General features: G+C 42.3%; 53 protein-coding genes, 2 tRNA genes and 1 riboswitch (1 of these 56 running past the window's edge). Of the genes, 15 read left to right on the top strand and 40 right to left on the bottom strand.

Features of this window, described 5'->3' with window-relative positions; translation table 11 throughout:
- Position 1: 1 nt before the first annotated feature.
- Together MTF66_RS35485 and orn are read right to left on the bottom strand one after the other, a co-directional pair.
- Positions 2 to 74, bottom strand: a tRNA-Gly gene (locus tag MTF66_RS35485).
- A 354-nt stretch (positions 75 to 428) separates the two neighbouring features.
- Entirely contained in the window at positions 429 to 974 is a 546-nt protein-coding gene (gene orn / locus MTF66_RS35490; protein WP_054554138.1) for an oligoribonuclease, read from the bottom strand.
- A 122-nt stretch (positions 975 to 1,096) separates the two neighbouring features.
- On the opposite strand from orn, the gene rsgA reads away from it, so the two are divergent.
- Together rsgA and asd are read left to right on the top strand one after the other, a co-directional pair.
- On the top strand, positions 1,097 to 2,155 hold the full coding sequence (rsgA, locus tag MTF66_RS35495; protein WP_248530102.1) for a small ribosomal subunit biogenesis GTPase RsgA: 1,059 nt from the start codon (positions 1,097 to 1,099) through the stop codon (positions 2,153 to 2,155).
- An 18-nt stretch (positions 2,156 to 2,173) separates the two neighbouring features.
- Positions 2,174 to 3,040 (top strand): archaetidylserine decarboxylase, encoded by an 867-nt coding sequence (gene asd / locus MTF66_RS35500; protein ID WP_248530103.1) that lies wholly within the window; start codon positions 2,174 to 2,176, stop codon positions 3,038 to 3,040.
- 74 nt (positions 3,041 to 3,114) lie between these two features.
- Here the strand turns inward: asd and MTF66_RS35505 are convergent, their stop codons facing one another.
- From MTF66_RS35505 to MTF66_RS35540, 8 genes are all read right to left on the bottom strand, one after another.
- A complete protein-coding gene (locus MTF66_RS35505) occupies positions 3,115 to 3,870 on the bottom strand; it encodes a HesA/MoeB/ThiF family protein (RefSeq protein ID WP_248530104.1) in 756 nt (251 codons plus the stop codon).
- 1 nt (position 3,871) lies between these two features.
- The gene (thiE, locus tag MTF66_RS35510; RefSeq protein ID WP_248530105.1) at positions 3,872 to 5,395 is read right to left on the bottom strand and encodes a thiamine phosphate synthase; all 1,524 of its coding nucleotides are present in this window, start codon (positions 5,393 to 5,395) and stop codon (positions 3,872 to 3,874) included.
- A gap of 15 nt (positions 5,396 to 5,410) precedes the next feature.
- The gene (locus MTF66_RS35515; RefSeq protein WP_248530106.1) at positions 5,411 to 6,193 is read right to left on the bottom strand and encodes a thiazole synthase; all 783 of its coding nucleotides are present in this window, start codon (positions 6,191 to 6,193) and stop codon (positions 5,411 to 5,413) included.
- Position 6,194: 1 nt separating this feature from the next.
- Positions 6,195 to 6,392, bottom strand: a complete 198-nt coding sequence (gene thiS, locus MTF66_RS35520) for a sulfur carrier protein ThiS (protein WP_248530107.1) — start codon at positions 6,390 to 6,392, stop codon at positions 6,195 to 6,197.
- Between the two features lie 8 nt (positions 6,393 to 6,400).
- Positions 6,401 to 7,405 carry an FAD-dependent oxidoreductase gene (locus MTF66_RS35525; protein ID WP_248530108.1) on the bottom strand — a complete coding sequence of 335 codons (1,005 nt, stop codon included), beginning with the start codon at positions 7,403 to 7,405 and terminating at the stop codon, positions 6,401 to 6,403.
- A 66-nt stretch (positions 7,406 to 7,471) separates the two neighbouring features.
- Positions 7,472 to 9,424: a phosphomethylpyrimidine synthase ThiC gene (thiC, locus tag MTF66_RS35530; protein ID WP_248530109.1), complete on the bottom strand. Its 1,953-nt coding sequence runs from the start codon at positions 9,422 to 9,424 to the stop codon at positions 7,472 to 7,474.
- Positions 9,425 to 9,569: 145 nt separating this feature from the next.
- Positions 9,570 to 9,671: riboswitch (TPP riboswitch) on the bottom strand.
- A gap of 64 nt (positions 9,672 to 9,735) precedes the next feature.
- Positions 9,736 to 10,137: an META domain-containing protein gene (locus MTF66_RS35535; protein WP_248530110.1), complete on the bottom strand. Its 402-nt coding sequence runs from the start codon at positions 10,135 to 10,137 to the stop codon at positions 9,736 to 9,738.
- Positions 10,138 to 10,261: 124 nt separating this feature from the next.
- On the bottom strand, positions 10,262 to 10,651 hold the full coding sequence (locus MTF66_RS35540) for a thioesterase family protein (RefSeq protein WP_054561129.1): 390 nt from the start codon (positions 10,649 to 10,651) through the stop codon (positions 10,262 to 10,264).
- A 123-nt stretch (positions 10,652 to 10,774) separates the two neighbouring features.
- On the opposite strand from MTF66_RS35540, the gene MTF66_RS35545 reads away from it, so the two are divergent.
- Positions 10,775 to 12,874 (top strand): TonB-dependent receptor, encoded by a 2,100-nt coding sequence (locus tag MTF66_RS35545; protein WP_248530111.1) that lies wholly within the window; start codon positions 10,775 to 10,777, stop codon positions 12,872 to 12,874.
- A 77-nt stretch (positions 12,875 to 12,951) separates the two neighbouring features.
- On the opposite strand, the gene epmA is transcribed toward MTF66_RS35545, so the two are convergent.
- Both epmA and efp read right to left on the bottom strand, forming a co-directional pair.
- Complete coding sequence (gene epmA, locus MTF66_RS35550) at positions 12,952 to 13,926, bottom strand: elongation factor P--(R)-beta-lysine ligase (protein ID WP_248530112.1); 975 nt, start codon at positions 13,924 to 13,926, stop codon at positions 12,952 to 12,954.
- A 65-nt stretch (positions 13,927 to 13,991) separates the two neighbouring features.
- Complete coding sequence (efp, locus tag MTF66_RS35555; RefSeq protein WP_248530113.1) at positions 13,992 to 14,558, bottom strand: elongation factor P; 567 nt, start codon at positions 14,556 to 14,558, stop codon at positions 13,992 to 13,994.
- A 41-nt stretch (positions 14,559 to 14,599) separates the two neighbouring features.
- Between efp and epmB the strand changes: the two genes are divergently transcribed.
- Positions 14,600 to 15,613 (top strand): EF-P beta-lysylation protein EpmB, encoded by a 1,014-nt coding sequence (gene epmB, locus MTF66_RS35560; protein ID WP_248530114.1) that lies wholly within the window; start codon positions 14,600 to 14,602, stop codon positions 15,611 to 15,613.
- Here epmB and MTF66_RS35565 read toward each other — a convergent pair whose 3' ends face one another.
- Positions 15,614 to 15,826: a hypothetical protein gene (locus MTF66_RS35565; RefSeq protein WP_054554124.1), complete on the bottom strand. Its 213-nt coding sequence runs from the start codon at positions 15,824 to 15,826 to the stop codon at positions 15,614 to 15,616.
- Positions 15,827 to 15,898: 72 nt separating this feature from the next.
- On the opposite strand from MTF66_RS35565, the gene MTF66_RS35570 reads away from it, so the two are divergent.
- Complete coding sequence (locus MTF66_RS35570) at positions 15,899 to 16,189, top strand: hypothetical protein (RefSeq protein WP_054554123.1); 291 nt, start codon at positions 15,899 to 15,901, stop codon at positions 16,187 to 16,189.
- Positions 16,190 to 16,373: 184 nt separating this feature from the next.
- Here MTF66_RS35570 and MTF66_RS35575 read toward each other — a convergent pair whose 3' ends face one another.
- Positions 16,374 to 16,877: a DUF3016 domain-containing protein gene (locus MTF66_RS35575; protein ID WP_248530115.1), complete on the bottom strand. Its 504-nt coding sequence runs from the start codon at positions 16,875 to 16,877 to the stop codon at positions 16,374 to 16,376.
- 230 nt (positions 16,878 to 17,107) lie between these two features.
- On the opposite strand from MTF66_RS35575, the gene galE reads away from it, so the two are divergent.
- Positions 17,108 to 18,121, top strand: coding sequence for a UDP-glucose 4-epimerase GalE (gene galE / locus MTF66_RS35580; protein ID WP_248530116.1), 1,014 nt, complete (start codon positions 17,108 to 17,110; stop codon positions 18,119 to 18,121).
- Positions 18,122 to 18,362: 241 nt separating this feature from the next.
- Here galE and MTF66_RS35585 read toward each other — a convergent pair whose 3' ends face one another.
- From MTF66_RS35585 to MTF66_RS35600, 4 genes are all read right to left on the bottom strand, one after another.
- A complete protein-coding gene (locus MTF66_RS35585) occupies positions 18,363 to 18,932 on the bottom strand; it encodes a hypothetical protein (protein ID WP_248530117.1) in 570 nt (189 codons plus the stop codon).
- Positions 18,933 to 18,937: 5 nt separating this feature from the next.
- Positions 18,938 to 19,441, bottom strand: coding sequence for an RNA polymerase sigma factor (locus MTF66_RS35590; RefSeq protein ID WP_054561138.1), 504 nt, complete (start codon positions 19,439 to 19,441; stop codon positions 18,938 to 18,940).
- Between the two features lie 21 nt (positions 19,442 to 19,462).
- The gene (locus tag MTF66_RS35595; protein WP_248530118.1) at positions 19,463 to 20,170 is read right to left on the bottom strand and encodes a hypothetical protein; all 708 of its coding nucleotides are present in this window, start codon (positions 20,168 to 20,170) and stop codon (positions 19,463 to 19,465) included.
- A gap of 247 nt (positions 20,171 to 20,417) precedes the next feature.
- Positions 20,418 to 20,494: transfer RNA gene (locus MTF66_RS35600), tRNA-Ile, on the bottom strand.
- A 273-nt stretch (positions 20,495 to 20,767) separates the two neighbouring features.
- On the opposite strand from MTF66_RS35600, the gene hemN reads away from it, so the two are divergent.
- Positions 20,768 to 22,141 (top strand): oxygen-independent coproporphyrinogen III oxidase, encoded by a 1,374-nt coding sequence (gene hemN / locus MTF66_RS35605; RefSeq protein WP_058585956.1) that lies wholly within the window; start codon positions 20,768 to 20,770, stop codon positions 22,139 to 22,141.
- Between the two features lie 62 nt (positions 22,142 to 22,203).
- Here hemN and MTF66_RS35610 read toward each other — a convergent pair whose 3' ends face one another.
- From MTF66_RS35610 to MTF66_RS35620, 3 genes are all read right to left on the bottom strand, one after another.
- Positions 22,204 to 22,719, bottom strand: coding sequence for a DUF2489 domain-containing protein (locus MTF66_RS35610; RefSeq protein WP_248530119.1), 516 nt, complete (start codon positions 22,717 to 22,719; stop codon positions 22,204 to 22,206).
- On the bottom strand, positions 22,716 to 23,315 hold the full coding sequence (gene yihI / locus MTF66_RS35615) for a Der GTPase-activating protein YihI (protein WP_058585958.1): 600 nt from the start codon (positions 23,313 to 23,315) through the stop codon (positions 22,716 to 22,718). Before yihI ends, MTF66_RS35610 begins: the two co-directional genes overlap by 4 nt.
- A gap of 751 nt (positions 23,316 to 24,066) precedes the next feature.
- Positions 24,067 to 24,699: a cytochrome c gene (locus MTF66_RS35620; RefSeq protein ID WP_054561153.1), complete on the bottom strand. Its 633-nt coding sequence runs from the start codon at positions 24,697 to 24,699 to the stop codon at positions 24,067 to 24,069.
- Positions 24,700 to 24,982: 283 nt separating this feature from the next.
- Between MTF66_RS35620 and yihA the strand changes: the two genes are divergently transcribed.
- A complete protein-coding gene (gene yihA, locus MTF66_RS35625) occupies positions 24,983 to 25,630 on the top strand; it encodes a ribosome biogenesis GTP-binding protein YihA/YsxC (RefSeq protein ID WP_054561154.1) in 648 nt (215 codons plus the stop codon).
- 4 nt (positions 25,631 to 25,634) lie between these two features.
- Here the strand turns inward: yihA and MTF66_RS35630 are convergent, their stop codons facing one another.
- Both MTF66_RS35630 and MTF66_RS35635 read right to left on the bottom strand, forming a co-directional pair.
- Entirely contained in the window at positions 25,635 to 26,153 is a 519-nt protein-coding gene (locus MTF66_RS35630; RefSeq protein WP_248530120.1) for a DUF1285 domain-containing protein, read from the bottom strand.
- A complete protein-coding gene (locus tag MTF66_RS35635; protein ID WP_058585960.1) occupies positions 26,153 to 26,740 on the bottom strand; it encodes a YceI family protein in 588 nt (195 codons plus the stop codon). The genes MTF66_RS35630 and MTF66_RS35635 overlap by 1 nt, the downstream gene beginning before the upstream one ends.
- A 423-nt stretch (positions 26,741 to 27,163) precedes the next feature.
- Between MTF66_RS35635 and MTF66_RS35640 the strand changes: the two genes are divergently transcribed.
- The gene (locus tag MTF66_RS35640; protein WP_248530121.1) at positions 27,164 to 28,084 is read left to right on the top strand and encodes a triacylglycerol lipase; all 921 of its coding nucleotides are present in this window, start codon (positions 27,164 to 27,166) and stop codon (positions 28,082 to 28,084) included.
- 335 nt (positions 28,085 to 28,419) lie between these two features.
- Here MTF66_RS35640 and polA read toward each other — a convergent pair whose 3' ends face one another.
- Positions 28,420 to 31,155: a DNA polymerase I gene (gene polA, locus MTF66_RS35645; protein ID WP_248530122.1), complete on the bottom strand. Its 2,736-nt coding sequence runs from the start codon at positions 31,153 to 31,155 to the stop codon at positions 28,420 to 28,422.
- Positions 31,156 to 31,666: 511 nt separating this feature from the next.
- On the opposite strand from polA, the gene elbB reads away from it, so the two are divergent.
- The 3 genes from elbB (at position 31,667) to MTF66_RS35660 (ending at position 35,657) form a co-directional block, all read left to right on the top strand.
- Positions 31,667 to 32,317, top strand: coding sequence for an isoprenoid biosynthesis glyoxalase ElbB (gene elbB / locus MTF66_RS35650; protein ID WP_248530123.1), 651 nt, complete (start codon positions 31,667 to 31,669; stop codon positions 32,315 to 32,317).
- A gap of 182 nt (positions 32,318 to 32,499) precedes the next feature.
- Positions 32,500 to 32,892 (top strand): cytochrome c5 family protein, encoded by a 393-nt coding sequence (locus MTF66_RS35655; RefSeq protein WP_054554118.1) that lies wholly within the window; start codon positions 32,500 to 32,502, stop codon positions 32,890 to 32,892.
- A gap of 200 nt (positions 32,893 to 33,092) precedes the next feature.
- Positions 33,093 to 35,657, top strand: a complete 2,565-nt coding sequence (locus MTF66_RS35660; protein WP_248530124.1) for a diguanylate cyclase domain-containing protein — start codon at positions 33,093 to 33,095, stop codon at positions 35,655 to 35,657.
- On the opposite strand, the gene rep is transcribed toward MTF66_RS35660, so the two are convergent.
- Positions 35,647 to 37,659: a DNA helicase Rep gene (gene rep / locus MTF66_RS35665; RefSeq protein ID WP_054561162.1), complete on the bottom strand. Its 2,013-nt coding sequence runs from the start codon at positions 37,657 to 37,659 to the stop codon at positions 35,647 to 35,649. The genes MTF66_RS35660 and rep overlap by 11 nt on opposite strands.
- A 111-nt stretch (positions 37,660 to 37,770) precedes the next feature.
- Here rep and MTF66_RS35670 point away from each other — a divergent pair, with 111 nt between their 5' ends.
- Positions 37,771 to 38,034, top strand: a complete 264-nt coding sequence (locus MTF66_RS35670) for an accessory factor UbiK family protein (RefSeq protein WP_248530125.1) — start codon at positions 37,771 to 37,773, stop codon at positions 38,032 to 38,034.
- A 52-nt stretch (positions 38,035 to 38,086) separates the two neighbouring features.
- Here the strand turns inward: MTF66_RS35670 and can are convergent, their stop codons facing one another.
- The 7 genes from can to ilvG all read right to left on the bottom strand — a co-directional run bounded on the left by can (position 38,087) and on the right by ilvG (position 46,535).
- On the bottom strand, positions 38,087 to 38,749 hold the full coding sequence (can, locus tag MTF66_RS35675; protein ID WP_054561164.1) for a carbonate dehydratase: 663 nt from the start codon (positions 38,747 to 38,749) through the stop codon (positions 38,087 to 38,089).
- Between the two features lie 18 nt (positions 38,750 to 38,767).
- Entirely contained in the window at positions 38,768 to 39,946 is a 1,179-nt protein-coding gene (locus tag MTF66_RS35680) for a methyltransferase (RefSeq protein WP_248530126.1), read from the bottom strand.
- A gap of 48 nt (positions 39,947 to 39,994) precedes the next feature.
- The gene (locus tag MTF66_RS35685; RefSeq protein ID WP_248530141.1) at positions 39,995 to 40,999 is read right to left on the bottom strand and encodes an ABC transporter substrate-binding protein; all 1,005 of its coding nucleotides are present in this window, start codon (positions 40,997 to 40,999) and stop codon (positions 39,995 to 39,997) included.
- Positions 41,000 to 41,130: 131 nt separating this feature from the next.
- Positions 41,131 to 42,681: a threonine ammonia-lyase, biosynthetic gene (ilvA, locus tag MTF66_RS35690; RefSeq protein WP_248530127.1), complete on the bottom strand. Its 1,551-nt coding sequence runs from the start codon at positions 42,679 to 42,681 to the stop codon at positions 41,131 to 41,133.
- Positions 42,682 to 42,683: 2 nt separating this feature from the next.
- Complete coding sequence (gene ilvD / locus MTF66_RS35695; protein WP_058585967.1) at positions 42,684 to 44,540, bottom strand: dihydroxy-acid dehydratase; 1,857 nt, start codon at positions 44,538 to 44,540, stop codon at positions 42,684 to 42,686.
- Between the two features lie 103 nt (positions 44,541 to 44,643).
- On the bottom strand, positions 44,644 to 44,889 hold the full coding sequence (gene ilvM / locus MTF66_RS35700) for an acetolactate synthase 2 small subunit (RefSeq protein ID WP_248530128.1): 246 nt from the start codon (positions 44,887 to 44,889) through the stop codon (positions 44,644 to 44,646).
- On the bottom strand, positions 44,886 to 46,535 hold the full coding sequence (ilvG, locus tag MTF66_RS35705; RefSeq protein ID WP_248530129.1) for an acetolactate synthase 2 catalytic subunit: 1,650 nt from the start codon (positions 46,533 to 46,535) through the stop codon (positions 44,886 to 44,888). The genes ilvM and ilvG overlap by 4 nt, the downstream gene beginning before the upstream one ends.
- Positions 46,536 to 47,072: 537 nt before the next feature.
- Between ilvG and MTF66_RS35710 the strand changes: the two genes are divergently transcribed.
- Positions 47,073 to 47,951, top strand: a complete 879-nt coding sequence (locus MTF66_RS35710; protein ID WP_248530130.1) for a TraB/GumN family protein — start codon at positions 47,073 to 47,075, stop codon at positions 47,949 to 47,951.
- A gap of 26 nt (positions 47,952 to 47,977) precedes the next feature.
- Here the strand turns inward: MTF66_RS35710 and modF are convergent, their stop codons facing one another.
- Positions 47,978 to 49,435 carry a molybdate ABC transporter ATP-binding protein ModF gene (gene modF, locus MTF66_RS35715; protein ID WP_248530131.1) on the bottom strand — a complete coding sequence of 486 codons (1,458 nt, stop codon included), beginning with the start codon at positions 49,433 to 49,435 and terminating at the stop codon, positions 47,978 to 47,980.
- 129 nt (positions 49,436 to 49,564) lie between these two features.
- Here modF and MTF66_RS35720 point away from each other — a divergent pair, with 129 nt between their 5' ends.
- The gene (locus MTF66_RS35720; RefSeq protein WP_248530132.1) at positions 49,565 to 50,188 is read left to right on the top strand and encodes a hypothetical protein; all 624 of its coding nucleotides are present in this window, start codon (positions 49,565 to 49,567) and stop codon (positions 50,186 to 50,188) included.
- Between the two features lie 13 nt (positions 50,189 to 50,201).
- On the opposite strand, the gene MTF66_RS35725 is transcribed toward MTF66_RS35720, so the two are convergent.
- The 7 genes from MTF66_RS35725 to MTF66_RS35755 all read right to left on the bottom strand — a co-directional run.
- The gene (locus MTF66_RS35725) at positions 50,202 to 51,953 is read right to left on the bottom strand and encodes a response regulator (RefSeq protein ID WP_248530133.1); all 1,752 of its coding nucleotides are present in this window, start codon (positions 51,951 to 51,953) and stop codon (positions 50,202 to 50,204) included.
- A gap of 93 nt (positions 51,954 to 52,046) precedes the next feature.
- Positions 52,047 to 54,383 (bottom strand): fatty acid cis/trans isomerase, encoded by a 2,337-nt coding sequence (locus MTF66_RS35730; protein ID WP_248530134.1) that lies wholly within the window; start codon positions 54,381 to 54,383, stop codon positions 52,047 to 52,049.
- Positions 54,380 to 54,760, bottom strand: a complete 381-nt coding sequence (locus MTF66_RS35735; RefSeq protein WP_055198464.1) for a hypothetical protein — start codon at positions 54,758 to 54,760, stop codon at positions 54,380 to 54,382. Before MTF66_RS35735 ends, MTF66_RS35730 begins: the two co-directional genes overlap by 4 nt.
- A 137-nt stretch (positions 54,761 to 54,897) precedes the next feature.
- Complete coding sequence (locus MTF66_RS35740; RefSeq protein ID WP_248530135.1) at positions 54,898 to 55,563, bottom strand: SDR family oxidoreductase; 666 nt, start codon at positions 55,561 to 55,563, stop codon at positions 54,898 to 54,900.
- Positions 55,564 to 55,675: 112 nt separating this feature from the next.
- Positions 55,676 to 56,470: a VOC family protein gene (locus MTF66_RS35745; protein WP_248530136.1), complete on the bottom strand. Its 795-nt coding sequence runs from the start codon at positions 56,468 to 56,470 to the stop codon at positions 55,676 to 55,678.
- A gap of 185 nt (positions 56,471 to 56,655) precedes the next feature.
- Positions 56,656 to 57,372, bottom strand: a complete 717-nt coding sequence (locus MTF66_RS35750) for a hypothetical protein (RefSeq protein WP_248530137.1) — start codon at positions 57,370 to 57,372, stop codon at positions 56,656 to 56,658.
- A 72-nt stretch (positions 57,373 to 57,444) separates the two neighbouring features.
- A protein-coding gene (locus MTF66_RS35755) for an alkaline phosphatase (protein WP_248530138.1) crosses the window boundary here: on the bottom strand, positions 57,445 to 57,671 show its 3' portion. Its footprint extends 1,570 nt past the window's final position; 227 of the gene's 1,797 nt are visible here — the last part of the coding sequence; its start codon lies off the right edge, out of view; the stop codon is at positions 57,445 to 57,447.

A 57,671-nucleotide genomic window follows, 5' to 3' on the forward strand; every position in this document is an offset into this window, starting at 1 on the left:
GAGCGGCACACGAGGCTCGAACTCGTGACCTCAACCTTGGCAAGGTTGCGCTCTACCAACTGAGCTAGTGCCGCTTTAAATTAGTCAGTAATTTGTCCGTTGGCGCACAACCTGAAGGTTGCGGTGAAACGTTCTGGCAACTGAGCTAGTGCCGCATTCAAAAGTAGTCAGTAATTTGTCCGTTGGCGCACAACCTGAAGGTTGCGGTGAAACGTTCTGGCAACTGAGCTAGTGCCGCATTCAAAAGTAGTCAGTAATTTGTCCGTTGGTGCACAACCTTGAAGGTTGCGGTAAAACGTTCTGGCAACTGAGCTAGTGCCGCAAATTTCAACTATAAAAGTTTAGCTAAAGACACACTAACCCCGCGGGGGTTAACGTCTTAAGCGGGGCAGGATTCTACAATAATCCGATGTGTTTGCAAATGTTTTTTACAAATTAAAGAATTTTTCTTGGTAAACCTTTAATTCCATGATCGAATCTTTGATATCGTCGAGGGCTAGATGTGAACCTTTTTTGTTCACTTGCGCTAATACGTCAGGTTTCCAACGACGTGCAAGTTCTTTAACTGTACTCACATCAAGGTTACGGTAGTGAAAGTAGTCTTCCAATTCAGGCATGTACTTATTCATAAAACGGCGGTCTTGGCCGATAGAATTACCACACATAGGTGAAGCACCCGCAGGTACCCATTGCTTTAGAAATGCCAATGTTTGATCAATAGCATCTTGTTCAGTGAATGTGCTTGCTTTACAACGAGCTGTTAAACCAGATTGACCGTGCTGAGTCGTGCACCACTCGTCCATGCCATCAAGCAGTTCATCGCTTTGATGAATAGCAATAACAGGGCCTTCAGCCAAGATGTTTAAATCACTGTCGGTGACAACAGTGGCAATTTCGAGTATTTTATCTGTTGCTGGTTCGAGGCCTGTCATTTCCAGGTCGAGCCAGATAAGATTTGATTTATGAAAAGACATAGTTACCTTAGCGGTGCTTTCCTTTAGATCCAACGCATTTAGATATATCATATTAGTATCATCAGTCGACCTAAAGCTTTTTTTTCAAAAAGCCCGACATTTACTCAAGTTATAGGCCAAAAGTGGCAAAACAAAAGAAATTAAGTAAAGGCCAATCGCGTCGAATTAAGGCCAATCATCAAAAACGCCTCTCTAATGCAGACAAAAAGCAACAGAAAGGGGCAACAGTGCAATGGCAAAATGACAATTTAGGCCCTGCCGAAAATGCGGTTGTGATCAGTCGATTTGGCCAACATGCCGATATCGAAACCGAGTCAGGCGAAATACTACGCTGTAATATACGCAGAACTGTATCGAGCCTTGTATGTGGTGATGAAGTTATTTTTCGCCGTGCAAAAGTTAGCGAAGGCGACTTAGCTGGCGTTATTGAAGCAACCCATGAACGTCGCTCACAACTAACGCGCCCTGATTTTTATGACGGGGTGAAAGTCGTCGCTGCCAATATCGACCAAATTTTAATGGTCTCTGCGGTATTGCCTGAGTTTACACCAAACATTATCGACCGCTATTTAGTTGCCTGTGAAGACATGGGGATTGAGCCTATTTTAGTGCTTAACAAAATAGATTTAATAGACGATGAAGGCCTTGCTTTTATTGATGAAATTCTCGATATCTATCGTGAGCTAGGTTATCAAGTACTATTAGTCAGTAATAAAACCGGTCAAGGCATTGATGAGCTTAAACAAAAACTGGTCGATAAAAACAGCATTTTTGTTGGTCAAAGTGGTGTGGGTAAATCAACCTTAGTGAACACTGTACTGCCTGATGCTGACATCTTAACCCAAGAAGTATCTGAGAACAGCGGCCTTGGTCAACACACAACAACCGTATCGCGATTACACCATTTACCAAGTGGTGGTAACCTAATCGACTCACCGGGAATTCGTGAGTTCGGCTTATGGCATTTAGATGTTGAGCGCGTTACATGGTGCTTTAAAGAGTTCCGTGATTTTATTGGTGGCTGTCGTTTTCGCGATTGTAAGCATTTAAACGATCCTGGCTGTATAATTCGCCAAGCTGTTGATGATGGTGAAATTTCAGAACTTCGTTTTGACAGTTACCACCGAATTTTAGAAACTATGGCCGACGGCCGTGCTGGTGCACGCGCTCCTCGCGTATAACTATTTAGGAAATAACAAGTGAGTTTAGATAAATTCAAAATTGCTATGCAATATGCCATGCCAAAACATTTCATTTCGCGCATGGTTGGCAAGTTAGCAGCAGCAAAAGCGGGTGGCTTAACAACGGCCTTAATTAAATTGTTTATCAAACAATATAAAATTGATATGAGTGAGGCTAAATACCCAGATCCAGCTCATTACAAAACTTTTAATGAGTTTTTCACTCGCCCATTAAAAGAAGGTATTCGTCCACTTGCTGAAGAAAGCGACATTATTGCTCACCCAGTTGATGGTGCAATTAGCCAATTAGGCGATGTAGTAGACGGTCAAATCATCCAAGCAAAAGGCCATGACTACAGCTTACAAGCACTCCTTGGTGGCAAAGAAGAAGACACAGCACCGTTTTTAGGCGGTAAGTTTGCAACTATTTATTTAGCGCCTAAAGATTACCACCGTATTCACATGCCTATTGATGGTACGCTGAGCAAAATGATCTACGTACCGGGTGATTTATTTTCGGTAAATCCGTTAACAGCGCAAAATGTACCTAACCTATTTGCTCGTAACGAGCGTGTTGTGGCTATCTTCGAAACAGAAATTGGCCCGCTAGCTATGGTACTAGTTGGTGCGACAATTGTTGCTAGCATCGAGACTATTTGGGCAGGCACAGTAACGCCACCAGCAGGTAAAGATGTATTTAGTTGGAATTACCCAACCACAGGTGACAACGCGATTACCCTGAAGAAGGGTGAAGAAATGGGTCGCTTTAAGTTAGGCTCGACCGTTATTTTAGCCTGGGGTGCAAATCAAGCTGAGTTCTTATCAGATCAACACCCAGAAACAGTGACCCGCATGGGCACACCATTTGCGAAAATTAACGACTAATAAGTTCAATTAAGTACAATTAAGCAAACCACTTGAGCAATAGTGGTTTGCTTAAAATTCATTATAAACCGCGCCTACACCCCACGATTACACTCCGAGCACTCACTGTCTTTTTGAATATTAAAGCGCTGCTGCATTAGTGTTAGCCCATCAAATTGAATAAACTCGCTACCCGTTTTATGGCCAAGCAATATATTGATAGCCAATAAACTTTGCATGCTGCCCATAACACCTAGTAACGGGCTCAACACCCCAGCATTGTCACAATTAAGTGCTGTTTGCTCCTGCGTTTGCGGGAATATACAACCATAGCAAGGGCTCTGCTCATCACGAAAATCAAAACTCATCACCTGCCCCTGCGTTGCAATGGCAGCAGCTGATACCAGTGGGATAGATTTAGCTAAACAATAGCGATTAACCAAATAGCGGGTAGCAAAGTTATCACTGCAATCAAGAATGATGTCAGCACCTTCAAGTAGTTCAGCACAGTTACTTTCATCAAGCTTTTGGCATATAGGTTTAACCGTAATTTGATTATTTAAACTGCTTAACACCTTGGCAGCCGCCTGTGTTTTTGCCTGCCCCATGTGGTTTACTTTATAGAGTATTTGTCGCTGTAGATTTGAAAGCTCAACTTTATCGTCGTCAATCAAAGTGAGCGTTCCGATTCCTGCAGCCGCTAAATAAAACAGTGCTGGTGAGCCAAGCCCACCAGCTCCGACAACCACAATATGTGCAGTCTTTAACTTTTGCTGCCCCGCAAGCCCCACTTCTTTTAATAGCAAATGGCGGCTATAACGAATTTGCTCTTTGTCGCTTAACGCGCTCATATTATGGCTGACCTTCGACCAGCTGTTTTAACTTGGCAATGGCGGCTTGGTAGTCTTCGGCTTCAGTAATCGCACGTACTACGGCAACACTGCCAACACCCGTACTCGCAACCTGCTCAGCACGCGATAAATCAATCCCGCCAATTGCGACCGTTGGATAATCGGCCATTAACGGCACAAATTTTTCGAGCTTTTCTAAGCCCTGAATTTGCCCCGTCATGTCTTTGGTGGTGGTTGGGTAAATAGCGCCAAACGCCATATAGCTTGGTCTGTAATTATGTGCACGCAGCATCTCATAAAAGCCATGAGTCGAAACACCTAAGCGTAATCCTGCCTCTTTTATGGCAATTAAATTAGCGGTTTGTAAGTCTTCTTGCCCTAAATGCACACCATAAGCGCCGTGCTTAATCGCCAATTGCCAATAATCATTGATATACACCTGCGCATCGTACTTCTGCCCCAGCATAACCGCACTTGCAATCGACTCATCAAGTGCTGCATCGTCTGCATTTTTCATTCTTAATTGAACTGTTTTAACCCCTTCGGCTAAACACTTCTCTAACCAATCAACCGTATCTACAACGGCATATAGCCCAAGCTGTTTAGAGTCGCACTCGGCAAAACCTGCTGCCATGGTAAAGTCAACCGGGCAATCAAAGTCGAGCTCATCACCCAGCCAACTTCCCGCCTCGATGACTTGTGGGTAATCTGCTAGATTTGTTGGAAAGCAAGTGTGTGCAACAGGTCCAATCCCTTCACCATATCGAACGGCTGCTTTTAATCCTTGGTTGATATAGCCTTTCGCTAAAATAAAGGCATCTTTGAGTGGATACTGTTTGGCTAAACACGCAGCAATCACAGAGGCCATACTGCATCCAGTACCGTGACTATGCGGAGTTTGAATTTTTTCGTTACCAAGCCAATATTCCTGCTCACCTTGCACGCAGTAATCAATGCAATAGCCACTTGGGTAATCCCAATGACCCCCTTTGATAATCACCGCTTTTGCACCATAGCCGGTTAACTTTTCTGCGGCCTCTTTCACTGCGCTTGGGCCAATCAAATAAACACCGGTTAATAACTGCGTTTCGTGGGTGTTCGGTGTTACTACATCGACTAATGGCAATAAGCACTCTTTGATGGCACTAACGGTATCTTCTTCTGTTAATAAATCACCACTTGAGGCAATAGCAACAGGATCATAAACAACTAAAGGCGGCTCTGCCCAAGTTGCTTTGTAATGTTTTAAATGCTCACTAATAAGCTGTATTTGCTGCACATTGGCAAGCATACCAATTTTAATCACGTTGGCAGGCATATCACTGGCTAAGGCTAATAGTTGCGACTCAATCACTTCTGTTGAAATCGGGTTAAGCGCTTCTACACCTAAACTATTTTGTGCCGTTAAAGCAGTAATAACCGTACAGCCATGTACATTAAAACTTTGCATTGCCTTGATATCGGCTTGAATTCCTGCACCGCCGCCCGAATCTGAGCCAGCTATGGTCCATACAACCTGATTCATGTTATTCCTCACATTTTATTCTTGATGCCAAAATGGCATTCCGAGCGTCGGCGTTGATGGGCTTGCTACGTCTTTTTCTGGCATCGCTTTAGCCAAATAGCTATATCGCCCCGCCTCAACCGCACTCTTAAACGCTTTACTCATCGTTACTGGGCAACCTGCACCCGCAATTGCCGAGTTTAATAATACGGCATCATACCCTAATTCAAGCGCTTGGCAGGCATGAGATGATAAACCTAAGCCTGCATCAACAATTAAAGTATGGTTTGGCAAACGCTCACGGATCATTTTTAAGTTGTAAGGATTCAGCAAGCCTTTACCCGTGCCAATCGGTGCGCCCCAAGGCATTAATACTTCGCAGCCTAAATCAGCGAGGCGCTGACACAGCACTAAATCATCTGTGCAATAAGGCAAAACTTTAAAGCCATCGGCCAATAAAATTTTAGTGGCTTCGAGCAGTGCGATTGGATCGGGCTGTAAATTATATTCATCACCAATTAGTTCTAACTTGATCCAGTCAGTGGCAAATACTTCGCGGCACATTTGCGCCAAGGTCACTGCTTCTTTTACGCTATGGCAACCCGCCGTATTTGGCAGCACCTTTAACCCGGTGTTTTTTATCAATTGCCAAAAATCATCACCCGCAGCAGCGCTTTGCTGACGTCTTAATGAAACGGTGACAATCTCAGCCTGTGAGGCCATTATCGAATCCTGCATAACACTAGGTGAAGGATACAATGCTGAGCCTATCAGTAACCGACTCGTAAACTGCTCACCATAAACCGAAAAACTATCCATCTTAGCCTCCTTGAATTGGCGACAATAACTCAATGCTGTCGCCTTCGTTAAGGGTTTTAGCATCGCACTGGCTGCGCGGTACAAAGTCACCATTAACGGCAACGGCAAATGGTGGTCTTGCGCCAAACTGGCTCAACGCCTGAGTGAGCGATGTATTCTCACTTACTGAAACTAACTGACCATTAATTAAAATATTCATTTTTATCCTTAAGCAATTAAGCTCACTGCATCATCAACCACTTTAGGTGCGAGTAGATAGCCATGACGATACAAGCCATTAATACTGATCACTCGACCTTGCTTTGTGACTTTCGGGCGGTTGTCTGCAAACGCTGGACGAAGCCCAGATTGCAAGCTCTCGATACGCCCTTCAGCAAAGCCGCTATGCACCGTATAAGCAGCAGACAATAACTCCAGCGCCGAGCGCACGGTGACTTTACCGCAGTCTTGCGATTCGATTTCAGTCGCACCAATCACAAATTGATGGTTTGGCTTAGGAGCAATATAAATTGGATAACGCGGATGCATCAGCCGTATCGGTCTGGTTAGGTTCACCTCTGGTGCATATAAACGTGCCACCTCCCCTCTTACTCCACGCAGTAAGGGTTCAGCCTGTTTTGCACCTAAACCGCGACAATCAAATACATAATCATAGCTTTGCCCATTCACTTGATGGGCGTTCAATTCAACTTTACAGCCAAAGTTAAATTGCACTCCTTGCGAGGTAAGCTTTTTAAAACTAGCGCTATAAAATGCTTGATTATCGAGCTGCCCTTCACAAGGTAAATACACACCTTGATGGAAACGCCCAGCTAGTTCTGGCTCAAGATCAGCGATTTGAGTGCCAACCAATGCCTGTGCCTGATAGCTTTCAAGTGGTTTTAAGCGGCTCACAAAACTTTGCAAATCGCCCTTATCTTGCTGATGAGCAACCACTAAGCTGCCTGTTTGTTGAAAATACACAGCGTCATCGAGCTCACTTAAAATTTGCTGCCAACGCGTGATGCTATTAAGTCCTTGTAGGGCTAAATCCTGTTCACACAGTACTGATTCAGCTAGGGGTGCCAACATCGCTGCAGCAACGCTACCGGCACTGTTGCTAGCATGTTCATCATCTTGCTCAAACACACTTAACTGATGCTCTTTAGCAAGTGCTAATGCAGTTAAACGGCCAGTTAAACCAAAACCCAGTATCGCTATCTTTAATGACATAAATTTTCTAGGCTCTAGGCCCTAGGTAAAAACCCAGAGCCTATCGCTGATGCCTAGCTCCATCAATTAAACTGCTTTGTGGTAAATCTCAGAGCCTGTTTTTTTGAACTCGTCTGATTTCGCTTTCATTTCGGCTTCAACATCGACCATTTTGATTTCGATAGCATCACCTACGTTATTCGGATCTATGCCTCTTGCCTCAAGATCTTTGGCGTAATCACGCACTTCTTGAGTGATCTTCATCGAGCAGAACTTAGGGCCACACATAGAGCAGAAATGTGCAATCTTGCCTGATTCTTGTGGCAGTGTTTCGTCGTGATATTCGCGGGCGCGTTCTGGGTCTAAACCTAGATTAAATTGGTCATGCCAACGGAACTCAAAGCGTGCTTTTGATAATGCATTATCGCGCTCTTGCGCACCCGGGTGGCCTTTTGCCAAATCGGCTGCATGAGCAGCAATCTTGTAGGTGATCAAACCTTCTTTAACGTCTTCTTTGTTTGGTAAGCCTAAATGCTCTTTAGGGGTTACATAACAAAGCATGGCGCAGCCGTACCAAGCAATTTGCGCAGCACCAATACCTGATGTGAAATGATCATACCCCGGTGCAATATCCGTGGTTAATGGACCAAGCGTGTAAAACGGTGCTTCTTCACAGTGTTTAAGCTGCTCTTCCATGTTCTCTTTGATCATATGCATTGGCACATGGCCTGGGCCTTCGATGAACACTTGCACATCATGTTTCCAAGCAAGTTTTGTCAGCTCACCTAAAGTACGTAATTCGCTGAACTGGGCTTCGTCATTTGCATCGGCGATAGAGCCCGGACGCAGACCATCACCTAATGAAAAACACACATCATACTGTTTTAAAATTTCACAAATTTCTTCAAAGTGCGTGTATAAGAAGTTTTCTTTATGGTGCGCTAAACACCATTTCGCCATGATTGAGCCACCACGGGAAACAATACCGGTAACACGCTTTGCCGTCATCGGCACGTAACGCAGTAATACTCCAGCGTGAATGGTAAAGTAATCAACACCCTGTTCTGCTTGTTCAATCAAGGTATCGCGGAAAATCTCCCACGTTAGGTCTTCAGCCACACCGTTTACTTTTTCAAGCGCTTGGTAAATTGGTACGGTACCAATTGGCACTGGCGAATTACGTACCACCCATTCACGGGTTTCGTGAATATAGCGACCCGTTGATAAGTCCATTACCGTGTCGGCGCCCCAACGAGTCGACCACACCATTTTTTCTACTTCTTCTTCAATTGATGAAGTCACCGACGAATTACCAATATTCGCGTTCACCTTAACTAAGAAGTTTCGGCCAATGATCATCGGCTCAGTTTCTGGATGGTTGATGTTGTTAGGAAGCACGGCGCGGCCACGGGCAATTTCATCACGCACAAATTCAGGGGTAATAAAATCAGGAATACTAGCGCCAAACGATTCGCCTTTGTGCTGGGCCGCAAGTAACTCTTCACGAACTTTAGCGCGTCCCATGTTTTCACGAATTGCGACATATTCCATTTCAGGCGTCACAATGCCTTGTCGCGCATAATGCATTTGGGTAACGTTTTTGCCTGCTTTTGCACGGCGGATCTTTGGTAGATGTTCAAAGCGGATATGGTCTAACCCTTCATCTGCCATTCGCTGTTGAGAAAATTGTGAAGTCACTGAGTCTAAAATTTCAGTGTCGCCGCGGCTTTCAATCCACTTTTCACGGTATTTCTCAAGGCCCTTGCGCACATCAAGTTTAAAGTCGGGGTCAGTGTATGGGCCCGAAGTATCGTAAACACGAATTGGCGCATTAGATTCAAATACTGGGTTTTCTTCTGTACCACCGATAAAGGTATCGCTGAGAGTGATTTCACGCATCCCTACTCGTACATTGTCTTGTGTACCTTCTACATAAACTTTATGAGAATTAGGAAACGGTTGCCCCGTTAAGTTATAAATATAATCTGATGCAGCCGCGCGGACTTCGCGGCGAGATGGTTTAGTTGTTGTGTTTGACATGACTTACCTCATTGCTTTAAGGGTTGTCTTGTCAGATATTGCAAGTGCAATAGAGAGTGGCAAACGCCATTGGATCGTCAATAAGCTAAGTGCTTACTAGTGCAGCCTGTGCCGCTTATGCCCCAAAAATTTGGCGCACAAGCGCCCAGTGAGGCAGCTTGTTCCCTACGCAGGTGTTAGCCTGATCAGGTTCACGGATCCCGCTTTCGCGATCTCAGCCTTATTTAAGGCACTCCGACAAGTATAAATTCGTTTCTTTTAAAACGCCCTGAGTGTACGTCAGTTAAAAAATTGCTGCAACCTCAGCCACTTTAGTTTTTTGCAATGAAGGTAAAATGGTGCTCGCCTTGTAGGGTAAGTTTCTCACCAGTTAAAGTAATGGCTGCGCCTTCTTTTAGCACTGACAGTAATTGCTGCTCAAGCGCATCAACTTGCTCACCACATGATTTACGTGTCATACCTAATTTATTTACTGTAAGCGTATCTTCGCTTAGCGCGCCTTCGCCAAAAAACTTATTACAGCCAGCAAAGCCGTTAACCTGCATCGCTTCGATAAAACGCAGCGAGGCTGTTTGGGATACTGGAATGGCTAAGCCATTTACTTTTGATAATTGCCACTGTGTATATTTTAATTGCTCACTAGTGACTTTCCCTGTCGATGAGCAGCCCATGCAAAATAATACTAAAAGAAGGGACAAGGCTACTAACTTCATAATTTTTTACGATTCGAATTTCAATGTAGTAATAATAACAACATTTAACGCAATTAATCGTTAAAAAAACATGTTTTATCTGTAAAAAATTGTTCTAAGTTAGCTTTTTAAATAACAACGCAGACTATTTGAATAAGTTATCGACTTCTTCTGGTAAAAAAGGACGACCTTTTTCATTTACCGACGTGCCAATCACCAAAGCTTGCAGCATCACTTTATCGTCATGTTTACGATACACAGTTTGCCTAAAAGCAAACTTTAAACGGCTGATACGCTCAGGCTCAACGGCAACGTAAAACTCATCGCCCGGCACTAGTGATGCCTTGTAATCCATTTCGCTTCGCAGCACGACAAGGTTTACTTTTTCTCTTGCGAGCTTTGCAAAATCGATACCTTGAGCATGTAAAAACTCATGGCGAGCATGCTCTAGGTAATTAAAATAAACACTGTTATTAACAATGCCTTGTAAATCACACTCATAATCACGCACTTTAAAGTCTACTTTAAAGGTCATAGTCGTATTCCTAATCAATTTACGTATAATTGCCTGCGTTTATACCATAAAAATTGATTTTATAGCCATTTGGCTAGCTAGGTTGCTAGAATAGCAGTCCCGAAAATGGAGTTAAGAATCCGCATGAAACGACGTTTATCATTATTATCTGCTGCCATCCTGCCTTTATTTGCAGCATCTTCGATTGCTTACGCTGAAGACGGTGATCTAGAAACGATTGAAGTTACCGGTGATTTCAAAAGAGAAAGCATTCAAACCCTTAGTGCCAGCGCAAGCTTGTTTTCTGATCATGAAATCAATCAACGTGGTGCAAAGTTTTTAGATGAGATGCTTGCTAGTGCAGCGAATGTAAACTTTACTTCTGGTGCATCTCGTGGTCGTTTCGTGCAAATTCGTGGTGTTGGTTTACGTTCACAGTTTGTTGACCCTATTAATCCTTCGGTTGGCTTAGTGATCGACGGTATTAACTACTCTGGTTTAGGCGGCAGTTCACTGTTATTTGATATCGACCAAGTTGAAATTTATCGCGGCCCACAAGGGACTCGCTTTGGTGCTGATGCCTTAGCTGGCATGATTCAAATGGAATCTGCAACACCCACTCTTGACCCAAGTGTGAAAATACAATTAGGTGCGGGCAACTACAACAGCTATGAAACAGGTATTGCTGCAGGTACGGGTATTACCGACGACACAGCAGTACGTGCCAGCATTTATCAACGTGAATCTGATGGTTATGTAGAAAACCGTTATTTAAGTGAAGATACCCAGCAACAAGATGAGCTTGTTTCTCGCTTTAAGTTACATAGCCAATTAACTGATCACCTACGCACAGAGCTCAATGTACATTACATCGATATCAATAACGGCTATGACGCCTTCACACTAGATAACAGCCGTTACAGTGTTGCTGATGAGCCAGGCCAAGACAACCAAGAAAGTATTGCGGTTGGTTTAGCAAACATATACACCGGCTTTGACTTTTTTGATGTTAGCCTAAACCTATCTGGTATCGACAGTGAGCTGTTATATAGCTTTGACGAAGACTGGGTGTGTAATGATGAAGCTCAACCGGAGTTATGTGCTGCAGGCTTGCATGAGTGGGGTTATAGCTCAACAGATACTTACTTTCGCGATCGCCAAGATCAGGCAGCCGAACTACAATTTAGCGGCAAGTCTGGTGAATGGGTTGCCGGTATTTACTACCAAGGCCGCGAAGTTGACTTAGAACGCCAATACACTTGGCTTGCGCAACCATTTGCATCAAATTATGAAACCAGCAATATTGCTGCATACGGTCAATTAGCAACGCCTATCGGCCCAAAAACAACTTTAATTACAGGTCTGCGTGTTGAACAGTATCAGGGCGACTACACCGACAATAACGGTTTTATTGAAGAAACCGATGATGTAATGGTGGGCGGTAAGCTTGCACTTGAATACCAAGTCATTGATCGCACTATGATCTACACCAGCATTACTCGTGGCTATAAGGCTGGCGGTATTAACTCTGAAGCTTTAGCTAAAGCAAAAGACGAAGGCTTAAACCTAGATGCTGATTTCTTTGCTAATCACACATCATTTGCCCCTGAATACCTATGGAGCGGTGAATTTGGTGTGAAAGGCAGCTCTTTAGACGATAAGTTTGTGTTACGTCTTGCCGCTTTCTACATGTACCGTGAAGATATGCAGCTAAAATCGTGGCAAGTTGAAGGCCAAAAATTCACAGGCTATATCGATAACGCAAGCTCTGGTGAAAACTACGGTTTAGAAATTGAAGGCAGCTTCCAAGCAACTGACAATTTACTACTAACAGGTAGTGCAGGTTATCTACATACAGAAATCAATGACTTTGTTGCGCAATCAGGCCTAGATCAAGATGGTCGAGATCAAGCACAAGCTCCTAAATACCAATATGCATTCACTGCGCGTTATAACTTTACGCCAGCACTTTACGCATCAATTGGTGTAGAAGGCAAAGACGATTACTACTTCTCTGATAGCCATAACTCACAAGCACCAAGCACTAATTTAGTGAATGCTTCATTTGGTTATGAAAGTGATAATTGGAGCATTAATGCATGGGCACGTAACTTATTTGACGAAGACGTACCAACTCGTGGTTTTGAGTTTGGTAACGACCCTCTAGATGGTTACACCACTCATACATACACACAACTTGGCGAACCAATGGTTGCCGGTGTGACATTTATTTACGAGCTATAAGCAATTAGGTGCTAGGTTTTTTTTACCTAGCACCCTAACACCTAGAGCCTAGAGCCTAGAGCCTAGAGCCAAATAAGTTAAGCCCTTTCTACATCAAAGGCGAGTACGTCTTTAATCTTTTGCTTATTCGTTGCCAGCATAATGAGTCGATCAATACCCAGTGCGACACCCGCACATTGTGGTAAGCCATGTTCTAGTGCAGCTATTAAGCGTTCATCCATTGGCACTTGCTTTAATCCATTTGCTTCACGGTACTGATTATCTTCACTAAAACGAGCGGCTTGCTCTTTGCCATTGGTCAGCTCATTAAAGCCGTTTGCCAGTTCCATATTTTTAAAATATAACTCAAAGCGCCCTGCTACTCGCTCATCGTGCTGACAAATTTGGGCAAGCGCTGCTTGCGAAGCTGGAAAATGATAAACGAAACAAGGCTTTTCTTGGCCAATCGTTGGCTCAACCTTCATACAAAATAACAGCTGCAACAAGGTATCGCGATGTGTTTCATTCGCGGCAATATCGGCAAAGCCCAGCTCTGTTGCTAGTTGCTGCAATGTGCTGATATCAGCAGTTAAAGGATCAACACCTAAGGCGTTCATAAAGGCTTGCTGATAAGTGAGTCGCTCTGCGCTTTCTACGCCGAGCACCAATTGCATAAGCTCATCCATTTCATCCATAAGCGCAAATTCATCAAAACCCGGACGATACCACTCAAGCATTGTAAATTCAGGATTATGATGACTACCCGCCTCTTCATTACGAAAAGCTTTACATAGCTGGAAAATAGCTCCAGAGCCTGCAGCAAGTAAACGCTTCATGGCAAACTCAGGTGACGTTTGCAAATAAAGTGGTAAGCCACCAGCATGACCAGGACCAACAAACTCGGTACTAAATGTCGCTAAATGCACATCGGTTACACTGGCCGCACTTAAGCTTGGCGTTTCAACCTCCATAACATCACGTGCATAAAAGAACTCGCGAATACGGCGGATGATAGCGGCACGGTGGCGTAAAGTTTCAATATCGGCGCTTGGTTGCCAAAGGACATTAGACATAGTGTTTCCCAAAAAAAATCCCAGCAGAAGCTGGGATTTTATAATAAATTGCTTAACAAAGCCTGTTACTTAACACGGCTCACGTATTCACCGCTACGTGTATCAACTTTGATCACTTCGCCGATTTGTACGAATAGAGGAACACGAACAACAGCACCTGTGCTTAATGTTGCTGGTTTACCGCCAGTACCCGCTGTATCACCTTTTAGACCTGGATCTGTTTCAGTGATTTCTAATTCAACGAAGTTTGGTGGAGTCACTGCGATTGGGCTACCGTTCCAAAGCGTGATTGTACAAACGTCATTTTCAACTAACCATTTTGCATTGTCGCCAAGTGCTTTTTCGTCAGCAGCGATTTGCTCAAATGTTTCGTTGTTCATGAAGTGCCAGAACTCACCGTCAGTGTATAGATACGCTAAATCTGTATCAATTACGTCTGCACCTTCAACTGATTCACCTGACTTGAATGTTTTTTCTAGTACTTTACCTGTGATAAGTTTACGAATACGAACACGGTTAAACGCCTGGCCTTTACCTGGTTTTACCATTTCATTTTCTAAGATGCTGCAAGGTTCGCCGTCTAACATAATTTTTAGGCCGCCCTTGAACTCATTGGTGCTATAATTCGCCATCGTTTCCTCTGTCTAAATAATTTCGAGTAATCTACGTGTCAATGATACAAAGAAATGAAGTAAATTTGCATAAAAACTGGCAAAAAGAATTGGCAAATGTTGTCACTTGTCCTGAACGCTTGCTAGAAATGCTAGGATTATCAAGCAAAGTAGACGAAAAAGACCTCAAAGCACGCAGTCTTTTTCCTGTCCGCGTGCCACGGCCTTTTATCAAAAAAATGCGTTATGGCGACATAAACGACCCTCTTTTGCTGCAAGTGATGCCAAGACACCAAGAATTTTTAGCAAAAACAGGTTACGACAAAGATCCTCTAAAAGAGCAAGATAACAACCAACCTGGTTTGTTACACAAGTATCGCTCTCGGGTTTTAGTGATGTTTAAAACCGGCTGTGCTGTAAATTGCCGTTATTGTTTTAGACGCCATTTTCCGTATCAAGAAAACCAATTAAACAAACGCAGCTTGATTGACGCACTGGCTTACATAAAAGCAGACAGCAACATCAACGAAGTCATTTTAAGTGGTGGCGATCCATTGATGGCCAAAGACGATGCTGTTAGTTGGTTTATGGATGAGCTCGAACAGCTTCCGCAAATTAAACGCCTGCGTATTCATAGCCGCTTACCTGTTGTGATCCCAGCAAGAATTACCGATGAGCTATGTGCACGCTTTGCTGCATCGCCTTTAAAAGTGGTGTTTATAAATCATATCAATCACGCTAACGAAATTGATGATGACTTTAAAGCGGCCATGCAAAAGTTAAAAGCTGCAGGGGTTACGTTATTAAATCAGGCGGTGTTACTAAAAGATGTGAATGATTCTGTCGAGTCGCAAGTTGCACTAAGTGAAGCGCTATTTGAGGCAGATATACTTCCTTACTACTTACATCTACTTGATAAAGTTGAAGGTGCCAGCCACTTTGATATAGCTGAGAGTCAGGCACGGGAAATCGTGACGGCTATGCTGGCAGCATTGCCGGGGTTCTTGGTTCCTAAGTTGGTGCGCGAGATCGGCGGCGAAAAAAGTAAAACGCCTATCGATCTCAATATACTGTAGTTAAACGTATACGTTTACGTTGTTACCTAGTGTCGCAGTTACCGACTTAGCAGGTGTTTGTGCAGCACTGGTGTTCATTGCTGCGCCTTCGATAAGTGCAAGTGCCGCAGCACCATCAGCCTTTTGCTGTTTTTTAGCAAGCGATGCGCTGTAAACTTCTGCGCTTTCACCACCGCCACTCATCGCTGGTAAGCTTGATCCTGATATATTCATAGTTCATTACCTGACTTTTTATGACAATCCACGTACTATATCGGCATTGCAGTCTAAAGCTTTAGGAAAAAAATGGATTCAATTATTGAACAACTCAATGCTAACCTAAAAATCGTTTATCGTCAGGCACTTGATGCTGATAAAAAATTAGATGATTTACAGCAGCAAGGCCATGGCAAATTCAAAGCCTTATTTGCAAAAGATGCTGGCTTTGATTTTGAAGCAAAACGCTTTAAACCTTACGTTCTCGATGTTGCTGCTGATGTAGAAAGCTTAAGCAACGACGGTATGGACGAAGAAAAACTGAAAAAAACCGTTATTAAACTGCAACAGCTACTACAACTGTTAGCGACGTTTAAGTAACGTAAAAGCCTCTATTTTATTTATTGTAAGATAGAGGCTATCGCGCGAAATAAATTTCACGCCTACATGTGGGAGCTGCTTTAGCCGTTAATTTTTTTCGGCGTTAAAACGCCTCCCACGATAGAGGTCTTTTACAAGACCCACAAACAACACAGTTCAACTTTAAACTGACAGCTTAAAGTTATCATTCACCCAAATTTAACGACGGCAGTAACTCATCTTCAAACCAATCAGTGATTAAGCGCTTGTCGTAATAATAGGCTTCATCACGCCCCATTTTCATACGATCCATGAAGCCCATGTCTTTAAGCTTTACATCATTAGCTTCGCTGATCACTTTACCGTCTTTATCGGTAATCGAATAATTTAGGTCGATACGCGGGAAATAAATTGGCTTAACGATACGTAATTCATTCATGGTACCAAAACGCACATCACCCGCTAGGTCGAGCTCAGTCACTTCAACATTGAAGGTGTAGCCTTCAGGTAACTTTTCAGCAAGTTTATTAAAGTGTTTTTCAAAATTCTTTGCCACATTTTTATGAAATGAACCTTTCGGTGAGTTGTTACCAGGTTCTACATCACGGTAGTCGTTAAAGTCATGCCATTTAACTTTAGCCTCTCCTGCGTGAGCAAAAGCGGGTAGTGCAATGACCATTACTAAGGCAATTTTTTTTACTGTATTCATCTGTTTCTCCACTTAACAGGTATAGCTAATGATTAAATTTTAGCTGCTGACAATTAACTATAGCTTAATATCTAAACACTTAGGTGTAACCAATATGGTGCAAAATGTAATCAAAAACAAGCGATTCATGTTTTTGCTTTATCGCCGTAAATCACAATTAATTCATGTAATTTAGGCCGAAATGTGATGAAATAAGGCTAATTCAACCAGGTATAGTTCATGGATATTTTATGACCATTTTAGTCACCGGCGGAGCCGGATACATCGGTTCTCACACCGTATTAGAGTTATTACAACAAGGCACTGACGTTGTTGTACTCGACAACTTAAGCAATTCATCAAATGAGTCATTGGCTCGCGTAAAAAAAATAACAGGCAAAGACGTCACGTTTTATCAAGGTGATATTTTAGATAGAGCCTGCTTAGACAAAATCTTCAGCGAACATACCATTGATAGTGTTATTCACTTCGCAGGTTTAAAAGCGGTTGGTGAATCGGTTATAAAACCTATCGAGTATTATCAAAACAACGTACAAGGTACACTGACTCTGGTTGATGCAATGCGTGATGCTGGCGTATTTAAGTTAGTATTTAGCTCATCAGCAACGGTATACGGTGACCCAGCAAGTTTGCCAATTCGTGAAGACTTCCCAGTTGGCGGCACGACTAACCCGTATGGCACATCAAAGCTTATGGTAGAGATGATGCTACAAGATATCGCAAAATCAGATGAACGCTTTGCCTTTGTTATTTTACGTTACTTTAACCCTGTCGGCGCACATGAGTCAGGCCTTATTGGTGAAGACCCTAATGGTATTCCTAACAACTTATTACCTTATATTTCGCAAGTAGCTGTAGGTAAGCTAGAAAAGCTAGGTGTATTTGGTGATGACTACGATACTGTAGATGGTACAGGTGTTCGTGACTATATCCATGTCGTTGATTTAGCATTAGGTCACTTAAAAGCGCTGACCCGAATTGCAAGTGATACAGGTGCGCACGTATTTAACCTAGGCACAGGTAATGGTTATTCAGTACTGCAAATGGTTACCGCTTTTGAGAAAGCCAGTGGTCAAGCCGTACCATACCAAATTTCGCCGCGCCGAGCTGGCGATATTGCAGCTTGCTACGCAGCTCCAGAAAAAGCGTTAAAAGAGCTTGGCTGGCAAGCAGAGCGTGGTATCGATGAGATGATGCAAGATACATGGCGCTGGCAAAGCAATAACCCGAACGGTTACAAATAGTCAGACTAATTAAAAGGCCGATGTTCACACATCGGCTTTTTAATTTGATGAGGCTTTCTTAAGCTGCGCAATACCCCAGAAAAGTATCCCTGCCCCCGTGCACGATAAGAAAAAGAACAACCCTAAGCCGACAGGCGATCCCCAAAACAAAATACTGTATAAAACTTCCATCTCTATATCCTTTATTATTATTTGAATAGTCAGTTATATAAGTTTTAGGAATAGCTCGTCAAGTCGTTCATCAGCGCATCGCTTGAATGCTCTCAAGCGCTACAGCTAGCTGTGCTTTTAGTTTTTTATAGCGTACATAAACAGCCAGCAGGATAATACCATTTATACCTAGCTGGATAAGCCATAGGCTGTATGCTTTAAACATAACCATATTAAACAAGGCAACGATTAACAAAGCGCACCAAAGCACAACGCAGCCAATAAAACTCACACGCCAGTAATGAACTTGGTGCTTTAGCTGGTTTTCTTTAAAATTAAGCATTGCATTGACGTCTAGCGTTTCTGCTCGCCAAAGCTTTCGTCTTAAACGGTATGACCAAATTCCAAAACCTAAAGGAATAGGTACTAATAGCGCAAACATAATGGTTTCATAGGTATTTTTTGCCTCAAACAACATGGCGTAAATACAAAATACGGTTACCACAACACCTAAAAATGAGTCGATTAACCCTTTTAGCTTTAACTTAGTTCGCGACTTTTGTGTTTGTGCTATTAACGCTGCACTATCCACTTTCGGCGTTGCCTGCACGAATGCCTGCTGCCACTTAGCTAATTGCTCATCTGCTTCGAATTTATCCACGTTATTTACTCCATTAGGCTCGCAAGTTGTTGTCTTGCCCTACTTACACGTTTAGCAACCGCGTCTTCAGACAGTCCCAGCGTTTGAGCTATCTCACTTTGATTAAACCCTTCAAGCTGTAAAGCAAGCACCTGCCGATATTTCAGCGTTAATTTACGAAGGGCAGCCATTAAATCTAAACTGTCGTCTGGTGATTTATGCGTACTTAAGGCTTGGGTGTAATCAATACTTTCAGAGCTTGCCACCTCTTTGCGGTTTTGCTCTTTTATCACATGATCAACCGCTTTATTGTGAGCTATTCGGGCAATATAGGTTTTTATGCTGGCATCGCCACGAAAGGCAACATCGGGTGATGAGTCATTACTTTCAAAAGCGCGCCAAACAGCCAACGACATCTCTTGAATTAGCTCATCTTGTAGCGCTTGATTGATCTCGTAGGTTGCAGCAACACGCGCCAACAGCGGCGCGTATTCATTCAGCAATGTGTTTATTTGAACATCAGCTTTCACTGTACTTCCATGTTTTTATTATTATTTGAACAAACGATTATAGGCACAAAAGTAGGTACATGCTAATACCGGCCCTACTAACAACATAGGTAAAAGACTATAAGGGGCAGTAAAGGTAACAAGCATATTAATCAAACAAAGCATGCTTAATGGTTTAATCACCTTTAGTGCCGTTGTAATGCCTTCTTTAACAGCTGCACTAAGCGAAGCATTGTTTAAAAGTAACAGAGGTACCACAAACATAAGCAGCATATTTACAGGAACAATTGATACAAACATGACTCCTACGCGCCAGCGCTCAACATCAACAAACTGACCTGACAATAAAGCCGATAACTGCTCACTACCAATCAAAGTACTCCCTACTGCAAATTGCACTAGCGCCAGTAAAATACCAACAACTGACCACATGGCAACTCGCCCCCACTTAGCCCATGTTGCATTGTGCTTAAATGAAAAGCCTTGCTGATTATTCAGGTTAAATAACAAAGGCCACACCGTTGCCATTAACATAGGCGCTAACCACTTTGATACCGTTAAACCTGTAGGTGCAGGTAATAGCTGCACTAAACCTGGCACAATAGCGAACAGCGTCATAAGTAAAAAAAGTTTAAACGGTGCTTTTTTAAATAGCCCCCACCCTTCTTTTAACCAAACAGCAGCATCACTAAATGGTGCGTTCGTTGAATCAAGTTTTAGTGTATTCACAGTTGATGTTGTAGTCGTCATGAGTTTGTCCTTTTCGTAAAAATAGATACATAAGACACTGCCTATTGCTACCACCAAATAGAACAACTTCGTGTCATTTGCAGCTATAGACGAGACAAACACAGAAAACCTGACAAAATATTTTTAAAAAATTAAAAATAATTTTATTTCGTTGAATTTTAAAGATAAAAAAGAGGTGGAACAATAGTGGAACGCAGCTGTTTAAGATAGATTTAAGCTTTGATTTTGGATTTTTACAGTAAGAAAATGGTGGCCCCTCGCAGACTTGAACTGCGGACCTAACGATTATGAGTCGTGTGCTCTAACCAACTGAGCTAAGGGGCCATTGTATTAGCGAAAGCTAAATTTTTTGATGCGTTTAACAGGTTTAACTGACTAAAGCGGGATGCAGTATAAAAAGTTTTTGTAACCTTGTCACTAGCAAAACCCTTTATTTTAACAATCACTAAATCAACTGCTCAAATAGTAGACGCTTTGTTTTTGCAACGACCTTAAAGCATGCCGATTAGTTTCTAGCCTCCGACATTGTTCTAGATCAAATAGCTAAATCACTAAACTCGTTAAAATAGCCGCTCAATCAATTGCGGAGTGCTGACTGTGATAAATTTACCTAGCTGGGATCAATCTCTGATCAACAAGTACAATATTTCTGGGCCTCGATATACATCTTACCCAACAGCATTGTCTTTAGCTGACGGTTATAACCAACAAGATATGATTAACGCGATTGCGGCGTCGAAAAGCCGTTCTTTATCGCTGTATATCCATATCCCTTTTTGCAGTCAGCTTTGTTATTACTGTGGTTGTAATAAGGTGATCACGCGTCATCAATCTAAAGCCGATTTATACCTAGATAATTTAGCGCTTGAAATTGCTGAGCAAGCAACGCTTTTTGCCGATTATAACGTTGAGCAACTGCATTTAGGGGGTGGTACGCCAACGTTCTTATCGGCAGAGCAAATGAGCCGCTTAATGGCGTTGGTTGAGCAGCATTTTAATTTTGCTGATGATGCCGAGCGCGGTATTGAAATTGACCCTCGTTCTTTAGCTGATGGCATGCTAGTACACCTACGTCAGCTTGGCTTCAATCGTGTCTCATTTGGTATTCAAGATTTCAATGATGATGTGCAACTGGCGGTTAATCGCCCGCAAAGCGTGCAATCTGTAAAAGGTTTAATTAGTGAAGCTCGTGAACTTGGCTTTAAATCTATTAATGCCGATATGATTTACGGTTTGCCACTGCAAACACCTGAGAGCTTTAAAGAGACGATTGCGCAGCTGATTGAGTTAAACCCAGATCGCGTGTCGGTATTTAACTATGCTCACTTACCAGATAGATTCGCTGCTCAGCGAAAAATTAAAGATGCTGACTTACCATCTGCTGGCGATAAGCTCACTATGTTCAAAAATACCCTTGAGCAGATGTTAGCGGCGGGTTATCAGTTTATTGGTATGGATCACTTTGCCCGCAAAGACAATGAATTGGCAATTGCACAAAACGCAGGCCAATTACACCGTAATTTCCAAGGTTACACAACGCATGGCCAATGTGACTTATTAGGTTTGGGTGTGTCGTCAATTTCGCAAATAGGCAATGCCATTTTACAAAACGAAAAAGAGCTAAAGCACTATTACAAAGCCGTGCAAGAAGGCTTTGGCAGTGCAATCTGTAAAGGTGTTGCTTTAACTGATGACGATACGTTACGTGCCGCAGTGATCAAACAATTGATCTGCCAGTTTGAGCTGGATATTCCAGCAATCGAAAAACAGTTTAATATTAACTTTGCCAGCTACTTCTGCGAGGCACTACAAGCACTCGACCCATTACTAGCTGATGGCTTGGTGTCTGTTAGCCAAGATAAGATCACAGTAACAGCTCGCGGTAATTTATTTATTCGTATTATTTGTATGTGCTTTGATGCGCACCTACAACAACAAATCAAGCAAACTCGTTTTTCACGAGTTATCTAGCCCAACAAAAAGCAGAGCCTAGGCTCTGCTTTTTATTTTGTTTAATTCAAAGATACGTCAACTTAATTAAATACTACGTTTTCGCTACCTGGAGCGGCTTTAAACTCTTCAATTATACGTGCGCAATCCGCTTTAATTTCATCGCTATGCTGCTCTTCAGCACGCCAGCGAGCGGTGTCCATTTTAAAAATCTCTTTTTTAGAGTATTTCTTACGGGCATCGTGCGTTGGCATATCTTTTACGACTTCGTACATTTTAAATATGCCTGGGTAGCGCTCACTTAGCTCAAACTCTTCTGCAAAGCTGTATTGAGAGATCAGCACCCAAATACGTAAGCAGCCTTCTGAGAACTCACATTGCTCTTCATTCATTGCACGGGCAATTAAATGAATGCTATCGGCTAGCTTTGCATTACGCTTTGCTTTTGATGCCGCAAGCTTTTGCTCATGCTCAGCTTGCTTCTTGGCGATAAACTTATTTTGCTCTTTTAATTTATACAGAAGTTGCCCTGCATAAAACGCCAGCCCTGCGATAATTGCCGCACCAATTACAATGGCAATAATCAAGGTTGTGCTCATCGCTCATCCTCATCTTCGTCATCAAACCATTCATTGGCTAAGTCATCAGATAAGTACTTATCGAAGTCAGATTCACCTTCATCAAATGAATCATCTTCAAAGTCATCTTCGTACTCGTCTTCATCTTCAATGCCTAATAACTCACACAGTGCTTGGTGGCGAGCAATACGGCTATTGAAGTACTTAGCGTCTTTACCTGTTAATAACTCACCGCGCTCATGACGCTCAACCAGCTTAAGTAGACGCTCGTCATTCTCTAGCGCTTCTAACTCTTGCTCTGGCGTTAACTCAGGCTCAGCCACTTTCTTAAGCTCAACCATAGGTTTTAAGTTGCGCTTCATTTCAACTTTCGGCTCAGCCTTAGGCGCAACTAAAGAAACCGGCTTTTTACTACCAACACGCTTATCTTTCGGTTGATTGTTTGCAGCAGTGTTTTCTGCATTTTGTGCATCAGGTGCATTTCGAGAGCCAGGTTTAGCACCTTTGGTCTTTTTAACTCGCTGCTCTTTTAACGCGCGCATCTCTCTAAGCTTTTCTTTGCTCAGACGTACAGGACCATTCGATGGAATTTTACGCGACTTTTTCTTTCTACTCATATCTTGATCATCTCACTTAAGAGGTTGTGCACAACGCCTTTGTGGCATTGTAATGCTGGCATAACCAGAAGAATTCGATGTGCGGATGTGGTTGGTCAACTTGACGAACTGCGCACTTTTCATACTTTTAGTACAAACGGTGGCTATTGTAACAGGACAAATAAAAAGGCGGTAGAGAAAACATCTCTACCGCCTACTAATCTGAGCGCCAATTATCTGGACACTTCTCCCTTCGACTTTTTAGTCTTTATTATTTTTATTATTATTGTTTATCCATTTTGTTATTGTTTTAACCTTCCGTGTAGCATTCCATTTTGTTTTTATTATTAAACTTCCATGAGCTTTTATTATTCTCGGTCAATCCTGACGCTTTTTTGTTATTTCCTTTAGGACACCTAACCAGTGTCAACCCCTAAAGACTTGCCGCAGTCACTTTCCTTATTACATTGTCCATGTTGTTTTTGCTGTCTCAGCGACAGTGGTTAATTTACTCATTAATAATTTTGTTACAACTGATTTATATAATTTTTCTTACAGATAAGATATTGCAACAAGCTCAACTTATTTAATAACAAAGAGTTATGCATAAAATTGAAATAAAAATAAGATTTAGCTTACAGCTCGATATGGACAATGTCTCACAAAGGCGTGGGAGATTTCGACATGGTTTAAATACAAAAAAAGCAGCTTGCGCTGCTTTTTTCACACTAATCACATATTACTGCGGAGTATTACTACCCGCAATCAGACTTTAGTGTAAGCCACCTAAGTATTTTGAAAGTACTTCGATGTCTTTGTCTGTTAGCTTTTTAGCGATGTCTTGCATCATACCGTTTAAGTCGTTATTACGCGTACCATCACGGAATTTTTCAAGTTGTGACTTGATGTATTCTGGATGTTGGAACGAAACTTTCGGGAATTTAGCTAGTGATGTACCGTTACCACGAGGACCGTGACACGCAGCACATGCTGGAATACCACGCTCTGCATCACCGGCCTTATAAAGCTGCTGACCTACTTCTACTACATCTTTAGGTGTTGTACCTTCAGACATATTTAAAGAAGAGAAGTAAGCTGCTAGGTCTTTCATGTCTTGATCGCTAAGCGGCATAGCCATACCACTCATTACTGGATCCATACGACCTTCTTTGCCGCCAGATGTCATACCTAATTTAAACTCTTGTAATTGTTTATAGATATAATCTGCGTGTTGGCCTGCAATTTTAGGGTAGATATTAACCGGTGCATTACCGTCTGGGCCGTGACAAGCCGCACACGTTGCCGATTTCTCTTTACCTGCGTTTACATCGCCATCAAATGCTGTTGCGTTGCTTGCTGACAACGTACCAAGCAATATAGTTAAAGATAGTGCTATTTTTTTCATGGTGAATTCTCTGTTTCCGACCCTGTATCATCTACAATATGGATGTTGTGATTTCTATATTCTACACGATAATAAATTCTCTGGCACGTTTTCTGCCCACATTAAGCTCATAATTTATAGGGATTTGACTTAGATTAAGTTTATACCTAGTAATTTTCCTAATTTAAAGCCAATTTAGCACGCTTAAATACGCTTTTGAATGCTGCTTTAATAGTATAAAATACGTGCCTTAAGTGGAAATTAGCCACTGTTTGTTATTTTTTATAAAAGACTAGGAGAGCCTGTGCTCAAATCTCGTATCAAATACAATACTGCGTCCTTTGTTACCAGCGCACCTGATATCTCACGCTTACCTGCTGATACGGGGATTGAAGTCGCGTTTGCTGGTCGCTCTAATGCGGGTAAATCAAGTGCTTTAAACACGTTAACAGATCAAAAGTTAGCACGTACTTCTAAAACACCCGGTCGTACTCAGCTGATCAATACCTTTGAACTTGATGCCGATAAACGCCTTATCGACTTACCAGGCTATGGTTTTGCTAAAGTTCCTATCGAAATGAAGAAGAAATGGCAAAAATCGCTAGGTGAATACTTACAAAAACGTCAAAGCTTAAAAGGTATCGTTGTTTTGATGGATATTCGCCACCCGTTAAAAGATTTAGACCGTGACTTAATCGACTGGGCGGTGGGCAGCGAAATTCCAGTGCTGGCACTATTAACTAAAGCCGACAAACTAAAACAAGGCGCGCGTAAGGCTCAAGTTTTACAAGTTCGTCGTGAGTTAAGTAGTTTAGATGGTGATATTACAGTACATGCCTTCTCTTCACTAAAAGGCACAGGCTTACCTGAAGTTGCTAAAAAGCTCGATGAGTGGTTCTTAGGACCCATTGAAGCGCAAGCACCTGAGTCTGACGAACAACCAGAAGCTTAATCGCTTAGGCCAAGTAATAACGCTTGGCTAATGATTCTATATAGTAGCCCTGCTCGTCTGAGCAGGCTATTTCGGCCCACTGATAATAAACATTTCTCGATACCCTCGCAGCCAAGCCATGTGCTAATTGAAGATAAGGCACACTGACACCTTCAAATTCTCTCAGTAATAGTGGTTGCTTTGCTGAAACCAACCAAGCGCGCTGTAAATTATCAACGCAACAAAGAGCAAGGCCTTGTTCAGTCTCTTCAAAGCGCCAATCAACAATAATAAAGGGCACATCATCGACCGTGATAGCCATTTTCTCGACTGGTGTTTTTAAAAAATAACTATCTGCTTCTTTGCAAAGCACAGAGGCAAAGAGTTTAACCATTGCCTCGCGCTTTATTTCACTGCCGGCATAAAACCACCGCCCTTGCGCATCAATCAATATAGGCACTTGCCCACAGTTTTGTGGCTGCCATTGATCAAAAGGTTTATCGGGTGCCTGAAGAGCGGCTTCTAAGTCAGCAAGTGATTGCATTATTTTTCTTTATCTAGCGTCAAAGAAAATGTTACAGGAACAGCTGTCGCAATTGATGGTAAACCCGCAAGTTTTTGTAACTCGCTAATACCTTCTGTTACTTTGAAATCACTTGCATTAATAATCACCGGCGTAAACGATGAAACAGTAACATCGCCTTTCGGTGACATATTGGCAAGTACATCAATTGTTAGCTCTTTCTTGTTGCCATGAAAGTCTAATTCAGCTTTCAAACCTTTAAGCACATGTTGACCTGGTTTTAGCGTTAACAGCGCTTTGCTTAAATCAGCAGTTAACACTGCATTAGGGAATTTAGCTGTCTCAAATAACAACTTGGTCATGCGCTCATTGCGGATAGGGATCAGAGTCTCAACCGATGTCAGATCGATCATCAACTTAAATTGACCTTGCTCGTTAAGTGTACCCGACACGTTTTTGAAATGATGCGCTTCTGCAACTGAATTCTTTTTGATAGACACAAAGCTCACATTGCTTTGCTCATTATTAACTTGCCAGTTTGCGCTGGCTAAAGGGGCAACTAAAATACTCGATAATGAAAAGGCAGCAATTGCCAAAGATTTAAACATAACGCATTCCTTCGAAAGTAAATGAGAATCACTTTGATGGTATCACTTGCGTATATTTGTGCAATGAATTGTATGATAAGAAAAGAAAAAGCGACTCACTCAACAAGGAGTGAGCCGGTATAGCAAACTGGGGAGAAGCTATCAATACGTTGCATCCTTTCAGATGCATCATCAACAGGATGTCCTACAGGATGAGGACGGCGCGGACTTTAGCAAATACCAGATTAAAAATAAATTGCATAACCGCAGAAACAATACAAATTGATAAACATATAACGAAACACTAAAACCATCTTTTCTTGTTTACTTGAAATTAACATTACAGCAAGCCGTAATTTAGGGTATGGTGAATTAAAAGCACACTTAAATCAGGCTTTTTTAAGGCTTGTTAGTGATAAAAATTGCAGTAGAAGAGTAAAAGGTATGAAAAAAATCTCCTTAATTTTATTTGCTACCTTACTTTTTTTAATGACCCCCTACTGCCATGCAAAAAAAACAACGACACAATATCCGGTAATTTTAGTTCATGGGCTAATGGGATTCGATAACCTACTCGGCCTCGATTATTTTTATAATGTTGCTACAAGTCTCAACCAAGATGGTACCTTGGTATTCACGCCAGCGGTCTCGGCTATTAATAGCTCTGAAGTACGGGGCGAACAGTTACTCACTAACGTAAAAGCAATTTTAGCACTGACTGGCGCCAAAAAAGTAAATTTGATTGGCCATAGCCAAGGTGCGCAAACAGTGCGCTATGTTGCTTCAGTCAGGCCAGATTTAATTGCCTCAGTAACTAGTATTGGTGGTGCAAACTATGGCAGTGGCATTATAGATCTAATTAGTCAAAAACTACCTGCAAACTCTCAAGCTGAACATGCTGCGAGGTTCATATTTGATGCATTTGGTGGTGTTATTTCACTATTATCAGGTAACAGTGATTTACCACAAAACACACTGGGTGCATTAAATAGCTTAAGTACACAGGGTGCTCATACATTTAATCAAAAATATCCTGAAGGATTACCGCTAAATAAATGCGAGCAAGGTCAGCTAGTTGCCGAAAATGGGGTGTACTATTTTTCGTGGAGTGGTACAGCAGCACTCACCAATGTATTGGATCCAACCGATTTGCCCATGCTGCTTGGTTCGTTACTTATTTTAGGCAAAGATGATGGGCTAGTATCGCGCTGTAGCAGCCATTTAGGTCATGTCATTAAAGATGATTATGAAATGAACCACTTAGATGAGATAAATCAGTTTATTGGTTTGCACAATTTTCGGGAAGTTGACCCTATTGAGCTTTATCGTCAACACGTAAAGAGACTGCAAGAGTTGGGGTTATAGTAGCAAGTTAGCAAGTTAGCAAGTTAGCAAGTTAGCAAGTTAGCAAGTTAGCAAGTTAGCAAGTTAGCAAGTTAGCAACTCTAGACTAACTACTTCTTGTGTCAAGTAACTCGCTAACCCGTTGGTTTTTTATCTGACTTCTAACGACTGATATCTAATATCTTCATTTTTGTTCGGCGTTAAAACGCCTCCTACGTCTCGTATCTCGCAAACTTTTCCCTTTACTCTTTCTAACTCACTAACTTTACTCTTTCTAACTCACTAACTTTACTCTTTCCCCTAGCAACTCGCTAACTTTTAACCTGATAGCTGACAGCTCTCATCTATTGCGACTATTAGTGAGCCTGTTGCCAGTTGTCACCGCTGTCGGCTTCAACAATCAGAGGCACATCAAGAGTAGCGGCTTCTGACATTAGCTTACAAATTTCAGCTTTATAGTCGTCCACAGACTCTTCTTTAATTTCGAACACTAATTCATCGTGCACTTGCATTAGCAGCTTCACTGAACCTTCAGCTTGCGCGTTCACCCACTGATGAACTTTAAGCATCGCTTTTTTGATGATATCAGCAGCAGTACCTTGCATTGGTGCGTTGATCGCAGCACGTTCAGCGGCTTTGCGACGAGCGCCGTTACGGGCGTTGATTTCCGGTAAATGTAAGCGGCGACCAAAAATCGTTTCTACATACCCTTTATCAGCTGCTTTTTCACGAGTTGTTTCCATGTACTCAAGTACGCCAGGGAAACGCTCGAAGTATTTATCAATATAATGCTGTGCTTCATGACGTGGTACGTCTAACTGGCGTGATAAACCAAACGCCGACATACCATAAATTAAACCAAAGTTAACCGCTTTGGCTTTACGACGCATATCGCTGGTAACCTCTTCAAGGCTAACCCCAAAGACTTCTGCAGCGGTTGCGCTGTGCACATCTAAACCATTCGCAAACGCAGTTAATAGGCCTTTATCTTGTGATAAATGCGCCATGATACGTAATTCAATTTGGCTGTAATCGGCAGCCACAATTTTATGGCCAGGTGCAGCAATAAAGGCTTCACGAATTCGACGGCCTTCTTCTGAACGAATTGGAATATTCTGTAAGTTAGGATCCGTTGAGCTTAAACGCCCTGTTGCTGTTACAGCTTGATGGTAAGAGGTATGCACTCGCTTAGTGCGCTCATCAACCATTAGCGGAAGTTTATCTGTGTAGGTTGATTTAAGTTTAGATAAACCACGGTGCTCAATAATCACTTTTGGTAATGGGTAATCATGAGCAAGTTCTTGCAATACTTCTTCTGCTGTCGAAGGTGCACCCTTAGGTGTTTTCTTGATAACAGGCAGCTCAAGTTTTTCAAACAAAATAGCTTGCAGTTGCTTAGGTGAGCCTAAGTTAAATTTTTCACCTGCAATATCATAAGCTTCTTGCTCAAGCTCTAACAGGCGTTCACCTAAACGTTGGCTGTGAGCTGCCAGCATGTTGCTATCAATTGCAACACCAGTACGCTCAATATCAGAAAGCACTGTGACAAGTGGTAACTCAATATCTTCGAATACTGACTTCAACTGGCTATCGGCATCAATTTTTGGCCATAACACTTGGTGAAGACGTAGCGTTATATCGGCATCTTCAGCAGCATAAGGCGCCGCTTTTTCTAGCTCAATTTGGTTAAACGTTAACTGCTTTTTACCTTTACCGGCAATATCTTCAAAGCTGATATTTTTGTGGCCTAGGTATTTCAGTGCCAGCGAGTCCATATCATGGCGGCTGCCTACACTATTAAAGACATACGACTCCAACATAGTGTCGTATTTAATACCCTTTAACTCGAAGCCCGCATTTGCTAACACGCTTTTATCGTACTTAAGGTTTTGCCCCACTTTCGCTTTGTTTTCGTCAGCTAAGATTGGGCCAATTTTTGCCATTACGGTTTCTAAGCTTAATTGTTCTGGCGCATCAGGGTAATCGTGAGCAACCGGAAGATAAGCCGCTTCACCGGCTTTAACCGCAAAGCTCATACCAACCAATTGCGCTTGCATATAATCAAGGCTGGTTGTTTCTGTATCAAAAGCAAATAATTCAGCGTCATTTAACTGCGCCACTAAGGTATCAAGTTGCTCTTCAGTTAAAATAGTTTCGTAGTGCGCATCAGCGACTTTTGGTAGTTCGTTAGCTTCTGTTGGTACATCTAAATGCGTGTCAGCGTCTTTAGGGTTATCAAGTAGTTCAGCTAACCAACGGCGGAACTCACACTCACCATAAAGTGCAATCAGTTCGTCACGATTAGGCTCTTGCAGCTTAAAGGTTTCAAGATCTGACTCAACCTCAACATCACACTTAATTGTTGCTAATTCATAGCTAAGTGGCAGATGATCAAGTGCAGCAGCAAGTTTTTCACCAATCTTGCCTTTAATTTCACCTGCATGATCAATAACACCTTGCAATGATCCATATTTTTGTAGCCATTTCACTGCTGTTTTTGGACCACAGCCGTCAACACCCGGGATGTTATCGACCTTATCACCCATTAAAGCAAGGTAATCAATGATCAACTCAGGACCAACACCAAACTTCTCAACCACGGTTTCTGGATCTGAAATGCTATCTGTCATGGTATTGATCAGCGTAACATGCTCATTAACAAGCTGCGCCATATCTTTATCGCCAGTTGAAATCAGTACATGACGCTGCTGCTCTGACGCTATGCGCGCAAAGGTACCAATAACATCGTCAGCCTCAACACCTTCAATACTAATCAGCGGGAAACCCATTGCTTTAATAATGTTATGCAGTGGTGCGATCTGTGTGCGTAAGTCATCCGGCATTGGCGGACGATTCGCTTTGTATTCACTGTACATGTCATTTCTGAAGGTTTTACCCTTGGCATCAAATACCACCACCATGTGCGACGGATCATATTGCTTGATCAAACTCTTAAGCATATTAACTACGCCATAGATTGCGCCTGTCGCTTCACCTTTTGAGTTAGTAAGGTGCGGTGGCGAATGGTATGCACGGAATAAATAAGAAGAACCATCTACAAGAATAAGTGGATTTTCAGGGATCTGAGCCATGGTGAAATTGGATCCTAATTGAATAACATTAAATTGTTTGTAAGCATGCCATAAGGCCATGAAGAAAACGACTGTGAATTATTAACCAATAAAGGTTTATGACAGAGCAAGCTGTGGATAACTTTGTAGATAACAGACAGAGTTAATTCTCCCAAAATGAAAAAACATTTAGGAAAATTTAGTAAGCTCATGTTTTGATTTAAAAAAGATATTACGGCGTTCTTTTTTTATTATTTTTGTCCGATGTGGAAAACGGTTTTAGTAGCGATAACCTTTTGCTTATTCGATACCGAATTAACATCCCTTTTCATAACCGGAGGAGTATTCTAGCATAATGGATCAAAGATCATAGCGATCCTTTATACTTTTTTTTTCGTTAGTAATTTATAAAAAGGCATAAACAGCTATTCATCACGCTTTGCGAGTTATCAAGCGACGAAAATTTTTTATTTTGTCGCCATACTCGTATCCTTGTTAAACTAAAGCTAGTCGCATTAAGGAGAATTCAAAAATGAAAAAAGTTGCTGTAATTTTAGCTGGTTGCGGTGTTTACGACGGCGCAGAAATCAATGAAGCAGTATTAACCTTATTACATATCGCAAAAGCAGGCGCGAGCTATCAATGCTTCGCACCCGATATCGAACAAATGCACACCATTAATCACCTAACCGGTGAAGAAATGACACCTAATCGTAATGTGCTCGTTGAAGCCGCACGTATTGCCCGTGGTGAAATTAAAGCGCTCACTGAGCTAAATGTAGATGAATTCGATGCCTTGATTGTACCAGGTGGTTTTGGTGCCGCGAAAAACCTATCTGACTTTGCCGTTAAAGGCGCAGATGCCCAAGTTCAAGGTGATGTACTGACAAGTGCGAAGGCCTTTGTCGATGCCAACAAAGCAGCTGGTTATATGTGTATTGCTCCTGCCATGCTGCCGCTTATTTATGGCAAAGGTGTAAAAACAACCATTGGTAACGATGCAGACACCGCTGCCGCTATCGAGCAACTTGGTGGAGCCCACCAAAGCTGTGCTGTGAATGATATTGTTGTTGACCCTCAGCATAAAGTAGTCACAACCCCTGCCTATATGTTGGCCCAAAGCATTTTAGATGCTGATGCGGGTATCGAAAAATTGGTCAACAAAGTATTAGAGCTTGCTTAAACATCAAGCTAAGAGCCAGTATTTAATGCTGGCTTTTCTTGCGCTAACGCAAAAAAATGACGGTTTTTCTCAAGAAAAAGCCTTTTAGATCATTTTATAAATTGTGGCTTAGCGTTATAATCGTTCTAATTTCCGTCAGATATCGTGATTGATCACGTTCAAATCGAAGTGAGCAAGGCAAAATGAAAAAACTATCAGCTGCATTATTACTGCTAGCAACAACGGCATATGCACAAGCGTATGACAACTCTTTGACTGAAGATGCAATTAAAAAGCGTCTAGCGCCAATTGGTTCTGTATATCTAGAAGGTGATAAAGCTGCGGTCGCTGCTGAACCTACAGGTCCTCGTTCTGGTGAACAAGTTTACCAAGCAGCATGTTTTGCTTGTCATGGCACTGGCGCACTAGGTGCACCTAAATCAGCTGATGATTGGGCTCCTCGTATTGCTAAAGGCATGGATACATTACTTGACCATGCAATCAACGGTTTCAACGCGATGCCTCCTAAAGGTACGTGTATGGACTGTTCTGATGAAGAGATCAGCGCTGCTATCGATTTCATGACTAGCAAGTAACAGTTTAAAACTAATACTAAGGGCTTAATTTTATTAAGCCCTTTTTTTGTGCCTGCTTTTAGCCGCTAGACTAATGCTGTAGCCAAATACGCCCCATCATAAATTACTATTTTGTTAACATCTGTTACTTGACGATCTAATAAAAAAGTGGAACTATAAAGGACGAAATTTAAACAACAATAAGATCTGGTTCTAAATCATTGGAAGATTCAGCAACACACATTGATAAGCTAGGCCGTAAAAATGCTCGCTTAAAATCGCTTTTACAAAAGTATAAGCAATCACATCACTTGCAACATGCTCTTTTACAATTATCAGAGCAAGCAAGCACTGTTGCCGAATTAACCCTGCTCTACCCTGCTATCCACAACATTCTGCAAGACTATATTCCAAGTAAAAACTTCTTCGTTGTGTTGCATAACCCGGTTTACGATAACCTTGAGCTATCTTATTTCGCCGATGAAAAAGATGGTCTTTCAGTACCGTTAAAATATGAGCAGTACTTTAAAGAAGGCCTCACGGGTTACGTATTTAAACAAGGTAAAACCTGTTACTTTACCAAACAACAAACAGAGCAAGCGGTTGAACAAGGCTTACTTAAGTGCTTTGGTACGCCAGCTGAGCATTGGGTTGGAGTACCCGTCTATCGCGATAAAGTCATTATTGGCGTCATGGTCGCGCAAAGCTATGACAATAAACAAGGCTACTCTGAGCAGCAAATTGAGTTGCTCGAAGCGATGTCATTATATTTAGCGACAGCGATTGAACGAGTTAAAAAACGTGAGCTGCTGGAATCTGAAGTAAAAATTCGCACCCGAGCACTGACACAAAGCAACCAAGCACTCAACGACGAAATTCAACAACGTAAAAATGCGCTAGAACGCCAACAGATCTTGTTTAAAATATCTGAGCTGGCAACGCAAAGTAAAAACCTCGACGATGTATATCAGCATGTTCATAACATTATAAAAAATATTACCTATGCAGATAACTTATACATCGCATTGTACGACCAACAGTCACATTGGTTAAGTTTCCCTTACTGCGTCGATGAATTTAACGATAATGGTAAACCACGGCCATTTGCTAAAGGCTACAGTGAACTAGTGCTCAGCACTGAAAAGTGCCAAGTCATAGATAGTGAAAGAGCAAAAGAGCTTATCAAGCTAGGCGTAGTAGAAAGACCGGTTAATGTACCACCAGAGCGCACTGCGACTAGTTGGTTAGGTGCGCCGCTTAAAACATCACAGGGCGTTATTGGTCTCATTGTTTGCCAAGCTTACAATAATAAGCATGAATTTAGTCAGGATGATTGTGAGCTAATCACCTTTGTATCGCATCAAATTGCTAACGTTATTCAAACTCACCTAGCAAACCAAGAGTTAAAGCTTAGTCACCAAAAGCTTGAGCACCGAGTCACTGAAAAAACCAAAGAGCTTCGCCAAGCCAATATGCACCTGCAAATGCAAATTGAAGAGCGTAAAAAAATAGAACAACAGCTGTACCACGATGCACACCATGACTCACTAACCAGTTTACCGAATCGCAGTTTATTCTTAACTCAGCTTGAAAAAACATTGCAGCACTACCAGCGCTACCCAGAGCAGCAGTTTGCAGTGCTATTTATTGACCTTGATAAATTTAAAGACATCAACGATCATCTCGGTCATCAAGCGGGCGATCAATTTTTAATTGGTGTTGCTGAGTCTTTCTCGCATTGTATTCGTGAGCATGATTTGCTTGCACGTTTAGGTGGCGATGAGTTTGTGATATTGCTCACTCACTTAACAGAGCAACAGCAAGCCCAAGATGTTGCCAAACGTATCATCGAAATTATGAGAAAACCTTTCTGTATGAAGGGTCAGTGCATTCAAAGTGGTGCCAGTATTGGTATTACTTACTCAAAACCCAGCTACAAACACACCGATGAAATTATACGTGATGCAGATGCAGCCATGTATTACGCGAAAAATGCAGGCCGTAATCGCTTTGAATGCTTCCATCCGCTGCTTAATGCCAGCAATGTGCAACATGATGCTGACAATATGCATCACTTAGATGATTTGCCTATGCACTTTAGAAGTGCCGAAATCATTACCTTGGATGAACAATCTCGCGCAGAGTCTTTACTCGAAGCATTTGGTGAACACCCAGTACTTGGTAGCACCAGCTTTGAAGTACTTAAGAAATTTGCGACCGATAGAGTACAGCACTTTGAGGTTGAACTTAATTTACTCAAACAAGCCTTCAGCTTAGTAAGTGACAGTAATCTAGAAAAAGTATTGTTCCCTTGCTCTGGTTTAGTCCTTGAACGTATTAATTTTCAAGCACTGTGTAAGCTATTAAAAGCCCACGATGCAAATAGAATGTGTTTATTATTCAATGAACAAGAAATTCGTTATGCATCGGCAGTACAAATTGAAAATTTAAAAAACTTGGTCGCACAAGGATTTTCGATTGGTTTAAATGAATTTGCTAAAGATCGCTGTGAGTTAAACTTACTGACTGAGTTCCAATTCGATTACTTGTTATTAAGTTCAACGTTCAGTAAGCGTGTACTACAGCAAGAAAACTATCATTTACAGCTGCAAGGTGTGCTGGCGATTACTAAGCTGCAAAATATCCAAGTAATCGCGAAAGGACCGTCAATTTTTAACTACCGCACGTTACTCGATAAGCACGGATTGTCGTTGTTTATTGGTAAGCAACATGCGCTGGCGCCCTTCGAACACGAAGCACCAAGCGCACAATTTATTACTTCTTAAGCATCGCTCTTAGATTAGCTACACGGGCTTGGCCTTTTTCCATGCGCTCAGCCTGTGAAGACGGTGGTTTTTTCGCTTCGAAGGCTAAATCATCTTGTGGTAACTCTTGCACAAAACGACTAAGCTCAGTATCTGAAGTTTCACCAAATTGACGACGTAACTTAGCATAAGTCATTACCAGCTCTTGCTGTGCACGCGTAATACCTACATAAGCAAGACGACGCTCTTCTTCAACGTTATCTTCATCAATACTTACTTGGTGCGGTAATAAACCCTCTTCCATGCCAACCATGAACACATAAGGATACTCCAAACCTTTTGAAGCATGCAGTGTCAGTAATTGTACCGCGTCAGATTCGTCTTCTTCTTCGTTACGCTCAAGCATATCGCGCAGGGTCAGTTTACTAACCACTTCAGCAAGGTTCAGCGGTGGATTGTCTGCATCCCCTGTTAGCATGTCGGTGATCCAACGGTAAAGCTCTGATACGTTTTTCATGCGCATTTCAGCGGCTTTTGCACTCGGTGATGACTCATAAAGGTATGCTTCGTAGTTAATTTGCCTAACTAACTCTTTCACAGCCTCAAGGGTATCGCCGCGTACCGCATTATCAGAAAGTTCAACCACCCAACGGGCAAAACCAGCTAAGGCATTAAAACCACGGCCTTTTAAGCGGTGTGCAAGTTCAGGTTCAAAACAGGCAGCAAATAAGCTGATATGCTTTTCATTAGCAAGGGTGCCGAGCTTTTCAAGTGTGACCGTACCAATCTCACGGCGTGGCGTATTTACAATACGTAAAAAGGCATTGTCATCATCTTGGTTCACCAGTAAACGTAAATACGCCATGATATCTTTAATTTCTGAACGCGAGAAAAATGACATGCCGCCGCTGATTTTATAGGGAATGCGGTTGCTCATAAGTGCTTTTTCAAACACGCGCGCTTGGTGGTTACCACGATATAAAATCGCGTAATCTTTGTAGCTGGTGCGTTTCATGAATTTATGAGAAATGATCTCTGCCACCACTCGCTCTGATTCATGCTCTTCATCACGACAACCAATCACTTTAATAGGCTCACCATAGCCAAGCTCACTGAATAGCTTTTTATCAAACTCGTGAGGGTTATTGGCAATCAAAATATTCGCCGCTTTTAGAATTCGCCCTGCGCTTCGGTAGTTTTGTTCAAGCTTAATTAAACGTAAGCCCGGAAAATCTTTACTCAATAGCACAAGGTTTTGAGGCTTAGCACCGCGCCATGAATAAATTGATTGGTCGTCATCGCCTACCACGGTAAAACGAGCTCGTTCACCCACCAATAACTTAACCAGCTGATACTGACTAGTATTAGTATCTTGATACTCATCCACCAACAAGTAACGAAAACGCTGTTGCCAACGCTCACGCGCAGTGGCATTTTGGCCTAACAATAAAGTAGGGATCATGATCAGATCATCAAAATCTAGGGCGTTGTAAGCACGTAATTGATTTTGATAACGCGCATACAGCTGAGCAAATAAGGCTTTTTGCGGCTCACGGGCTTCGCGAACGGCACGCTCTGGTAGAATCAACTCGTTCTTCCAACTACCTATTTGCATCTTCAATAGATTGAGTAGATCTTTGTCTTTTTTAAGCTCTTCTTCGGTCAGCTCAGCTAGTAACTGGTTGGTATCTTGATCATCAAACAACGAAAAACCGGGTTTAAAACCTAGCGTCGTTAATTCTTTTTTGATGATCTCAAGGCCAAGGGTGTGAAACGTTGAAACCCATAAGCCTTTCGACTCTTGTTTACCCAATGTTTGCGTTACACGCTCGCGCATTTCTTTTGCTGCTTTATTGGTAAAGGTTACCGCCGCAATATTGCGTGCTTGATACTCACACTTTTGCACTAAGTAAGCGATTTTATTAGTAATAACACGCGTTTTACCAGATCCCGCACCGGCTAATACCAGACACGGTCCACTGATATACTTTACCGCTTCATCTTGTTTTGGGTTGAGTTTCATAAGCCCCTAAAGAAATTATCCAAAGACAGGACGGGCAATTTTACCGTAATCACTACACTACGCCTAGCCAATAAGGTAAGATTGTTTTTTTACGTGACTCAAGGGACGAAGATGATCAACCCAGCAAAACTTGAAGAAATCGCTAAGCAAATTACTGACAACATGCCGCAAGGCGTGAAAAACCTTGCCGAAACAGTTGAAGGCAAAACAAAGCAAGCTATTCAAAACAAACTTGCTGAGATGGACTTTGTAAGCCGTGATGAGTTTGATATTCAAAGCCAAGTACTTATTCGTACTCGTGAAAAACTCACTGAGCTTGAAGAGAAAGTTGCATTACTCGAGCAGCAACTTGCTAGCAATCAAGACGAACAATAAAAAAAGGAGAGCGAATTAGCTCTCCTTTTTTCTAACTAGCTAGTTTTAGGTATTAGCTTTTTTCTGCCACGCGTTCAAATACGCGCTTAACGGCAATACCGTAGGTATCACTAGCTTCTTCAGCACAGGTCACTACCGACTCTAGATCATTAAGATGACCATTTGCTAAGCCATACACCCAACCATGAATTGTTAACTCTTGGCCTTTCGCCCAAGCATCTTGCACAATGTTAGTACGGCACACGTTACGTACTTGTTCGATAACGTTTAGTTCAATTAAGCTATTTAAGCGCTCTTGCTCAGGTAATGCATTGAGTTGTTCGATGTGTTTTTCTTTTACATCACCTACGTGGCGTAGCCAGTTATCAATTAAGCCAAAACGCGCTTCGTTTAATACTGCTTGAACACCACCACAGCCATAGTGACCAACAACCATGATGTGCTTCACTTTCAGTACTTCAACAGCGTATTGCATTACCGAAAGACAGTTATGGTCAGTATGCACAACAACATTTGCCACATTACGGTGAACAAATAACTCACCCGGTAACAAGTCTACGATTTCGTTTGCAGGTACACGCGAGTCAGAACAACCGATCCACAGGTACTCTGGATTTTGCTGCATTGATAGAATTTTGAAAAACTCAGGATCATTTTCACTCGTACGCGCTGCCCAACGTTTATTATTCTCGAATAAATTTTTTAACTTTCTCATTGCGCCTCTTTACGGTATTTAATAATTAGCTTGGATCAAGATATTCCTTGGTGTCAGCTGCTTTTCGCAAAACGTACTAACCGTTACTTGATACCCTTGTTGTTGCAAATATAAAGCACGATCGAGCACGAGCCAAACTTCAATTGCCCTTCTGAATACATGTCGGACGAGTTCAACTCGCTCAGTAACCCTTTTGCGCTTTTTACCTATCTCTAAAAACTTATTGTAATCAATACCTTCTGGTAAAAGTAATGATTTTTTCTCAGCTGCCCATAAACAAAATGAGCTAAACGAATCAGAGAAGATCGCTTTGTTCACTGATGGCACACTCACATAGTGCATTTCACCGGTCAGTGATTTACGTAACGCATCAAATCCAAGACGCCATTCAACCTCGGTTTTTCTTACCTTATCAACTCGGCTCGGTGCTGTTACCGTTTCTTGCAGCGCCAGTTTTAAATCGCGATGGGTAAGCGCAAGTTGGCTTTGCTTGGCAGGCTCGCTCATTGCTTGATAGGCGTTATCTGTGAATAAATGATAACAGCATGGTGAAAAACTGATTTGTTGGGTTTTCGCTTTGCTTGCTTGCTGCATAAATGTTTGATGCAAACGACCACAAGCATGTAAAGCAACAGCATGCTGCTGGCTTTCAAAAAAGCCATCTGTGTCATCGGTTAATACATCAGCTTGTGAAAACTGCATCGCCAACTGCTGTTGCTTAGCACTGTGTTGACCTTGGTCGCACAAGTGTTGTTGTAGCTCAATGCTATGTACACGTGGTGCACCATTGAATGCCAACATGCGACCTAAATGCCCTTTACCTGCGCACCATTCTAAAACAGGCTGGTTTAATGACTGCTGACTGATCACTGCGACAAAGTCTTGTAGTTGCTCAAACTTACGGCCTTTAATGCCATTACTTATCCAAAACGGAAATTCATTACGGGCAGCACTTATCGCTGGCAACTCACACAATTCAGCCAGCTTTTCGATGTGTTCGATTTCATCAGTAAAATAACAATATAAAGCCTGCTGATCGGCATCAAGTTCACTCACTTGTTGGTCATCAAGCGCCCATAATAAGTTGGCTAATTCAGGCCAAGGAAGATCATCAAAATCAAATGCGGTACATTGCCAGTATTGGCGAGTTGAAAATAGCAGTGCATCTAAGGCAGCAAAGTGCTCGGCAAGTGTCATAACTCTTAGCGACAAGAAATAAAAAGCAGTATAACAGATTTATCTTATTTAACGTCGGTTACTACTGATCAAACGAATGTACAATGGCACACATGCAATACTTAGAATGATGGCTAGGATCAGCATCCAAGATAGCTCAAACCCTTCTGTTTGCTTTTGATCATACATAAAACCATCAAAAGCCTGATCAAACTCATCCTGATCTAAGCCATATAAATCTGCAATCAAACGCCACTTTGCCATCGACATATTGCCTAAATTAATCCCCGGTGGTTGAATGTAGCTCGCTAAAACATGCGCTTCGTAGGCCAGCTCTTGTACGCTTTTATGGGTGGCGTAGTGCTGCTTGGTTACATCGATGCTTTCTTCTAAGTGTAATAAGGCATACCGCCACCCTTTTAAGCTGGCACGATAAAAGCGCTCTACAACCTCAGGCTTGTTCGCTAAAAACTGCTCAGAGGTATATAAAATATCGCCATACACATTCAAACCAAACTTTTGCGGGCAAATAAGTCGGTGACCTACTCCTTGTAATGTCATCGTGTAAGGCTCATTGGTGACATAAACTTGCACCGCATCTAAATCACCGGCAAGCCACTCTTTAATACCGCCTTCATGGCTAGCTGCCATCAAGCTTTCTAGGCTCAATCCTGCGCGCTGTAACATCACCAGTAATTCAGCATTTTCAATTGAACCGATTTTACTTAGCTTTTTACCAGCAAAGTCTCTTGGCTGAAAAATATCTGAGTTATTTTTTACCATCCAGCAGTAAGGCGAAAACTGCAGTATGGCTGCAAGGGCAACAACCGGAGCGCCTTGCTGACGCTTTTGTAATATGCCTGAGTGAGTAATGGCGAAGTCAGCTGTACCGCTTAGTACTTTAGGGAAGGTATCTGGGTGGTTTGGATCAGCAGGAATAATAGAGACATCAAGGCCAGCTTCCTTATAAAAGCCTTTTTCTGCAGCCATGTAATAGCCTGCAAACTGGAACTGGTGAGTCCATTTTAACTGTAAGCTAACTTTATCAGCACACTGTGCGCTCATAGAAAGCATTAAACAGATTAACCCTAATAAGCTTTTTATACCTTGCACGCATCATCCTTGCTTGAAACCGTGCATTAACTATAGGAAAAATAGAGAAAAAAACAAGGCTGCTAATTAGCAGCCTTATTCAGCTTTTATGCTTAATTAGCCACTTTCACTGCGCTCAACTCCTGACCTTGACTGGTTAGGAACTGGGTGAAACATGGGTTGTTTGTTTCATCTTGAACGTTGTATCCCAAACGGTTCAAATGCTCATTGAATACCTCATAATCACTCGGTTCGATAGCAAAGGCCGCCAGCACATTACCAATTGCCCCACCATGGTTACGGTAATGGAATAAAGTAATATTCCAATTACTACCAAGAGTATCTAAGAATCGAGCCAGTGCGCCTGGGTATTCAGGAAACTCAAAGCGTAATAAACGCTCATGAAGTTGAGCTGGCGCTTTACCACCCACCATATAACGAATATGCAATTTAGCCAGCTCGTTATCTGATAGATCGCAAAACGTGTAGTCATTTTCTGTCAGTGCTGCTTTTAACTCATCTAGCTCTTGCTGTCCTTGTCTTAAGGCAATACCAACGAAAATTTGCGCTTCGCCAGGGCCTGCATAACGGTAATTAAACTCGGTGATAGCTCTGCCACCTAATGAGTTACAAAACTGCTTAAAGCTACCCTTTTCTTCTTTAATAGTCACAGCAAGCAGTGCTTCGTTCTTTTCACCGAGAGCCGTTCGCTCAGCAACATAGCGTAAGCGGTCAAAGTTTAAGTTTGCACCCGATAAAATCGCAGCTACGTTTAAGCCTTTAACACCATTTTGTTGGCACCACTTTTTAAGGCCCGCTGTTGATAGCGCCCCTGAAGGCTCCGCTATCGCACGGGTTGAAACAAAGATATCTTGCATTGCGGCGCAGATTTCGTCGCCCGTTACAGTGACCACTTCATCACAAAACTTTTGCGCTAAACGAAATGTTTCTGTGCCGATAACTTTTACGGCTACACCATCTGCAAAGCTACCAACACGGTCAAGCTCAACGGGCTTGCCTGATTCAAGCGCTGCTTTGAGGCAAGCACTCTCATCAGCTTCAACACCAATGACTTTGATATCAGGGCGTAACGACTTAATGTACACCGCCATGCCTGCTAGCAAGCCACCACCGCCAACAGGAATAAAAACAGCATCAAGGTCGTTCAATTGCTGCATTAATTCACGGGCAACGGTACCTTGGCCAACAATCACATCAGGATCATCAAACGGTGGTACAAACACCCCATTACGCTGCTCTGTTAGCTCTAAGGCATGGGCTTTTGCCGCATCAAAATGATGGCCGTGTAATACTACTTCACCACCGAGTGAACGTACTGCATTCACTTTAATTTCTGGTGTTGTGACTGGCATCACAATCGTTGCTCTATGGCCTAAAAATGAGGCACTGAGTGCAACGCCTTGCGCATGGTTACCCGCTGAGGCTGTGATTACATCAGAACCTTTTGGCAACTTGCTTAGTTTATGAAAAGCACCACGAAGCTTAAATGAATAAACCGGTTGTTGGTCTTCACGCTTTAGCCATACATGGTTGCCTAGCCGTGCACTAAGATCAGCCATTTCGCTGACCTCAGTGACTTTTGCAAGGGGCTCCATGTTCGCTTGGATGATAGCGCGAAAGTAATCAAGCTCTTGAGAAACCATAATTAACTTAGCTCCTCAAGTTTTGCTAAATCGCGCACAGCCCCTTTGTCTGCACTCGTTGCAAGTAACGCATAAGCTTTAAGTGCAGATGAAACATAACGGTCACGATCAAGTGGTTTATAAGCATCTTTACCGCGTGCAAGTTGCTTTTGTTTACGCGCTTCAAGCTCTTCATCAGACAGCGCTAAAGTGATTTCACGGGTTGCGATATCAATTACTATTTTATCGCCATTTTCAACATAAGCGATTGCACCACCACTTGCTGCTTCTGGTGAAACATGACCAATTGATAAACCCGATGTACCACCCGAGAAACGACCATCGGTGATAAGCGCACATTTTTCACCTAAGCCCACTGATTTTAAGTAACTCGTTGGATATAGCATTTCTTGCATGCCTGGGCCACCTTTTGGTCCTTCGTAGCGAATTACCACAACATCACCGGCTTTTACTTCACCGTTAAGAATGCCTTCAACCGAATCATCTTGTGATTCATAAACAACCGCAGGGCCTTCAAAATGCAGCATTTCTTCAACTACACCAGCACTTTTAACAATACAGCCATCAAGAGCTAAGTTACCTGATAGTACAGCTAAACCACCATCTTGACGAAAGGCATTTTCAACACTGCGGATACAGCCGTTTTCACGGTCGTTATCAAGTTCTGGCCAGCGGCACTCTTGGCTCATTGCTTTTGTAGTGCGGATACCGGCAGGACCTGCTTTATAGAATTTTTGCGCTACTTCATTATTAGGATCGGTGGCATCCCATTTAGCCACCATTTCAGCCATAGTATGACCTGCAACGTGATCAACAGATAAATCGACAAGGCCTGCTTTACCAAGCTCACGAACAATTGCCATCATGCCACCAGCACGATGCACATCTTCAATATGATATTTATTGGTTGCAGGTGCCACTTTACAAAGGAAAGGTGTTTTACGAGAAAGCTCATCAATGTGCGACATATCAAAATCAACACCCGCTTCTTGCGCTGCAGCTAATAAGTGTAAAACCGTGTTTGATGAGCCACCCATCGCGATATCAACCACCATCGCATTCATAAAAGCAGTACGATTTGCAATAGCGCGAGGTAACACTGCTGCATTATCTTTTTGATAATACTCACGACATAAATCAACAATGCGCGCACCTGCTTCAACGTAAAGCTGCTTACGGTCTTTGTGCGTAGCAAGTGTGGTACCGTTACCCGGCAGTGCTAAACCAATCGCTTCTAATAAGCAGTTCATCGAGTTAGCAGTAAACATGCCCGAACATGAACCACAAGTAGGACACGCAGAGCGCTCTACTTTTTCAGAGTCTTCATCGCTTACTGTGGTATCAGCGCCTTTTACCATGGCATCCACTAAATCAAGTTTAATGTCGATATCAGCAAGGCGTGTTTTACCTGCTTCCATTGGACCACCTGATACGAAAATAACCGGAATATTTAAACGCAGTGCTGCTAGCATCATCCCTGGGGTGATTTTGTCGCAGTTAGAAATACAGATCATAGCATCGGCACAGTGTGCATTAACCATGTATTCCACAGAGTCAGCAATTAAGTCACGCGAAGGAAGTGAATACAGCATGCCGCCGTGACCCATCGCGATACCATCGTCGATTGCAATAGTATTAAATTCTTTTGGTACACCACCGGCTTCGGTGATGGTTTCAGCCATTAGCTCACTAAGTTGGTTAAGGTGAACATGACCCGGTACAAACTGAGTATATGAGTTAACAACAGCGATAATTGGCTTACCGAAGTCTTTATCTGTCATCCCTGTTGCACGCCATAAAGCACGCGCCCCTGCACGTTTGCGACCTTCTGTTGTTGTTGCACTTCTTAATTTAGCCATAATTACCTCAGTTGTTGCAGTGGCATGCCACTGACTTCCTCATTCCTAATTTATTTCTCACTAAAGCATCAATCTGATTGCTCTAGTTACCTGTTGATTTTTACTAGATTGCTTGTTGTTGAAATTGGTTTTCAACATTAACGTGTTTAACATCAACCAATTTATTCAATTGTGATGTTAGTAGATAAATTGGCTTATCGCTGTCTACCGTCATAGTGATGTGAAAAGCTTCATCAGCCATTTCTAAATTCATGGTTGTCAGGTCAAAGCCACGATGACGCGCAACGCGTAAAAAGCGCTCTACAGCGACACTTTGATTCTTTAGTGCAATCGTTAGGGTGTGTTTCATTTTACTGTCTCCGTCATCATTTCATCATTGGCAGCACCGGGTGGTACAAGCGGCCATACATTTTCTTTATCATCTATACAGGCATGCAGAATGTATGGACCTTCACTATTAACTAACGCATCAACCGCAGCATCGACTTCATCTGCTTTAGTGATGGTTTGACCTGGAATGCCAAATACCGCTGCTAACTGCACAAAATCAGGATTATCTGAAAGGTTTGTTTCAGAATAACGACCTTCAAAAAATAGCTGCTGCCATTGACGTACCATACCTAAGCGCTGGTTATCTAGGATTAGAATTTTAACTGGCAGATTGTTACGGCGAATTGTTGCCAGTTCTTGAATGTTCATCATGATTGAGCCATCGCCCGACACCGTGATCACAAAATCATTTGGGCGCGCAACTTGGGCGCCGATAGCGGCCGGTAAACCAAAGCCCATGGTACCCGCACCACCACTACTTAAATGATTACTTGGGTGGCTAAACTTCATGTGCTGTGCCACCCACATTTGGTGCTGACCCACATCACAGCACACGACGCCAGTTGATGGCATTTTTTGACTTAGCTGGTTTAATAAATAAGGGGCAAATACTTTTTCGCCCGGATAGTCATAACGCCATGCATGCTCTTTCATCATGCTTTCGATGTGCGTTAACCACTCATCAGGAGTTACAAAGCAATCAAGTTGCGGTAATGACGTTTTTAAATCTGCGACTAATGATGCTTTTGCAGGCTTACGCTTACCAACCTCTGCCGCGTCGATATCAAGGTGTATCACTTTTGCTTTTGCGGCAAACTTGCTTAAATTGCCAGTAACACGGTCGTCAAAGCGAGCACCTATACAAACCAAAACATCACATTCTTGCACTGCTAAGTTAGCCGCTTTACCGCCATGCATACCTAACATGCCAAGATCATATTCATAATCAGGTAATACACTGCCTAGCGCTTTTAGCGTTGATACCACAGGCATATGTGTTTTTTCTAAAAACTGCATAAGCTCGTTTTGTGCATCAGCAGCCTGTACACCACCACCGATATACGCCACAGGGCGCTGCGCTTCACTTAAGATTTGGTTAGCTATCGCAACTTGGTTTGCGTCTAATTTTGGTAAATGATCTTCGGCGGCTAACCAAGGGTGGAATGGCACTTGCGCCATTTGGATGTCTTTTGGGATATCAACTAAAACAGGACCAGGGCGGCCACTTTGTGCTAAGTGGATGGCTTCTTGTAGGATTTCGGCTAAGTCTTCGGCTTTTTCAACCATGTAACTATGTTTAGTACATGATAACGACATACCTAACACATCCACTTCCTGAAAGGCGTCGGAGCCTATCGCTGCGGTAGGTACTTGCCCTGTGATTGCGAGTAACGGCACTGAATCCATCATCGCATCAGCAAGGGCTGTTATTAAGTTAGTCGCACCAGGGCCTGAAGTTGCAAAGCACACACCTAGCTTACCAGTACTACGCGCAAACCCTACAGCTGCAAAACCCGCTCCTTGTTCATGACGCGTCAAATAATGTTTGACTGGCGCACCGTACAAGGCGTCGTAAATAGGCATGATGGCACCACCAGGGTATCCAAAAACATCCTTAACGCCATGTTTGGCTAATAAATCGATTGTTAACTCTGCGCCTGTCATCGTAAATCCTCATTCCTCAGTGACATTGTGTATTTGCTGCGACTCAAACCTTAAAACGAAAAAGCCCCCCGGACTGTTAAGTGCGGGGGGCTTTTTTAAATGCTTCAACTTTCTCTAAGCACTAACAAGCCCCCGCGGTAATAATAATCACCACGACGTTAATTAGAATTAGAGAAAGTTTGTTTGTTAGCATTTATCTATAACCAAATTCTGTTCATTTGTAGCGGATATCTAGCCATCCCGCTGCCTTTTTCTATTTGTACCGTGCTGGAGCCTGCAAGTCAACATAAAAATCAATTCAAAAAACAGCCTAAAAACTAAAATTAAAGAAATAATTATCCAACAATTACAGACAACAGGATTTATATTTCACTATTTTTTAAAAATTGAAATTTCATACCTCGTTATTTGCCATTATATGATTGATTAATTTTTAGCAATTAGATGTGATTTTTCTGCATAAAGCCGATTTAATTTAACGCATCAAATAAAAATTAGTTTAGTATTGAAAATAACCACGTTATGAAAAGGAAAGTTATGAAATTCATCCAGCGTATTAATGCCCTATTTTTTATAGTGCTACTGCTTGGTTTTAGCCAATATGCACTTGCAGAGCCGGGGTTATGGAAAGTAGAAAAAAACGGCGTTGCTTCTTATTTATTTGGTACCGTGCATGTGGGTGACAACAGCATGAAAGGCTTGCCAAGCAAGGTAACAAAAGCACTCGATAACTCAGATAAAGTCATTGTTGAGGTGGATATCAGCGCCATTTCACCAATGGAAATGCAGCGTCGCTCATTACCATTTATGATGCTAAAAAATGGCAAAACCTTACAATCTGAATTATCACCAGAAAACTATGCAAAACTGCAAAAGTACTTTGCTGATAAATCAATTGATATTGCGATGTTTAAGAACTTAGCACCATGGGCGGTGATGGTTACCATGATGCAGATGGAGTTCCAAAACGTTGGTTTTTCAGATCAATACGGCATCGACAAGCAAGTACTTGCTTACGCTCAAGAACATAAAATATCTATTGGTGAGCTCGAAACTCTTGAGCGCCAAATGGAAATGTTTGAGCACTTAGCAATTATGAATGACAAGATGATCGAAGAAACATTCGAGCAACTTGCAGACGTAGATACCTACTTTTTTGGTCTTATCAAGGCTTGGAAATCGGGTGATATGAAAACACTTACGCAGTTTTACAATGAAAGCTTTGATGACTCTCAGTACGGTCAACTAAGCGAGCAAGTGATGTTGATAGACCGTAACAACGATTGGGTTAATCAACTATCGACTCGCATCGGTAAAGAAAAGCTGTTCATTGCAGTGGGCGCTTTGCACTTACCAGAGCAACACGGCTTATTGAAGCAATTAACAGATAAAGGTTTTACCATTACCCGTATCTAAATGATTTCAATCATTAAAAAAGCGCCTTATGGCGCTTTTTTTGTGAAATCTGCCATCTCTAAATAATTGTTGATACCGGCTATTTTGTCACTCGCGTGGTGATTAACATACACCACGGTGCTGGTGCCTGCAGCGCAGATTTTTTCTATTAGTAATAACACGCGTTGCCTATTAGCTTCATCTAGGCCTAAGCAAGGCTCATCAAGGATCAATAAGTTAGGGTGTTTAACCATAGCCCGAGCAATCAACAATAAACGCTGATCACCAAAAGACAGCTGGCTAAATGAACTGCTTTGCTTGTCACTTAACCCTAATAACGCTAACCACTTTTTGGCTATGGCAAGTTGCTTATCGGTGGCTTTTTGGTAAAGACCAATGCTGTCATAAAAGCCCGAAACAATCGTATTGAGCGCGGTGATACTCACTCGATAATCCATATGTAGCGCGTTAGAAATATAACCAATGTGCTGTTTAATTTGCCAAATACTCTCACCGCTTCCGCGCTGATAGCCAAACACCTTGATATCGTTGTTGTAACACTGCGGGTTATCACCAGTGATAAGGTTCAGCAAACAAGTTTTACCTGAGCCATTTTTACCTGTTAACTGCCAATGTTCGCCTAGGTTAATTTGCCAGTTGAGTTTTTCAAATACAGTCTCACCGCCATAACTCACTGCTGCGTTATTGAGTCTTACCAGCATTGAATCTGTGAGCGGAGGCGCTTGATGGTCAATATCTGCCTCAGGTATTTGTAACTGAGTATGAGTGAGATGCAATAGCTTGAGTAAATCTTCGCGCTGCTCAGGTGTAGGCTTTGCTAATTGCTCTGTGACATGACCCTCTTTAACGTAGGCGTAATGATCAACAAAGTCAGGGATCTCAGTTAAGCGATTGAGCACAAAAATAAGGGTTGTTGTTTTACTAAGCTCTGCGAGTAGCTGATTAAGCTCGGCCATTGCCGTGACATCTAAGCCATCAAAAGGCTCATCAAGCACAAGTAAATCTGGTCGGCCTATTATGGCTTGGATCAGCATCAGTTTGCGGGTTTCACCGGTCGATAAATCGCGAAATGCCTTGCTAAGTTTGTCACTAAAATCAAATAGGCTTATTAACTGCTGTAGCAAATCACTATCAAGCTGTTGCTCGTCTCGACCTGCAATAATTAACTCATAAACCGTACTCGAAGGCGTAACGCCATCAATAATATCATCTTGATCTTTTGTTAGCTCAGCCGCAAGGAGCTGCTTTTGGCTGTCTGGTGAAACCAATGCAATACGCTCAAAGCTATTCTCATACTGGCCTTTTTCTATTTTCGCAAAACCGGCAATGGCAGCTGCCACCGCCGATTTACCCGCCCCATTCGCACCAAGTAATACCCATTGCTGCAATGGCGATACATTGATATTGAGATCATCTAAATAATAAACGTCATTGCCCTGCCCCTTTAGGCTAGCTTTAACATTAACCAACTGCACTTGTTGCACTTTGAATCCTCATTCTAAGTTACCGTTAACTTGACGTTACCGTATTCGATAAAAAATTAAAAATCGTTTAAACCTTTTTTGAACACAGCTGCGACTAAGGTATAAAAGGTCATCAACAGGAATCAGACAATGAAAAAATTACTTTGTGTAGCAGCAATTGGCTTAGCACTAACAACAACATACGCAATGGCAAAAGACTCACGTGAACTAAATCACAACTTTGCTGTGAGTGGCGCAAGCCAGCTTGATATTGATTTTCCGGTGGGCAGCTTAGAAACCGAAAGCTATGACGGTAGCGAAGTCGTCGTTACAGTTCGCATTGAACCAAAAAATGACAATAGCTGGTTCAGCTCTGATGTCGATTTATCAGATATTGAATTAAGCCACTCGCAAAGTGCCAGCTCACTTAGCTTAAAATTAGATAACGATGACATTCAACAAAACTGGCATGTAAAAATGCCTAAATCGATGGCAATTGATGTTGAACTTGGTGTTGGCGATATTGAAATTAACGACGCAAGTAATTCAGTTGAGATTGAGCTTGGTGTGGGCGCGGTAAGAATTGATAGCGCGCTTGATGACTACAAACGTATCGAGCTTGATACAGGTGTGGGCGATACTAAAATTCGCGGCTTAAAAAATGACGGTAACACTAGCCGTAAAGTGGTTAGCTCGCACTCAAGCTATCGTGGCAATGGCCAATACGATATCGAAGTCGAAGTGGGTGTTGGCGACATTAAAGTAACGAACTAATTTAACGCTTTGGTTATCCCTGTGAGCTCTCAGTAAATAAAATGCTGAGAGCTTTTTGCACTGAATCTAACGAGATCGGTTTATATACGTGCAAGTTTGCCCCAAGCTCGTACACTCGTTGTAAATCATCATTCGATGTATTAGCGGTCACCACCAAAATTGGCACCTGTTGCCCCTGCTCATTACGAATAATATCAATCGCTTTAAAGCCATCCATAACTGGCATATTCAAATCCATAAAAATTAAATCGTAGCGCTTATCTGAGGCTTTATCTGTGGCGATCAAGCCATTTTCAGCCACATCAAAGCTGTAATTTAAATGGCTAACCATGCGACCTAAAATGGTGGCGTTTAGCGGGTTATCTTCAACAATCAAGCAGTGTAAAGCTTTCGGCAGCGGCGCTGGCATTGCTGATTTAGGGGCGCTCTCTAGTTCTAAATTAATTAACACTTTCACACCTTGTGGCTCAGCATTAAGAAATTGGATTTCTCCTTTTAATGCTTTGACAATGTGCATAACCCTAAGCAGCCCCGTTTTTAAGCCTTGAAAATGTTGCTCTGAGTCATTTTCGTAGCTAAGTAAATCTGTCGGCGGCTTTTCAAAGCCTTTACCGTTATCTTGTATTTCAATTACACAGTGCTGCTCACCTTGGCATGCAGCTGTTACGGCAATACGGCCTTGGCTCGGAGTAAATTTAACGGCATTGTTAATGATTTCAGCTACGATTTGCGTCAACCTTGCATGGTCAGTGCTCACCTCTTTATCGAGTGACTCAGCTAAGTTCACGCTCAAGGTAATACCTTTATCGTTACAGGCATATTCATAGGGTGAGATAGCTTGCTTTAATGTTGATAACAAATTGCTGCTAGTGAAACTTAACTGCCATTCTCCCGAGGTTAGCTGCTGTAAGTCCATTAATTCGTCTAGCATAGCCACTAGCCTATTAACGCAATAAAGCGCCTGCTGTTTAGTCAGCTGCTGACTGTCGCTGATATCGAGCGCTTCGATGGATGCTGTTAAACCTTGCAATGGTGTTCTAAATTCATGACTGGTACGTGCAATAAAGCGCTCTTTATTTTTATTAACACGCTCAACAAACTCTTTTTGTTCTTTGTACTTAGCAATATTTTTAGTGACCAATTTCTCCATAGGCTTAAAAATGAAAAATAATTCAATGGCTAATAACACCATGGCGATGAGCCAAAACAATAACTCTAAAACCGCCAGAAATGTGACTTTTTGAACTGATTTTTGTTCAAGTAATTTAACCGCTTGGTCTAGCTTTGTGAGTAGTGCTTCAAGCTGATTGCTAACAAATGTTGAGCGGTCCACATGGGCAAAATCATCGGTATTGTTTAATAGCTGCTGCGCTTTACTCACATAGCGCTTCACGTGCTCATCTAATGCGGTAGGGGGCGAGAAGTAATGGGCCTCAAGCGCCTCATTTAAATGAATATAGTCACCTTGCTCATCTTGTTGAATTAAAAATTGATGCCCTGCAATAAATTGTTCAACCGCTTGTTGCAGTAGCCTTCGGTGTTGCTGTTGGAAATGATCGGATTCTTGGTAAATGAGTGAATTACCGTATAAGGCTATTTTTTGTGACAGCATACGTTGCTTACCGGCAATGTTGATAATTTTGGCGTCACCCTTTTGGATATACAAAAGGCTCTGTATCAAGATGGCTGATACAGAGATCAATATGGCAATCGCCAATAATCCCCAGCGATATCGTTTTCGGATATCTGTGACTAGCTGCAACATGTTTTACTCATTATTTTTTAAAAATAATTGTAGTTCATAGAATACAAGAAAGCCCACTTGAAGTGGGCTTTAAACATGATAGTTAACAGAAATTTATCGATTTTCGAGTCGGTTATAGTCAAATAACCCAAATTCAACGCCGCGATACTCTTTCGCTACACGGTGTAAAATATCGCTGTATTGCCAAAACTGTGGATGTGTTCGGCGAATAGCGAACTCACTTTTCAGGTCTCTGTAAGCTGCTTCATCTGTTGCTTTAGCAAGCCCAGTGGCAAAAGCTGCAATTTGCTGGTCATTGTGTAAGTACCAAATGGCTTCTGGGTAATCACCTATGAATCCAGGCACAATCGTTACTGTATCTTCGTCATAAGCTCGTTGCCCTTCTTCATTCAATAAGCTCGAAATATTATAATGAGCATTATGATGGATCAGGGTATAGGCCTTGTGCTTATCATCACCATCTTTGACTAACACAAACGAAATTTGTGGCAGCAAGTTCACTGCTTTAACCGGAAGGTTGTTAATTTTAGCAAGTGGTTCAGGCACTTTCGTATAGTCATAACGAGGGCTTAAAATTGGCTTAAGCTTCTCTTTTAGCATATTGAACAACTCTGACTGCGGGTCCATTGTTTTGTATTCAATGCCCGTAGATTGGCTAAATGACAATTCATCTTCAAAGAAACTCGTTAAGCTAGGCGGTGATTTACGATACCACTGAGCTTTAATTTCTTTACGCTTAGCTTCTGGCAATAATGCAAGGTAGTTTGCTTCACCCTCTAAGCGTAAAAAGTCCATATACAAACGAGTCAATAACTGATGACCAATATTGCCATACACATCAAACCCCGCCACCAGCAAGTAGTGAATACGTTCAAATAGTGCGTAGTCGAGTATCCAGGCGGTTTTTGGTTGCTGGCCTATCCAGCCTTTTACAACTGTTGCGCTATCAAAGTGGCGGAACACTGTGAGTGCTGCATTTTGGTTATGGCCATCACCCTGCCAAAGTAAATCGGTTGTTAGGTGCTGACCGTTCTCAAACATCTTATTAGCCAGTGCAACTTTGGCTGACAAATATTTGTTTTGGCGTTTTGAATACTTCACCCAACTAGAAATCGGCAAGGCATTGCTTTCTTCTTCAGCTGGTAATGCTAAGGCATCTTCATGTTGTAACAACAATTCACCCACTTTAGGTGTCGCCGCCATTTCAGGTTTAGCAAACCCCACCCAGAACTGGTCGTTAATCACGTTTAACGCGATTTGACCTCGACAAACAGGCCCTTTAATAAAGCCCATAATAATAAGCTCAGCTTCATCAAGCATAAATTGATAACGTGAGTTTACTGGGATTGCAGCAAAGGCTTTAAATGGGTTTGATGCCACTTCTGGTTTATAGCTCGGCAGTTTATTTACTTGATAATCGGCTTCAATAAATTGCGAATGGATGCGTGCAAGCTTTTCGTCATTTAATGCTAAAGGTAAATGTGTTTTCGCTAAAATAGTCGAGCGGTCATGCATTAAGCGGTAGTAAACACGCTCAACTTTAGGGTCTTCATAAGGGCGACGAGTGCTAATGTGTTTGATCTCTTCACCCGGCGGAGTCGAAGAGCGAACTAGCTTAAAGTAGCTGTGTTTATCGCCATGTTCAGGGAAGTAAATATGCGCTAAATACCAATGCTCATAAATATAGCGCGCAGTCAGTTGATGCTTTAAACCATCTTGATTTAAGAACGCTTCCCAACGTTCAACTTGTTTTAGTACGCCTTCTTTAGGAGGTTCAATATGAGCAAGGTAACCGCCCTTCTTAAGCCATTTAGCAAGATGCTGAAACTCTTCGCTTGAGATCCCTGGTAAACCATAAGGCATACCACTGTGTGGGTTATCTTTAGCAAATGAGTCAAACTCATTCATTGTGGTACATGTTTGTTCACGATCGAGTGAAAAATCAAACTCATCGCCTAAAATAGCTTGCTTAGGAAGAGGGCTACTTTGCTTAAGTACTAAGGCATTATAAAGCACGCTACCAGCTAGGTTCGCTTCTTCGGTTTGTGCTCGCTCGTTAAGTACTGGAGTAAAGCCTTTTTCACGCCACTGTGCGGTACTTGTCGCATCGAACAATAAACGGCTTGGCTCTTGGGCTAGTAAGCGAGTGCCGTCATAAACACGCTCTTTGCTTAAGCCGCGGTCAATACCTTCCACAGAAGATAACTTAAGCTGACATGGTGCGTCATAACAGCCGTGACAAACCACACAACGAGTGTCGAGTACAGGTTTTACATCACTTAAAAACTCCGCACCTTCAAGTGTTGATGCAGCAACAACACGCTCTCTAGGTTGCTCTTCACCAAACAGTTCATCGTAATGAGCGGCACCTAAATATGCACAGCCACTTAATAGAATAAGACCAAATACGGTAGTGAGGAGTTTTCTCATCCTTCCTCCTCGATATCTTCAACGTCATCGCCTAAATCGAAGGTTGGCATCATATCGACTTGCGGCGATACAAAGGTTTGGTCGTTATCGCAACTAAGCATAGCGCTCAATAATGGCCCACGAACGAGTGTCAGCTGCGCATCATGCTCACCATCAATCAATGCTTGATAGTCATCATTTAACGCTTCAAGACGGTATTCATTTATGGCAATTGCGACACTGCTATCTACAGCTGGATTTTGGCAAAGCTGAGCGAGTAACTCTTCGCTTAACGTTACATGTAATAGTAAATCTGGAGATTCGATATCGCGGCTGTGAAGGTTTTCATCGAAATAAAAAAGAGGAAGGGTTAAATCGCTATTTTGCTCTAATTCCATGTGCTGTTCTCAACATCAAAATGACTTTTAATTGTACGAGTATAGCAAACTATAAGTTCAATAATTAGCGAAAGTTATCGGCCGTTAGCAGCTTTTTAGCTGCTAACTAACCAACTTATGAAAACAGTGAAAAAGAATTACCAAGGTAGCGTTTCGCCGTTTGAATGCCAAAACCCACCTGTGTTGCTAAGGTTTAATTCGTCAATCCGCTTGATGAGCCGCTCTGCGGCAGTTTCAGGGCTAATGTCGCCAGCAAAATTAACCATTTGCGTTTGTACAAATCCCGGGTGGAATAACCCTACGGCAATTTTTTTATCTTTTAGCTCATGGGCTAAACTAACACTAGCGGCATTAAGTGCCGCTTTTGACATACGATAGCCAATGTAACCACCCGAGCCATTATCAGCAATTGAGCCCATGCGCGATGTAATCATCGCCACTTTTGCATCAATGCCTAAGCTTTGCTGTAATGCATGAGTAATACGAATAGGCGCGATACTGTTCACACTTATTTGCTTTTCGATGGCTGCAAAGTCCATGTCAGCTAAAGTTTCGTTATGAAAAACACCGGCGTTATTAATCAAAATATCAATTTTGTCGCCGTGCAAGTAATTGGCAAGTGTTGCAACATCATCGGTGTTAGATACATCAATATCGCTAATAATTTTCACATCGAGTGCTTGAAGCTCTTCGCTTGGGGTGCGCACCACTGCGGTAACACGGTAACCTTGGGCTGAATATTGTTTACAAAAATTAAGGCCAATACCTTTATTGGCCCCCGTAACCACCACATGCTTAGTCATCAATCTGCTCCTTAATTAGCTTTTATACCCAAACCACCTCAAGTGCGAGTTTGTGCATTTTGAGGTGGCTTAGATATATATACCTTGGGACAGATTGGCAAAAACCAAGGGCTTAAGTTAATTCATCAATGGTTGATTTAAGTATAGAAAATACGGCCCCTTGTGGATCGGTAATCACACTAAAACGCCCAACATCTGGGATGTCTGTTGCTGGCACACAAATAGCCCCATTAAGCTGTGTTGCTTTAGCGACTGCCTGATCGCAATCTGCTACCGCAAAATACGGCATCCAGTGGGGTGGAATATCATCTGGCCATTCATTGGTCATCTCAAGCATGCCTGCTATCGGTTGCTCATCAATGGAAAATAAGGTGTAGTCCATCCCCTCCATGGGTTTCACCTCAAACTGCCATCCGAATAACTGACAATAAAAGTCGCGACTTTTTTGCATGTCTTTCGACACAAGCTCAAACCAGTAAGGAAGGTTAAGCTCTTGCACTCGTTTTGCCCCGATATGCTCACCGGCTTGCCATAAGGCAAATGTTGCACCGCCTGGTTCTTGTAGCATCACCATGCGACCTGCCGTCATAACATCATGCGGCCCTGCCAATACAGTTGCACCTAATGATTTTGCCAGCTCTGTGCTTTGATCAACATCATCAACAGCAATGTACAATAACCAATGGGTTGGCATCTCGCTCATACTTTCTGGCAGTTGATACATAGCGGCAATATCATCACCTTGTTTTTTCAGCATGGTGTAATACATATCTTCGCCTATCGGCTGGTCATCAAAACCCCAGTCAAAAAGTTGCGTATAAAACTGCTTTGCAGCTTGCCAGTCTTTCGCGCATAACTCGGCCCAGCAGAAAGTACCTGCTGGGTGTTTTGTATTTATTTTTGTCATGACTGTTCCTCCTTGGTTAAACTTAAGCAACAATGGCACAATTTACCAATCAAACCAGACAATAGTTGCAACACTTCGTAGAAATAAGTAATTTTGCCTTAACTAAACAAACAATAAACTGCTCTAGAAAGCACTGAGTTACAGAGACAAAAATGCCGCTAAAAAAGCGGCATTGTAATAATTAATTAGTGGTGATGGCCATGCTCACCTTTGAGCTGATTACCTTGCGCATCATAAAATCCGCTTGCACCATGCTCAACAAACCCTAAGTTGATCATTTTAGCTAAAAACGGATCGCTTTCATTATCACCGATATCTGCGTAATCGGTCGTTTGATAGTTATCCCATTTTGCAAATTCTGCCTGAATCTTTTGCTGGTTGTGATGACTGGCTGTTAAAGCAATTTCACGGCTATATGTTGGTGTTGAAATACGAATTGCTTTGAGTAACTTTTGATTGGCAAGCCAGCTTAGCTCTATTTTGCTATCACCCTGCTGTTGTGTGTAATATTCTGTTAGCTCACAGCCTTCACCTGTGCTTTTCTGGTGCGTCATAGAGGCTAAAAACTTATCGCTTACTAGCTGATATTTGCTACTCCAATCTTGTTCACCTTGCACTTCCGATGGTTGATACTCAATACCACGCTGGGCATGCTGAAAATAACGAATTGGGCGAATTTGTTGATTGCGCAACTGTTGCCATAACTCAATAAACTGTGGATTCTGCTTAGCCACCTGGTGAGGCGTACGCCAAAGGGTAAAGGTATTTTCAGTATACTGCTTATTAGCAACTATATCTGTTGTGACCGTATAGTCTGCTTGCGTAAAACCGGTGTTCATATCGCATTGCCCTGCAACAGCAAGTGGGCTAAGTAATGAGGCAAGTAAGATGGCTGCTTTCACGGGATTCTCTTTTGTCTTGGTTTACTTTCTAACTAATTGAGTAAGGGAGGCTTAGAGCCTCCCAAACACTCATTATTGTGCTAATTTAGCATCGGCTTGTTTAACAAGGTCAGCGGCATAATCCATAACATGGAAAATAAGGCTTTGCTCATTAGTGCCTGTTACTAAATGTGCACCTGGGCCCACTGCATACACACCCACATCTTCTGCTGCGTGTGTTTCAGAGCCTAGTGGTACGACGGCTTCTTGGTGGAAACCTGGTGTTGTTGTGTCAACATCAGTTAAATCAACACGACCCG

The organism is Pseudoalteromonas sp. 2CM39R (assembly GCF_023161845.1).

What these genes read in the sequence shown, in the direction of transcription:
- galE (WP_248530116.1), top strand. Translation starts at nt 17,108, where the DNA reads ATGACCATTTTAGTCACCGGCGGAGCCGGATACATCGGTTCTCACACC.
- MTF66_RS35575 (WP_248530115.1), bottom strand. Translation starts at nt 16,877, where the DNA reads ATGAATACAGTAAAAAAAATTGCCTTAGTAATGGTCATTGCACTACCC.
- orn (WP_054554138.1), bottom strand. Translation starts at nt 974, where the DNA reads ATGTCTTTTCATAAATCAAATCTTATCTGGCTCGACCTGGAAATGACA.
- thiS (WP_248530107.1), bottom strand. Translation starts at nt 6,392, where the DNA reads ATGAATATTTTAATTAATGGTCAGTTAGTTTCAGTAAGTGAGAATACA.
- MTF66_RS35640 (WP_248530121.1), top strand. Translation starts at nt 27,164, where the DNA reads ATGAAAAAAATCTCCTTAATTTTATTTGCTACCTTACTTTTTTTAATG.
- can (WP_054561164.1), bottom strand. Translation starts at nt 38,749, where the DNA reads ATGAGAAAGTTAAAAAATTTATTCGAGAATAATAAACGTTGGGCAGCG.
- MTF66_RS35565 (WP_054554124.1), bottom strand. Translation starts at nt 15,826, where the DNA reads ATGAATATATCAGGATCAAGCTTACCAGCGATGAGTGGCGGTGGTGAA.
- MTF66_RS35635 (WP_058585960.1), bottom strand. Translation starts at nt 26,740, where the DNA reads ATGTTTAAATCTTTGGCAATTGCTGCCTTTTCATTATCGAGTATTTTA.
- MTF66_RS35710 (WP_248530130.1), top strand. Translation starts at nt 47,073, where the DNA reads ATGAAATTCATCCAGCGTATTAATGCCCTATTTTTTATAGTGCTACTG.
- ilvG (WP_248530129.1), bottom strand. Translation starts at nt 46,535, where the DNA reads ATGACAGGCGCAGAGTTAACAATCGATTTATTAGCCAAACATGGCGTT.
- MTF66_RS35570 (WP_054554123.1), top strand. Translation starts at nt 15,899, where the DNA reads ATGGATTCAATTATTGAACAACTCAATGCTAACCTAAAAATCGTTTAT.
- thiC (WP_248530109.1), bottom strand. Translation starts at nt 9,424, where the DNA reads ATGTCAAACACAACAACTAAACCATCTCGCCGCGAAGTCCGCGCGGCT.
- ilvA (WP_248530127.1), bottom strand. Translation starts at nt 42,681, where the DNA reads ATGGTTTCTCAAGAGCTTGATTACTTTCGCGCTATCATCCAAGCGAAC.
- MTF66_RS35720 (WP_248530132.1), top strand. Translation starts at nt 49,565, where the DNA reads ATGAAAAAATTACTTTGTGTAGCAGCAATTGGCTTAGCACTAACAACA.
- MTF66_RS35525 (WP_248530108.1), bottom strand. Translation starts at nt 7,405, where the DNA reads ATGTCATTAAAGATAGCGATACTGGGTTTTGGTTTAACTGGCCGTTTA.
- MTF66_RS35735 (WP_055198464.1), bottom strand. Translation starts at nt 54,760, where the DNA reads ATGGAATTAGAGCAAAATAGCGATTTAACCCTTCCTCTTTTTTATTTC.
- yihI (WP_058585958.1), bottom strand. Translation starts at nt 23,315, where the DNA reads ATGAGTAGAAAGAAAAAGTCGCGTAAAATTCCATCGAATGGTCCTGTA.
- MTF66_RS35620 (WP_054561153.1), bottom strand. Translation starts at nt 24,699, where the DNA reads ATGAAAAAAATAGCACTATCTTTAACTATATTGCTTGGTACGTTGTCA.
- rep (WP_054561162.1), bottom strand. Translation starts at nt 37,659, where the DNA reads ATGAAACTCAACCCAAAACAAGATGAAGCGGTAAAGTATATCAGTGGA.
- polA (WP_248530122.1), bottom strand. Translation starts at nt 31,155, where the DNA reads ATGGCTCAGATCCCTGAAAATCCACTTATTCTTGTAGATGGTTCTTCT.
- MTF66_RS35515 (WP_248530106.1), bottom strand. Translation starts at nt 6,193, where the DNA reads ATGGATAGTTTTTCGGTTTATGGTGAGCAGTTTACGAGTCGGTTACTG.
- MTF66_RS35655 (WP_054554118.1), top strand. Translation starts at nt 32,500, where the DNA reads ATGAAAAAACTATCAGCTGCATTATTACTGCTAGCAACAACGGCATAT.
- MTF66_RS35610 (WP_248530119.1), bottom strand. Translation starts at nt 22,719, where the DNA reads ATGAGCACAACCTTGATTATTGCCATTGTAATTGGTGCGGCAATTATC.
- MTF66_RS35745 (WP_248530136.1), bottom strand. Translation starts at nt 56,470, where the DNA reads ATGACAAAAATAAATACAAAACACCCAGCAGGTACTTTCTGCTGGGCC.
- MTF66_RS35630 (WP_248530120.1), bottom strand. Translation starts at nt 26,153, where the DNA reads ATGCAATCACTTGCTGACTTAGAAGCCGCTCTTCAGGCACCCGATAAA.
- MTF66_RS35540 (WP_054561129.1), bottom strand. Translation starts at nt 10,651, where the DNA reads ATGACCTTTAAAGTAGACTTTAAAGTGCGTGATTATGAGTGTGATTTA.
- MTF66_RS35545 (WP_248530111.1), top strand. Translation starts at nt 10,775, where the DNA reads ATGAAACGACGTTTATCATTATTATCTGCTGCCATCCTGCCTTTATTT.
- MTF66_RS35535 (WP_248530110.1), bottom strand. Translation starts at nt 10,137, where the DNA reads ATGAAGTTAGTAGCCTTGTCCCTTCTTTTAGTATTATTTTGCATGGGC.
- efp (WP_248530113.1), bottom strand. Translation starts at nt 14,558, where the DNA reads ATGGCGAATTATAGCACCAATGAGTTCAAGGGCGGCCTAAAAATTATG.
- MTF66_RS35680 (WP_248530126.1), bottom strand. Translation starts at nt 39,946, where the DNA reads ATGACACTTGCCGAGCACTTTGCTGCCTTAGATGCACTGCTATTTTCA.
- MTF66_RS35725 (WP_248530133.1), bottom strand. Translation starts at nt 51,953, where the DNA reads ATGTTGCAGCTAGTCACAGATATCCGAAAACGATATCGCTGGGGATTA.
- epmB (WP_248530114.1), top strand. Translation starts at nt 14,600, where the DNA reads ATGATACAAAGAAATGAAGTAAATTTGCATAAAAACTGGCAAAAAGAA.
- ilvM (WP_248530128.1), bottom strand. Translation starts at nt 44,889, where the DNA reads ATGAAACACACCCTAACGATTGCACTAAAGAATCAAAGTGTCGCTGTA.
- MTF66_RS35685 (WP_248530141.1), bottom strand. Translation starts at nt 40,999, where the DNA reads ATGCTTTCTATGAGCGCACAGTGTGCTGATAAAGTTAGCTTACAGTTA.
- ilvD (WP_058585967.1), bottom strand. Translation starts at nt 44,540, where the DNA reads ATGGCTAAATTAAGAAGTGCAACAACAACAGAAGGTCGCAAACGTGCA.
- MTF66_RS35740 (WP_248530135.1), bottom strand. Translation starts at nt 55,563, where the DNA reads ATGACTAAGCATGTGGTGGTTACGGGGGCCAATAAAGGTATTGGCCTT.
- MTF66_RS35670 (WP_248530125.1), top strand. Translation starts at nt 37,771, where the DNA reads ATGATCAACCCAGCAAAACTTGAAGAAATCGCTAAGCAAATTACTGAC.
- elbB (WP_248530123.1), top strand. Translation starts at nt 31,667, where the DNA reads ATGAAAAAAGTTGCTGTAATTTTAGCTGGTTGCGGTGTTTACGACGGC.
- epmA (WP_248530112.1), bottom strand. Translation starts at nt 13,926, where the DNA reads ATGTCTAATGTCCTTTGGCAACCAAGCGCCGATATTGAAACTTTACGC.
- MTF66_RS35595 (WP_248530118.1), bottom strand. Translation starts at nt 20,170, where the DNA reads ATGACGACTACAACATCAACTGTGAATACACTAAAACTTGATTCAACG.
- MTF66_RS35505 (WP_248530104.1), bottom strand. Translation starts at nt 3,870, where the DNA reads ATGAGCGCGTTAAGCGACAAAGAGCAAATTCGTTATAGCCGCCATTTG.
- thiE (WP_248530105.1), bottom strand. Translation starts at nt 5,395, where the DNA reads ATGAATCAGGTTGTATGGACCATAGCTGGCTCAGATTCGGGCGGCGGT.
- MTF66_RS35730 (WP_248530134.1), bottom strand. Translation starts at nt 54,383, where the DNA reads ATGAGAAAACTCCTCACTACCGTATTTGGTCTTATTCTATTAAGTGGC.